The sequence below is a fragment of the Arthrobacter sp. Ha26 genome (assembly GCF_059091705.1).
In genome coordinates this window covers 1-57,016 of sequence record NZ_JBNHGX010000004.1, presented here as the reverse complement: position 1 = coordinate 57,016, position 57,016 = coordinate 1, and the positions used below count along the sequence as shown (strand labels likewise).

The 57,016-nt window shown below is 65.4% G+C and carries 52 protein-coding genes, 1 tRNA gene, 1 pseudogene and 1 riboswitch (1 of these 55 cut by a window edge); of the genes and pseudogenes, 18 read left to right on the top strand and 36 right to left on the bottom strand.

Annotated elements, in window-relative coordinates:
* From AC5RVY_RS11060 to AC5RVY_RS10950, 23 genes are all read right to left on the bottom strand, one after another.
* Nucleotides 1-69: transfer RNA gene (locus tag AC5RVY_RS11060), tRNA-Leu, on the bottom strand (it extends 5 nt beyond the left edge of the window).
* Nucleotides 70-89: 20 nt separating this feature from the next.
* A complete protein-coding gene (locus AC5RVY_RS11055) occupies nucleotides 90-1,100 on the bottom strand; it encodes an N-acetyltransferase (RefSeq protein WP_493954757.1) in 1,011 nt (336 codons plus the stop codon).
* 191 nt (nucleotides 1,101-1,291) lie between these two features.
* Nucleotides 1,292-2,773, bottom strand: a complete 1,482-nt coding sequence (locus AC5RVY_RS11050; protein WP_493954756.1) for an NAD(P)/FAD-dependent oxidoreductase — start codon at nucleotides 2,771-2,773, stop codon at nucleotides 1,292-1,294.
* 60 nt (nucleotides 2,774-2,833) lie between these two features.
* Nucleotides 2,834-4,219 (bottom strand): S8 family serine peptidase, encoded by a 1,386-nt coding sequence (locus AC5RVY_RS11045; RefSeq protein WP_493954755.1) that lies wholly within the window; start codon nucleotides 4,217-4,219, stop codon nucleotides 2,834-2,836.
* 6 nt (nucleotides 4,220-4,225) lie between these two features.
* Complete coding sequence (locus AC5RVY_RS11040) at nucleotides 4,226-5,173, bottom strand: Ppx/GppA phosphatase family protein (protein WP_493954754.1); 948 nt, start codon at nucleotides 5,171-5,173, stop codon at nucleotides 4,226-4,228.
* Nucleotides 5,170-5,841 carry a DUF501 domain-containing protein gene (locus AC5RVY_RS11035; protein WP_493954753.1) on the bottom strand — a complete coding sequence of 224 codons (672 nt, stop codon included), beginning with the start codon at nucleotides 5,839-5,841 and terminating at the stop codon, nucleotides 5,170-5,172. The genes AC5RVY_RS11040 and AC5RVY_RS11035 overlap by 4 nt, the downstream gene beginning before the upstream one ends.
* 28 nt (nucleotides 5,842-5,869) lie before the next feature.
* The gene (locus tag AC5RVY_RS11030; RefSeq protein WP_493954752.1) at nucleotides 5,870-6,595 is read right to left on the bottom strand and encodes an FtsB family cell division protein; all 726 of its coding nucleotides are present in this window, start codon (nucleotides 6,593-6,595) and stop codon (nucleotides 5,870-5,872) included.
* Nucleotides 6,596-6,717: 122 nt separating this feature from the next.
* Nucleotides 6,718-7,998, bottom strand: a complete 1,281-nt coding sequence (eno, locus tag AC5RVY_RS11025; protein ID WP_493954751.1) for a phosphopyruvate hydratase — start codon at nucleotides 7,996-7,998, stop codon at nucleotides 6,718-6,720.
* A 133-nt stretch (nucleotides 7,999-8,131) separates the two neighbouring features.
* Entirely contained in the window at nucleotides 8,132-8,731 is a 600-nt protein-coding gene (locus AC5RVY_RS11020) for a MazG nucleotide pyrophosphohydrolase domain-containing protein (RefSeq protein ID WP_493955049.1), read from the bottom strand.
* Between the two features lie 106 nt (nucleotides 8,732-8,837).
* The gene (locus AC5RVY_RS11015) at nucleotides 8,838-9,974 is read right to left on the bottom strand and encodes an adenosine deaminase (protein ID WP_493954750.1); all 1,137 of its coding nucleotides are present in this window, start codon (nucleotides 9,972-9,974) and stop codon (nucleotides 8,838-8,840) included.
* Nucleotides 9,975-10,001: 27 nt separating this feature from the next.
* Entirely contained in the window at nucleotides 10,002-10,742 is a 741-nt protein-coding gene (locus tag AC5RVY_RS11010) for a DedA family protein (RefSeq protein ID WP_493954749.1), read from the bottom strand.
* Between the two features lie 126 nt (nucleotides 10,743-10,868).
* The gene (locus AC5RVY_RS11005) at nucleotides 10,869-11,498 is read right to left on the bottom strand and encodes a DedA family protein (RefSeq protein WP_493954748.1); all 630 of its coding nucleotides are present in this window, start codon (nucleotides 11,496-11,498) and stop codon (nucleotides 10,869-10,871) included.
* 6 nt (nucleotides 11,499-11,504) lie between these two features.
* Nucleotides 11,505-12,833, bottom strand: coding sequence for a thymidine phosphorylase (locus AC5RVY_RS11000; RefSeq protein ID WP_493954747.1), 1,329 nt, complete (start codon nucleotides 12,831-12,833; stop codon nucleotides 11,505-11,507).
* Nucleotides 12,830-13,255 (bottom strand): cytidine deaminase, encoded by a 426-nt coding sequence (locus AC5RVY_RS10995; RefSeq protein WP_493954746.1) that lies wholly within the window; start codon nucleotides 13,253-13,255, stop codon nucleotides 12,830-12,832. The genes AC5RVY_RS11000 and AC5RVY_RS10995 overlap by 4 nt, the downstream gene beginning before the upstream one ends.
* Nucleotides 13,242-14,567: an ABC transporter permease gene (locus tag AC5RVY_RS10990; RefSeq protein WP_493954745.1), complete on the bottom strand. Its 1,326-nt coding sequence runs from the start codon at nucleotides 14,565-14,567 to the stop codon at nucleotides 13,242-13,244. The genes AC5RVY_RS10995 and AC5RVY_RS10990 overlap by 14 nt, the downstream gene beginning before the upstream one ends.
* Nucleotides 14,564-15,937 (bottom strand): ABC transporter permease, encoded by a 1,374-nt coding sequence (locus AC5RVY_RS10985; protein WP_493954744.1) that lies wholly within the window; start codon nucleotides 15,935-15,937, stop codon nucleotides 14,564-14,566. Before AC5RVY_RS10985 ends, AC5RVY_RS10990 begins: the two co-directional genes overlap by 4 nt.
* The gene (locus AC5RVY_RS10980; protein ID WP_493954743.1) at nucleotides 15,930-17,525 is read right to left on the bottom strand and encodes an ABC transporter ATP-binding protein; all 1,596 of its coding nucleotides are present in this window, start codon (nucleotides 17,523-17,525) and stop codon (nucleotides 15,930-15,932) included. Before AC5RVY_RS10980 ends, AC5RVY_RS10985 begins: the two co-directional genes overlap by 8 nt.
* A 180-nt stretch (nucleotides 17,526-17,705) precedes the next feature.
* Nucleotides 17,706-18,815, bottom strand: a complete 1,110-nt coding sequence (locus tag AC5RVY_RS10975) for a BMP family lipoprotein (RefSeq protein WP_493954742.1) — start codon at nucleotides 18,813-18,815, stop codon at nucleotides 17,706-17,708.
* A 255-nt stretch (nucleotides 18,816-19,070) separates the two neighbouring features.
* Nucleotides 19,071-20,087 (bottom strand): NADP-dependent oxidoreductase, encoded by a 1,017-nt coding sequence (locus tag AC5RVY_RS10970; protein WP_493954741.1) that lies wholly within the window; start codon nucleotides 20,085-20,087, stop codon nucleotides 19,071-19,073.
* Nucleotides 20,084-20,512, bottom strand: a complete 429-nt coding sequence (locus tag AC5RVY_RS10965; protein WP_493954740.1) for an organic hydroperoxide resistance protein — start codon at nucleotides 20,510-20,512, stop codon at nucleotides 20,084-20,086. The genes AC5RVY_RS10970 and AC5RVY_RS10965 overlap by 4 nt, the downstream gene beginning before the upstream one ends.
* A gap of 38 nt (nucleotides 20,513-20,550) precedes the next feature.
* Nucleotides 20,551-20,985, bottom strand: a complete 435-nt coding sequence (locus AC5RVY_RS10960) for a MarR family winged helix-turn-helix transcriptional regulator (RefSeq protein WP_493954739.1) — start codon at nucleotides 20,983-20,985, stop codon at nucleotides 20,551-20,553.
* A 106-nt stretch (nucleotides 20,986-21,091) separates the two neighbouring features.
* Nucleotides 21,092-22,291 carry an amidohydrolase gene (locus AC5RVY_RS10955; protein WP_493954738.1) on the bottom strand — a complete coding sequence of 400 codons (1,200 nt, stop codon included), beginning with the start codon at nucleotides 22,289-22,291 and terminating at the stop codon, nucleotides 21,092-21,094.
* Between the two features lie 92 nt (nucleotides 22,292-22,383).
* Nucleotides 22,384-23,517, bottom strand: a complete 1,134-nt coding sequence (locus AC5RVY_RS10950) for a mannose-1-phosphate guanylyltransferase (RefSeq protein WP_493954737.1) — start codon at nucleotides 23,515-23,517, stop codon at nucleotides 22,384-22,386.
* Between the two features lie 277 nt (nucleotides 23,518-23,794).
* On the opposite strand from AC5RVY_RS10950, the gene sdhC reads away from it, so the two are divergent.
* The 5 genes from sdhC (at nucleotide 23,795) to AC5RVY_RS10925 (ending at nucleotide 28,279) form a co-directional block, all read left to right on the top strand.
* Nucleotides 23,795-24,175, top strand: a complete 381-nt coding sequence (gene sdhC / locus AC5RVY_RS10945) for a succinate dehydrogenase, cytochrome b556 subunit (RefSeq protein ID WP_015936418.1) — start codon at nucleotides 23,795-23,797, stop codon at nucleotides 24,173-24,175.
* Between the two features lie 3 nt (nucleotides 24,176-24,178).
* Nucleotides 24,179-24,640 carry a succinate dehydrogenase hydrophobic membrane anchor subunit gene (locus AC5RVY_RS10940; protein WP_493954736.1) on the top strand — a complete coding sequence of 154 codons (462 nt, stop codon included), beginning with the start codon at nucleotides 24,179-24,181 and terminating at the stop codon, nucleotides 24,638-24,640.
* 108 nt (nucleotides 24,641-24,748) lie between these two features.
* Nucleotides 24,749-26,548, top strand: a complete 1,800-nt coding sequence (gene sdhA / locus AC5RVY_RS10935; RefSeq protein ID WP_307610775.1) for a succinate dehydrogenase flavoprotein subunit — start codon at nucleotides 24,749-24,751, stop codon at nucleotides 26,546-26,548.
* Nucleotide 26,549: 1 nt separating this feature from the next.
* Nucleotides 26,550-27,332, top strand: coding sequence for a succinate dehydrogenase iron-sulfur subunit (locus tag AC5RVY_RS10930; RefSeq protein WP_050055921.1), 783 nt, complete (start codon nucleotides 26,550-26,552; stop codon nucleotides 27,330-27,332).
* 176 nt (nucleotides 27,333-27,508) lie between these two features.
* Nucleotides 27,509-28,279: an alpha/beta hydrolase family protein gene (locus AC5RVY_RS10925; protein WP_493954735.1), complete on the top strand. Its 771-nt coding sequence runs from the start codon at nucleotides 27,509-27,511 to the stop codon at nucleotides 28,277-28,279.
* Nucleotides 28,280-28,335: 56 nt separating this feature from the next.
* Here AC5RVY_RS10925 and AC5RVY_RS10920 read toward each other — a convergent pair whose 3' ends face one another.
* The 10 genes from AC5RVY_RS10920 to glyA form a co-directional block, all read right to left on the bottom strand.
* On the bottom strand, nucleotides 28,336-29,313 hold the full coding sequence (locus AC5RVY_RS10920) for a YihY/virulence factor BrkB family protein (RefSeq protein ID WP_493955048.1): 978 nt from the start codon (nucleotides 29,311-29,313) through the stop codon (nucleotides 28,336-28,338).
* Nucleotides 29,314-29,371: 58 nt separating this feature from the next.
* Nucleotides 29,372-30,073, bottom strand: a complete 702-nt coding sequence (locus tag AC5RVY_RS10915; RefSeq protein ID WP_493954734.1) for a 2'-5' RNA ligase family protein — start codon at nucleotides 30,071-30,073, stop codon at nucleotides 29,372-29,374.
* A 4-nt stretch (nucleotides 30,074-30,077) separates the two neighbouring features.
* The gene (trpS, locus tag AC5RVY_RS10910) at nucleotides 30,078-31,121 is read right to left on the bottom strand and encodes a tryptophan--tRNA ligase (protein WP_493954733.1); all 1,044 of its coding nucleotides are present in this window, start codon (nucleotides 31,119-31,121) and stop codon (nucleotides 30,078-30,080) included.
* Nucleotides 31,122-31,141: 20 nt separating this feature from the next.
* Nucleotides 31,142-31,975: an exodeoxyribonuclease III gene (locus AC5RVY_RS10905; RefSeq protein ID WP_493954732.1), complete on the bottom strand. Its 834-nt coding sequence runs from the start codon at nucleotides 31,973-31,975 to the stop codon at nucleotides 31,142-31,144.
* Nucleotides 31,976-31,985: 10 nt separating this feature from the next.
* Nucleotides 31,986-32,543, bottom strand: a complete 558-nt coding sequence (locus AC5RVY_RS10900; protein ID WP_493954731.1) for a hypothetical protein — start codon at nucleotides 32,541-32,543, stop codon at nucleotides 31,986-31,988.
* 129 nt (nucleotides 32,544-32,672) lie between these two features.
* Complete coding sequence (locus AC5RVY_RS10895; protein WP_493954730.1) at nucleotides 32,673-33,506, bottom strand: ABC transporter permease; 834 nt, start codon at nucleotides 33,504-33,506, stop codon at nucleotides 32,673-32,675.
* Entirely contained in the window at nucleotides 33,503-34,354 is an 852-nt protein-coding gene (locus AC5RVY_RS10890; RefSeq protein WP_493955047.1) for an ABC transporter permease, read from the bottom strand. The genes AC5RVY_RS10895 and AC5RVY_RS10890 overlap by 4 nt, the downstream gene beginning before the upstream one ends.
* A gap of 10 nt (nucleotides 34,355-34,364) precedes the next feature.
* Complete coding sequence (locus tag AC5RVY_RS10885) at nucleotides 34,365-35,294, bottom strand: ABC transporter ATP-binding protein (RefSeq protein WP_493955046.1); 930 nt, start codon at nucleotides 35,292-35,294, stop codon at nucleotides 34,365-34,367.
* Between the two features lie 333 nt (nucleotides 35,295-35,627).
* Complete coding sequence (locus tag AC5RVY_RS10880; protein ID WP_493954729.1) at nucleotides 35,628-36,527, bottom strand: bifunctional methylenetetrahydrofolate dehydrogenase/methenyltetrahydrofolate cyclohydrolase; 900 nt, start codon at nucleotides 36,525-36,527, stop codon at nucleotides 35,628-35,630.
* 3 nt (nucleotides 36,528-36,530) lie between these two features.
* Nucleotides 36,531-37,829 carry a serine hydroxymethyltransferase gene (gene glyA / locus AC5RVY_RS10875; protein ID WP_493954728.1) on the bottom strand — a complete coding sequence of 433 codons (1,299 nt, stop codon included), beginning with the start codon at nucleotides 37,827-37,829 and terminating at the stop codon, nucleotides 36,531-36,533.
* A gap of 146 nt (nucleotides 37,830-37,975) precedes the next feature.
* Nucleotides 37,976-38,061, bottom strand: a riboswitch (ZMP/ZTP riboswitch).
* Between the two features lie 43 nt (nucleotides 38,062-38,104).
* Between glyA and purU the strand changes: the two genes are divergently transcribed.
* From purU to AC5RVY_RS10860, 3 genes are all read left to right on the top strand, one after another.
* A complete protein-coding gene (gene purU / locus AC5RVY_RS10870) occupies nucleotides 38,105-38,965 on the top strand; it encodes a formyltetrahydrofolate deformylase (RefSeq protein ID WP_493954727.1) in 861 nt (286 codons plus the stop codon).
* Nucleotides 38,966-39,019: 54 nt separating this feature from the next.
* Entirely contained in the window at nucleotides 39,020-39,673 is a 654-nt protein-coding gene (locus AC5RVY_RS10865; RefSeq protein WP_493954726.1) for a class I SAM-dependent methyltransferase, read from the top strand.
* A gap of 85 nt (nucleotides 39,674-39,758) precedes the next feature.
* On the top strand, nucleotides 39,759-40,286 hold the full coding sequence (locus tag AC5RVY_RS10860; RefSeq protein WP_493954725.1) for a gamma carbonic anhydrase family protein: 528 nt from the start codon (nucleotides 39,759-39,761) through the stop codon (nucleotides 40,284-40,286).
* On the opposite strand, the gene AC5RVY_RS10855 is transcribed toward AC5RVY_RS10860, so the two are convergent.
* Both AC5RVY_RS10855 and AC5RVY_RS10850 read right to left on the bottom strand, forming a co-directional pair.
* On the bottom strand, nucleotides 40,273-42,006 hold the full coding sequence (locus AC5RVY_RS10855; protein WP_493954724.1) for a flavin monoamine oxidase family protein: 1,734 nt from the start codon (nucleotides 42,004-42,006) through the stop codon (nucleotides 40,273-40,275). The two genes, AC5RVY_RS10860 and AC5RVY_RS10855, sit on opposite strands and share 14 nt — an antisense overlap.
* Nucleotides 42,003-43,541: an amino acid permease gene (locus tag AC5RVY_RS10850; RefSeq protein ID WP_493954723.1), complete on the bottom strand. Its 1,539-nt coding sequence runs from the start codon at nucleotides 43,539-43,541 to the stop codon at nucleotides 42,003-42,005. Before AC5RVY_RS10850 ends, AC5RVY_RS10855 begins: the two co-directional genes overlap by 4 nt.
* Nucleotides 43,542-43,649: 108 nt before the next feature.
* Here AC5RVY_RS10850 and AC5RVY_RS10845 point away from each other — a divergent pair, with 108 nt between their 5' ends.
* Nucleotides 43,650-45,302 carry a PucR family transcriptional regulator gene (locus tag AC5RVY_RS10845; protein ID WP_493954722.1) on the top strand — a complete coding sequence of 551 codons (1,653 nt, stop codon included), beginning with the start codon at nucleotides 43,650-43,652 and terminating at the stop codon, nucleotides 45,300-45,302.
* On the opposite strand, the gene AC5RVY_RS10840 is transcribed toward AC5RVY_RS10845, so the two are convergent.
* Nucleotides 45,281-46,075, bottom strand: a complete 795-nt coding sequence (locus AC5RVY_RS10840) for a nitrilase-related carbon-nitrogen hydrolase (protein WP_493954721.1) — start codon at nucleotides 46,073-46,075, stop codon at nucleotides 45,281-45,283. The genes AC5RVY_RS10845 and AC5RVY_RS10840 overlap by 22 nt on opposite strands.
* Nucleotides 46,076-46,281: 206 nt before the next feature.
* On the opposite strand from AC5RVY_RS10840, the gene AC5RVY_RS10835 reads away from it, so the two are divergent.
* The 9 genes and pseudogenes from AC5RVY_RS10835 to AC5RVY_RS10795 form a co-directional block, all read left to right on the top strand.
* The gene (locus AC5RVY_RS10835; RefSeq protein ID WP_493954720.1) at nucleotides 46,282-47,472 is read left to right on the top strand and encodes an ROK family transcriptional regulator; all 1,191 of its coding nucleotides are present in this window, start codon (nucleotides 46,282-46,284) and stop codon (nucleotides 47,470-47,472) included.
* A 132-nt stretch (nucleotides 47,473-47,604) separates the two neighbouring features.
* Nucleotides 47,605-49,167, top strand: coding sequence for a multiple monosaccharide ABC transporter ATP-binding protein (gene mmsA / locus AC5RVY_RS10830; protein WP_493954719.1), 1,563 nt, complete (start codon nucleotides 47,605-47,607; stop codon nucleotides 49,165-49,167).
* Between the two features lie 45 nt (nucleotides 49,168-49,212).
* Nucleotides 49,213-50,499, top strand: coding sequence for a multiple monosaccharide ABC transporter permease (gene mmsB / locus AC5RVY_RS10825; RefSeq protein WP_493954718.1), 1,287 nt, complete (start codon nucleotides 49,213-49,215; stop codon nucleotides 50,497-50,499).
* 49 nt (nucleotides 50,500-50,548) lie between these two features.
* Complete coding sequence (locus tag AC5RVY_RS10820; RefSeq protein ID WP_493954717.1) at nucleotides 50,549-51,646, top strand: substrate-binding domain-containing protein; 1,098 nt, start codon at nucleotides 50,549-50,551, stop codon at nucleotides 51,644-51,646.
* A gap of 312 nt (nucleotides 51,647-51,958) precedes the next feature.
* Complete coding sequence (locus AC5RVY_RS10815) at nucleotides 51,959-53,422, top strand: ABC transporter permease (protein WP_493954716.1); 1,464 nt, start codon at nucleotides 51,959-51,961, stop codon at nucleotides 53,420-53,422.
* A 2-nt stretch (nucleotides 53,423-53,424) separates the two neighbouring features.
* Nucleotides 53,425-54,129 (top strand): ABC transporter ATP-binding protein, encoded by a 705-nt coding sequence (locus AC5RVY_RS10810; RefSeq protein WP_493954715.1) that lies wholly within the window; start codon nucleotides 53,425-53,427, stop codon nucleotides 54,127-54,129.
* A gap of 159 nt (nucleotides 54,130-54,288) precedes the next feature.
* Nucleotides 54,289-55,368 carry a Gfo/Idh/MocA family protein gene (locus AC5RVY_RS10805; protein ID WP_493954714.1) on the top strand — a complete coding sequence of 360 codons (1,080 nt, stop codon included), beginning with the start codon at nucleotides 54,289-54,291 and terminating at the stop codon, nucleotides 55,366-55,368.
* Between the two features lie 181 nt (nucleotides 55,369-55,549).
* A complete protein-coding gene (locus AC5RVY_RS10800; RefSeq protein ID WP_493954713.1) occupies nucleotides 55,550-56,491 on the top strand; it encodes a hypothetical protein in 942 nt (313 codons plus the stop codon).
* Between the two features lie 88 nt (nucleotides 56,492-56,579).
* Nucleotides 56,580-57,016: pseudogene (locus AC5RVY_RS10795) on the top strand (hypothetical protein); the annotation flags it as partial.

The following is a 57,016-nucleotide window of genomic DNA, read 5'->3' as shown; positions in this document are numbered from 1 at the left end:
CAGGTGGGACTCGAACCCACAACACGCGGATTTTAAGTCCGCTGCCTCTGCCAATTGGGCTACTGGGGCAACGGCTCCATGGTATCCCGTCAGAGGCGGGTGAATGGTTCGGCATACCGGAAGACGCCGTGGATGCCGCCGGGCCAGAGAGCGAGCGGCAGGAGCTGGAAATGATCGCCCCAGGCCTGGTCCGGCGGGAGGACGCCCAGCGTGGTGGCCGGGACAAAGCCGAACCGTGGATAGTAGTCCGTGCTGCCCAGGAGTGCGATGCCGATCTCCCCAGCGGCGTTGGCCCGGTCGATAGTCTCCTTCATCAAAGCAGACCCGATGCCTTTTCGCTGGAGCCGCGGCACCACCCCGATAGGGCCCAGGCCAAGCAGTTCGTGGCCGCCCGCCCATCCGCGCGTGCTGATGACGTGGCCCACCACCTCCCCGTCCAGCACGGCCACCACACTGAAGGCAGGAAGGTACTCCTTGGCCTCAAACAACTCACGGAGAACCTTCACTTCCACCGGCTCACCCTCGGCGCGACGGCCGGTAGGCGGCGAGACGGCGAATGCATCCGCCGTAAGCGCGAGGATCGCATCCCGGTCGGCCGGAGTCTCATCGCGCAGCTGCAGTACGGGCGAGTGCGCCTCATCGAGCGGCCGTCCGCTGCCTTGGAGCGGGGCGTTGTCCTGAAGGTTGCCGGGCCCCGGCCGCAACCCGGCTTGTGCGGAGAGCTCGGCCAGCACCTCAAGGGCCCTTGGCGCGTCAGCGACCGGTACCAGGAGGTGGTCATGATGGAAGCCTGCCAGCACATTGCAGCTGATCCTGGCATCGGTGAGGGCTCTGCTCACCGCTGCTGTCAGTCCCACGGCCTCAAGCGCAGAATGGATCTGCAGGGTGATCCAGGCACCCACAAAGTCGTAGGACAGCCCCTCCTTATCCGCCTCGGCGCGGGGCAGCACCACCGTTAGGCCCTCGGCTTCGCGGACCGCCGCCTCGATGCCGGGCACCAGCGGCCGCCCGTGCGGCCACAGTACGTAGACGTATTCACCAGGACGCTGCACCGGGTGCATCCCCGCAAGCAGGGCCTGGAGGTTTTTCTCGCCAGTCATGCGGCCAGTCTAGGAGGCGCAGGGCACGACGGCGGGACGCGGGAATGGTGGCAGGGCGTCCGAAGGGCCGTGGCAGCACCGCCGGCGGCCTGACCCTACCAACGCAAAAGGCGGCCGTCCCCCGGAAGGGGACAGCCGCCGTCGTGCGTCAAGGCACAGCGTTGACAACCGTGCCTCAGGCAGGACCGGTTCTACTTGGCGTTGGCCGTCACCGATTCCTTCGGATCGACCTTCGTCTTTTCGGCGGAGCCTGCACCCCCGGCCGGCGGGGCGGCGTCCGCAGCGGGTGCGGCGGCAGGCTTGGGAGCCGGGGTGGCTGCTGCCACGAAGGCGCCGCGCGGGTTGTCCAGGTCCAGCAGCTGCGTGGTGTCCCGGCCCGCGAAGAAGCTAAGGATCCAGTTGAAGATGACGCGGAACTTGCGCTCGAAGGTGGGCATGGCCAGCCCGTGGTAGCCGCGGTGGGCAAGCCAGGCCAGTCCGCCCTTGAGGCCGATGCTGCCGACGAGGTTGATGTTGGCAACACCCTTCCACTCGCCGAAGCCCGCCACAGCGCCAAGGTTCTTGTGCTTGTAGTCCTTGAGCGGCTTGTCCCAGCGGGAGGCCCACAGGTTCTTCGCGAGGCGCTTGGCCTGGCGCAGCGCGTGCTGGGCGTTGGGGACGCAGGTGCCGTCCGGCAGGCCCTTGCCCGTGAGGTCGGGGACAGCGGCGATGTCGCCCGCAGCCCAGGCGTTGTCGACGATGCCTTCGTCGCCGCCGATGCGCAGGTCCGGCAGGACGCGGACGCGGCCGCGCGGCTCGAGCGGGAAGTCGGTGGAGCGGACCATCGGGTTGGCCTGCACGCCGGCGGTCCATACGAGGGTGTCCGCTTCGAATTCCTGGGCAGGGGTCTTGTCCGGGAGGTTGATGAGTTTGAGGGTGCCTTCAGCGCTGTCCAGGGAGGTGTTCAGCAGTACCTCGATGCCGCGGCTGCGGAGGTGCTCCACAACCCATTCGGCTTGCTTGGCGGTAACTTCAGGCATGATGCGGCCCATGGCTTCCACGAGGACGAAGCGGACTTCCTCCTGCTTGATGCGCGGGTTGTTGCGGACGGCGGCCCGGGCGAGGTCCTCCATCTCGGTGATGCACTCGATGCCGGCAAAACCGCCACCCACCACCACGAAGGTGAGGGCCTTGGCACGTGCGGCGGGATCGGTCATGGTGGAGGCCAGTTCGATGCGCTCCAGGAGCTGGTTGCGGAGGGCAACAGCTTCCTCGATGGTCTTCAGGCCAATGCCCTTGTCCGCAAGGCCCTTGATGGGGAAGGTGCGGGTGATGGCGCCGGCAGCCAGGACGACGTCGAAGTACGGAACTTCGAAAGGAGCCCCGCCGTCGGAAGGAGCCACCACGGCGGTGCGGTTGGCGTGGTCGATCCCGGTGACGCGGCCCTGGATCAGTTCGGTCTGCTGGAGGTGCTTGCGGTGGGAGACCACTGCATGGCGTGCCTCGATGTTGCCGCCGGCCACCTCGGGCAGGAACGGCTGGTAGGTCATGTAGGGCAGTGGATCCACGAGGGTGACGATGCCACCTGCATTCGCGATCTTCTTCTGCAGTTTGAGTGCTACGTACAGGCCGACGTACCCGCCGCCGACGACGAGTACCCGGGGACGGTCCTGGAGCTCTGGGGTGGTTGCCATAGTTTCAAGGATACAGCAGTTTGTGAAAATCTTCACTAACTGGCGTGAGGGCTGCCAATCCTAGGTTTTACGCCCTGAATCCACCCTGTCCACCACGCCGGTATCCGGCTCCTCGGGCAGTTCGGCCGGGTTCCGGGCTGCCCGCCTCAGCTGGATGGCCGCTGCGGCGATGATGGCGGCAAACAGCAGGCCAAAACCGATCACGACGGCGGCGCCAAGGGCACTGTCCCGCTGGGACGGAGCCTTGGCGGCGGGTACGGTGGCCTCGGGCAGGGTGGGCTCCTGGCTGGGAGCTTCTGCAGTGGGAAGCGGCGCAGGCGTCGCCAGGTTTCCGCGGCGGTGGACCCGGATCCATTCCGCGATAGAGCCCAGTGGGTTGGCGGAAACTTCGGGAATGTCCGCCTTGAGGGCAGCCTCCGCGTTCAATACCCCAAAACCGTACAAGGGGTCCTTGCCGGGCGCACCGGCGTCCTTGGCCGTGGCGACGATCCTGTTGATGACCTGCTTTGCGCTCATGTCCGGCCACTTGGACCGGATCAGTGCGGCGACGCCGGCAACGATGGGGGTGGAGCCGGAGGTTCCCGCCCATTCCGCGTAGCTGCCGCCGGGAATACCGCCCAGCAGGTTCTCGGCGGGTGCCGCGACACCAATGGTGATTCCCTGCGAGGATGCATCAACACTGGCGGTTCCCTTGCGGTCCACGCCGGCGACGGTGAGGACACCCGGAATGGTGGCGGGGGCGCCCACCTGGATGTTGCCGCCCACCCGGTTGCCGGCGGCGGCCACAATCACCACGTCTTTTTGTTCGGCATAGAGGAAGGCAGCGTCCCAGCTTTGCGGCCACTGGGGAGTGGTGCTGCCGAGCGAGATGTTGATGACCTTGGCACCGTTGTCCACTGCCCAGCGGACGGCCTCGGGAATCTGGTCCTGGTCGCTTTTGCCGGAGGGGTTGGTCGAACCCAGCCAGGTGGAGACGGAGAGGATCTGTGCTTCCGGTGCCACACCCACGATCCCGTCAGGAGGAAGGGCTCCGGGCCCGGGCGACGGACTGGCTGTGGCACCGGAAGGCTGGTGGCCGCGCCCGGCGAGCATGGTGGCCACCAGGGTTCCGTGTTCGGTCTTGGAGCCCACTACTTTCTGGCCGTCCCGTTGCCCGGAGCCCGAGGCGTCGTAGCCGCCTGCCACGACACCCTTGAGGTCCGGGTGCTTGGCATCAACGCCGCTGTCGATTACGGCAACTTTAACGCCGGCCCCCTTGGAGACCTCCCAGGCCTTCGTAATGCCGGACTCAGCCAGCCAGTACTGTTTGTCCCGCCACTCGTCCGCGTGGGCCGCGGGCGCGCCGAAGAGGCCTGTTGCGAGGGAGCAGGCGGCCAGGAGCAGTGCCAGCAGGGCTGCGCCGGCCCGCCCGGGGGGTGGTGTTTTCCGGGTTGTCTGTTTCTGCATGGGCGCTCAGCCGATGCTCAGGGCGATGCCGTCGAGAATGTCGTGTTCGCTGGCGGTGGCGGCGGTGATGCGTCCGCCTGTGAGTTCGGCCAGCCGTTCGAGGATCCTGCCCCAGACCAGTCCACCGGCGCCGATCACGTCTACCCGGCCCGGGTGCATGTAGGGCAGAGCGGCGCGGCCGGAACGGTCCATGGCCAGGAGGTCCGCGGCGGCGGCACGGACAGTGTCGAGCGGCAGCTCCGTGCCGTGGATGGCATCCGGCGAATACTCCGGCAGGCGGAGGGCGTGCGCGGTGATGGTGGTGATGGAACCGGCAACGCCGACGACGGCGGTGGCGCGTTCCAGCGGAACGTCCTGGTGTGCGCGGGCGATCGCCTGGTCGACGTCCGCTTGGGCGGCCGCGACCTGGTCCGGGGTGGGCGGGTCCTGGCGGAGGTGGCGTTCGGTGAGCCGGACGCACCCGATGTCCACGGACTTGGCCGCCGTCACCCCGGCCGCGGTGCCGAGGACGAACTCCGTGCTTCCGCCGCCGAGGTCCACCACCAGCACTTCCTGGCCGTCCAGGATGGGCAGGACGCTGCTGGCCCCGGCGAAGGACAGGGCGGCTTCCTCGTCGCCGGAAATAACCTCAGGCTCCACACCGAGCAGGGTCCGGATACCGTCCACGAAGACGTCCCGGTTCCGGGCGTCGCGGCTGGCCGAGGTGGCCACGAAGCGTGTCTTGACCGCTTCGTGTTCCTCGATGAGCCGGGCGTAATCGGCGGTGGCTGCGAAGGTGCGTTCCAGGGCCTCCGGGGCGAGTTCACCGGTGGCGTCCACTCCCTGGCCCAGCCGGACCACCCGCATTTCCCGGACCACGTCCGTGAGGGTGGTGGTCCCGTTGCTGCGCTGGATGTCAGCGATGAGGAGGCGGATGGAGTTGGTGCCGCAGTCGATGGCGGCGACGCGCGTCACTTCGCTCCCCCTGGCGTGCCGGAGGTCCTGCGGATGGGGGCCGGCCGGCCTACGATGTCCGGCAGCCCCTGCGGCCCGTGCCGGCTCAGGTCCTTTGACGGGGCCTGCCCGGCCGTGTCCCACGCGCCCTCGCAGTAGCACCTGTCCGCGGTCCACCACTCACTGATGGCCGCGATGGCCTGGTCCCCCAGCGGGTTGACGCCGGGGCCGGCGGCCAGCGAATGGCCCACCAGGACGTGCAGGCATTTGACGCGGGTGGGCATGCCGCCCGCAGAAATCCCGTCGATTTCGGGGACGGCTCCGATGCCGGAGCGTTCACCGATGGCGGCGCGGGCCACAAGGTAGGCCTCGTGCGCCGAGCGGTAGGCGGCGGCGAGTTCCTCATTCCCGGCGAGCTGCTCATTCATTTCGTTCATCACTCCAGCAGCTTCGAGCCGGGAGACGGCCGAGGTGATGACAGGGTGCGTCAGGTAGAAGGTGGTGGGGAACGGTGTTCCGTTGCCCAGGCGCGGCGCCGTGGCCGCTACCAGGGGGTTGCCGCAGACGCAGCGTGCAGGAATTTCCACCACGTCACGCACCGGCCGTCCCAGTTGGCGGCTCAGTACTTCAAGGTCGTGCGGTGATGGTTGGCGGGATTCGTCCCGGGCGGCTGCCGTGTAGGTTTCCACTGTCGCTGGCCGTCCTTCCTGTTGCGGTTCAGTCTGTGGCCGCGCGCGTGATGGAATCCCACAGGGAATCCACCCACGGCAGATCGGCGGGGTCTTGTGCTGCTGCACCGGCCTGGCTGCTGGTTTCTCCAGCCGGCAGATCGCTGCCGAAGACCCAGTAGCCGGTTTCACCCGGCATAACCATGTTAATGCGGTCCCGGGCCTGCTGTTTCACGTAGTTGGGGTCCTGCCAGCGGGACACTTGCTGGCGCAGGCTGTTGCCTTCTGCCTCACGGGCAGCGATATCGGCGTTCAGGGCCGCTATTTCGGCCCGCTTGTCGAAGAAGATCTTGACCGTTGGCGCCAGCATGATGGTGATGGCAATCATCACCACGGCCAGTGCAAGCATGCGTCCCGAGAAGGCCTTGGCCGGTACCGGCTGCTGCTCATCGTCCCTGCCTGGGCGGGCCGTCGCGGAGGTGCCCTGGGCGCCGCTGCCTTTCCCGCCGTCGTCCGGCCCTTTTGCCTGGTGTGGGCCCTTGGCCCGCTGTTGCCCAGGGGCCTTGCCCGCTCCCGCGGCGTGGTGTCCATCCCTCGCGGTGCCCGCTTTCGGCGCCGCGGTCTGATGGTTGGCAGTGCCTGCGCCCGGTTTTGCCTTGCCCGAACGAAAATCAGCCCGGATAACGTCCGCGCCGTCGTCGGTCTCATGGGCTGCCTGGGTTGTGCCCGTACGGGGCGAGGCGACCTTGGGGACTTTGGGACGGCGGGTAGCCATGACACTCCTGAAACGCGCAGCCTGCCTGGGGCCGCCACTTTTTTGGGCTGGAACAATGCCGAAACAACAACGGTGGCTATGGTCTTTCAACCATAGCCACCGTTTATTGGTTTACGCGGCTACTAGCCCTTGAAACGCGGGAACGCGCTGCGGCCGGCGTAGCGTGCGGCGTCGTCGAGTTCCTCTTCGATGCGCAGCAGCTGGTTGTACTTGGCAACGCGCTCGGAGCGGGCCGGGGCGCCGGTCTTGATCTGGCCGGCGTTGGTGGCCACCGAGATGTCTGCGATGGTGGTGTCCTCGGTTTCGCCGGAGCGGTGCGAGGTGATGGTGGTGTAGCCGGCGCGCTGGGCGAGGCTGACTGCGTCCAGGGTCTCGGTGAGGGAGCCGATCTGGTTCACCTTGACCAGCAGGGAGTTGGCGGTCCCGGTCTCGATGCCGCGCTGCAGGATGGAGGGGTTGGTGACGAAGAGGTCGTCACCCACCAGCTGGACCTTGTCGCCGATGGAATCGGTGAGGGTCTTCCAGCCTTCCCAGTCGTTTTCGTCCAGCGGGTCCTCGATGGACACCAACGGGTAGTCGGCCACGAGCTCGGCGTAGTAGGCGCTCATTTCGCTGGCGGACAGTGACTTGCCTTCGAACTGGTAGGCGCCGTCCTTGAAGAACTCGGAGGAGGCAACGTCCAGGGCCAGTGCGATGTCCTTGCCCGGGACGTAGCCGGCGTTCTTAATGGCTTCCTGGATGAGGTCCAGGGCTGCACGGTTTGACGGCAGGTTCGGGGCGAAGCCGCCCTCGTCACCGAGGCCGGTGGACAGGCCCTTTTCCTTGAGCACGGACTTGAGGTTGTGGTACACCTCAACGCCCCAGCGCAGGCCTTCGGAGAAGGTCTCGGCACCGATCGGGGCGATCATGAATTCCTGGATGTCAACGTCTGAATCGGCGTGTGAACCGCCATTGAGGATGTTCATCAGCGGGACCGGCAGGACGTGGGCGTTCGGGCCGCCCAGGTACTTGTACAGCGGCAGGTCGGCGGAGGCGGCGGCGGCGTTGGCAACGGCCAGGGAAACGCCGAGGATGGCGTTGGCGCCCAGCTTGCCCTTGTTCGGGGTGCCGTCCAGGTCCAGCATGGCCTGGTCGATGCTGCGCTGGTCCGTGGCGTCGAAGCCGGTCAGCGCAGGAGCGATCTGGTCGATGATCGCGTCAACGGCCTTCTGGACGCCCTTGCCGAGGTAACGGCCCTTGTCGCCGTCGCGCAGCTCAACGGCTTCGTGCTCACCGGTGGAAGCACCGGAAGGAACTGCCGCGCGGCCGATCTGGCCGTCAGAGAGCAGAACTTCAACTTCTACGGTCGGGTTGCCGCGGGAATCGAGGATCTCGCGGGCGTGGATGGCATCGATAAGCGCCATGAATTTGCTCCTTATGGGCGATTAACGGGGGAAATACAGCTGAAAACTCGACGTACTCGTCACGGACCAGCGTAGTCGAGAGTGGTCCGGGTTACGGAAACCGATCCAGCCCCCGGACGTCATGATGGTGCGGTTACCTCTGTTGGGGATGCTGCGCTGCGTGCTGCTGATAGTTCCGGACCGCCCCGCGGAGGGCACGTTCGGCGTCGAAGCCGCGGGTGTGGGCGGAACGTACGACGGCGAGCAGCAACGCGCCGAGTTCTTCTTCCGTTTCCGGAATGGGAGCCCGGGCAGGCAGCTCGACGCCGGCCCTCGCCGCGCGGTCGATGGACTTCTGCGCCCGCGCCAGCGCCGGCAGGGCCAGCGGGATCCCAACGAACGGGTCCTGCCGCTCCGGCCGCTCGGCCCGCTTCACCGCGTCCCACTTCTGCACGATTTCATCAACAGTGGCCGGAAAGCTGTCCTGCAGCGAGCCGTCCGGGCGGAACACGTGGGGGTTGCGCCGCACCATTTTGGCACTCAGGCCGCGCGCGACGTCGTCGAACTTAAACGCGCCGCGCTCCTCAGCGAGGCGGGCATGGAGCACGACCTGGAGCAGGACGTCGCCCAACTCCCCCAGCAGTTCGGCGTCGAAGTGCTCCTCCCCCGCCGTTCCTGCCTCGATGGTCTCGGCCACTTCGTAGGCCTCCTCGAGGAGGTACTCCACCAGGGACTCATGCGTGAGCGCACCCATCCAAGGGCAGTGCTCACGCAGCGCGGCGATCGTTTCCAGCAACTCCCCTGATGCTGTGGCCCCACCCGCCAGCTCCCCTGCCGGGGAGCCGGCGGCGTCCTGCTTGTTAGCCAAGGTTCGCGTAGGCGTCGTTGATGTACTCGACGAGCGCTTCCTTCTCCTCCAAGGGGAGGAAGGATGCCTCGGCGGCGTTCAACGTCAGCTCCAGGAGGTCATCGAGGTCGTAGTCGAAGGTTTCCACGAGCAGTTCAAGCTCATCGGTCAGGGTAACGCCGCTCATCAGCCTGTTGTCGGTGTTGATGGTGACGTTGAAGCCCAGCTGGTACAGCATGTCCAGCGGGTGGCTTTCGATCCCCTCACCGAACCCGGCAATCGCACCAGTCTGGAGGTTCGAGGACGGGCAGACTTCCAGGGCGATGCCGCGGTCCCGGACCCAGCTGGAGAGATCACCCAGGGTTACCAGACCGATGGTGTCCTCGCTGTCCTCATCGTCGTCGAACTCCACCATGATGTCTTCGGCGATCCGGACACCGTGTCCGAGTCGCAGGGCGCGGCCGTCCACCAGGGCGGACTGGATGCTGTCCAGCCCGGCGGCCTCGCCGGCATGTACGGTGGCCGGGAAGTTGTGCTGCGCCAGGTAGGTGAAGGCGTCCCGGAAGCGGGAGGGCAGGAAGCCATCTTCGGCTCCGGCGATGTCAAAGCCCACTGCGCCCTTGTTCCGGTGGCGCACGGCGAGTTCCGCGATCTCCTGGCCGCGGTCGGCGTGGCGCATGGCGGTGATGAGCTGGCCCACCTGGATTTCGCGTCCGCTCTCGCCCACGGATTCAACGCCGGCTTCCAGGCCGTCCTGTACAGCTTCCACGGCGTCATCAAGTGTGAGGCCCTTCTGGAGGTGCTGCTCGGGTGCCCACCGCACTTCGCCGTACACCACGCCGTCATCGGCGAGGTCCTCAACAAATTCCTTGGCGACGCGGAACAGGCCCTCGGCGGTCTGCATGACGGCGACGGTGTGGTCGAACGTTTCAAGGTAGCGGACCAGCGAACCCGAATCGGCGGACTCACGGAACCACTGGCCCAGCGCCACGGGGTCGGTTGACGGAAGCGTGTGGCCGACGGCCTCGGCCAGCTCGATGATGGTTGCCGGACGGAGTCCTCCGTCCAGGTGGTCGTGAAGGGATACCTTGGGCAGGCTCTTCAGGTCAAAATCGATGGCAGGGGCAGCGTCAACAATAGGCTCAGTCACGTTCCAACCTTAGGGTGGGCAGGGGATCTATGCCAGCCGCTTCGTGGCCACTTGCTCGCCGTCCCCTGCCGCCGGAGCGCGCATGTCCATGCTGCCCGAATCCGGCTTCGTTGCACCGGACGGGCCCCCGTCAAGCCACTCGTCCACTTTTTGGGCATCGTTGCGGGCAAGATGCTTGTGCCACAACCTGAGCAGGTGGTCGATGAGGACCCCGAGCACGATGGCGAACACCACCGCGATGCCCGCACTGAGCAAGGGGTTGTGGTGCAGCCACGGGAAGGAACTGGCCAGTACTCCGATGCCGATGGAATACCCCACCCAGGTGAGGCAGGCAACGGCGTCCAGCACAAAAAAGCGGCGGTGGGAGAAACCGGTGCTGCCGGCCACGTAGTTGACGGCCACCCGGCCCCAGGGGATGTAGCGGGCGGTGAAGATCAACACGGCGCCGCGCTTGTCCAGTTCGTAGCGGGCCCAGCCAAAAGCCTTCTGGACCTTGGGCCGGCGCATCCACTTCCACCGGTGCAGGCCGATCCGGCGTCCGAGCATAAACGCCATATTGTCGCCGGCGATGGCGCCCACCAGCGCTGTGAGCCCGAGGATCCAGAGATTGGGTTCGCCGCTGTGCCGCGAGAACGCCGCGAGGGCAACGATGAGGGTCTCGCTGGGGACCACCATGGCGAAGCCGTCCACAAAGAAAAACAACAGCAGGACGGGGTAGATCCACCACTGGCCCGCTGCATGGAGCACGGCCTCATTAATAAACTCCACGCGGGTCTTGCTCCTATGCAAAATGGCACGGGCCTAGGCGGCACAGCCAAAGCGGAAATCGTTCCTAAGTGTCCCACGGCCACGGCGCAATTAGCTACGCCCCAACCTGCCCGAACAACGGTTCAACTACGGTTCTGGTTCCTTCATCCGCTCCACCATGGGAGGCTTGCGCCGGACCCGGTTGATGACGAGGTCCACCACCACCCCAAGTGCTACGGCGCACACGATGGCGATGGCGGCACCGAGCAAATGGTTGTCCTCAAACCATTGGCCAAAAAACAGCCCGATTCCCACGGAGTAGCCTGCCCACAGCGTGGCCGAAAGGACGGTCAAGCCCACGAAGCGCAGGTGCGGGTAATGCGTCACGCCGGCGGTGAGGTTCACGGCCACCCGGCCGATGGGAACAAACCGCGCCACCAGGATGAGCGAGGCCGGGCGCTTGCGGAGTTCCCGTCCTGCCCAACGGAAGGCGCTCTGCATCCGGGGCCCCCGCATCCAGCCCCAGCGTTGGGTGCCCACCCGCCGCCCGATGAGGTACGCGATGTTGTCCCCGGAGAAGGCCCCGAACGCGGCCACGAGCATCAGGAGCCAGGGGTTGGGAACATCGGCGGTGGCGGCCACGGCCGAGAGGCCCACCACCACCGACTCGCTGGGGATGGGTGGAAAGAAGCCGTCAATGATGCAGCAGGCAAGGACCAGGAACAGCACCCAGGGCTGACCGGCTGCGGCGAGGATGAAGTCATTGATGGCCTGCATGGGACCCTACGCGATGCGGTCGATAATCAGGCGCTGACCCGGCCGCGATCCCTCCGGAGCAACAACCACCGCATGCTCCAACGCTTCCTTTGCCCGGGCAAACCGCTCCGGGGTGTCGGTCAGCAGGGTCATCAGGGGTTCGCCCGCCCGCACCATGGCGCCGGGCTTGGCGTGCATCCTTACGCCGGCGCCCGCCTGGACCACGTCCTCCTTACGCGCGCGTCCGGCGCCGAGCCGCCAGGCGGCCACGCCTACGGCCAGGGCGTCCAGTTCCACCAGCACTCCGTCTGCCGGCGCGTAGACCACTTCGGATTCGCGGGCCACCGGCAGTTTGGCCCGCGGGTCGCCGCCCTGGGCCTCGATCATGCGGTTCCAGACATCCATGGCGCGGCCGTCCTTGAGTGCGGCGGCAGGGTCCGCGTCGTGCACTCCTGCGGCGGCCAGCATTTCCTGGGCGAGCCGTACGGTCAACTCAACGACGTCGTCCGGTCCGCCGCCGGCCAGAACCTCCACGGACTCCTCCACCTCGATGGCGTTGCCGGCAGTGAGCCCGAGCGGGGTGTCCATGTTGGTCAGGAGGGCCACGGTGTTGACGCCGGCGTCCTTCCCCAGGGCCACCATGGTCTCGGCGAGTTCGCGGGCCTTGGCCTCATCCTTCATGAATGCACCGCTGCCCACCTTGACGTCCAGGACCAGGGAGCCGGTCCCTTCAGCGATCTTTTTGCTCATGATGGAGGAGGCGATCAGCGGAATCGCCTCTACAGTGCCGGTGACGTCACGGAGCGCGTACAGCTTTTTGTCCGCGGGAGCCAGCCCGGCTCCTGCGGCGCAGATGACGGCCCCCACATCCTGGAGTTGGGCGAGCATCTCCTCGTTCGTGAGGGAGGCGCGCCAGCCGGGGATGGCCTCCAGCTTGTCCAGGGTGCCGCCGGTGTGCCCCAGCCCCCGGCCGGAGAGCTGCGGAACAGCAACTCCGAAGACGGCCACCAGCGGCGCGAGCGGCAGGGTGATCTTGTCCCCCACGCCGCCCGTGGAGTGCTTGTCCGTGGTGTACTTCAGGCCGCCGTCGGGACGGCGGAGGCTGGAAAAGTCCATCCGCTCGCCGGAAGCGATCATCGCGGCCGTCCACCGGGCAATCTCGGTACGGTCCATGCCGTTGAGCAGGATGGCCATGTTCAGGGCGGCCATCTGCTCGTCCGCGATGACGCCCCTGGTATAGGCATCGATGGTCCAGTCGATCTGTTCCGGGGTGAGGGTGCCTTTGTCCCGCTTGACGCGGATGATGTCCACGGCGTCGAATGCTTCGGCCTTGTTCCCTGCGCGGGTGTCTGTCACCGGGTTTCCTCCAGGTGTTGGGGACCGAAGGCATCGGGCAGCACCTGGTCCATGGTTTTGATCCCTTTGGTGGTCATGAGTTCCATTCCGGGCGCCCGGAATTCGTACAGCAGTTGCCGGCAACGCCCACATGGCATCAGGACATTGCCGTTGCCGTCCACGCAGTAGAACGCCCGGAGCAGCCCGCCGCCGGTCATGTGCAGGTTGCCCACCAGTGCACATTCGGCGCAGAGCGTCAGCCCGTAACTGGCGTTTTCCACGTTGCAGCCGCTGACGATCCGGCCGTCCTCGGTGAGGGCCGCCGCCCCAACCGGGAACTTCGAGTAGGGCACGTAGGCGTTCTGCATGGCTGCGACGGCGGCTGCCTCGAGCGCTGGCCAGTCGGGGTCCTTCGGGCCGCGCACCGCGTCAACCCTTGACATAGGGGATGCCGCTGGCTGCCGGGCCCCGGGATTTGCCCACCAGCCCGGCCACCGCAAGGACTGTGACCAGGTAGGGCAGCATGGCCATGAACTGGCTGGGCACCGGTGTTCCGATGATGGTTACGATGCTCTGCAGGTTGTCTGCGAAGCCGAACAGCAGCGCGGCGAAGAACGCGCCAATGGGGTTCCACCGGCCGAAGATCAGGGCGGCCAGGGCAATAAAGCCGCGTCCGCCGGAGATCTCCTTGGTGAAGCTGTCGATCGCCACAAGGGTGAAGAAGGACCCGCCGATCCCGGCCACTGCCCCACCCAGGGTGACGTTCCAGAACCGGGTGGCGTTGACGTTGATGCCGAGGGTATCGGCAGCCTGCGGGTGTTCGCCCACGGCCCGCACCCGAAGGCCCCAGCGGGTTTTGAAGAGGCCTACCCAGACCACCAGGACCGCGATGTACATCAGGTATCCCACCAGCGACTGGCGGAACAGGATGGGCCCGATGATCGGGATGCTGGACAGCACCGGAATCTCGATGACGTCCAGGCCGGGAGGTGAATTGAACTGTGCCTTGTTGGCCTGCATTACGGTGCTGAAGAGGAAGCCTGTGACGCCTGAGACCAGGACGTTCAGCACCACACCCACGATGATCTGGTTGACGAGGTACTTGATGCTGAACAGGGCCAGCACCATGGACACCACGGCTCCCGCCACCGCAGCGGCCACCAGGCCGATGAACGGGTTATGCGTCATGCTGGCCACGATGGCGGCGGTGAAGGCGCCGCCCAGGAGCTGGCCCTCAATGGCGATGTTAACCACGCCCACCCGCTCACAGAGGACGCCGGACAGTGAGCCGAACACCAGCGGGACGGCCAGCGTAACGGAACCGGCGATGAGCCCGGCCAGTGAAATGTTCGGGGTCCGGGCGCCGCCCACCACCCAGATGAGGAACGCGGCCACGAACAGGACGATGAACGTCACCGTCAGCCAGCCGGGAGCCGGCCTTCCCTTGGTTTTGAGGTAGCCGGCATAGGCCGCGAGTCCCAGCAGGAGGATGGAGAGAAACAGGCCGCCGGCAAAGGCGTTCACCTGAAGGGCCGGCAGCTGGAAAAAGTCCTCCCCTGTGGAGATCCCGAAGCTGGCCGTCTGGTGGGGCGCCAGCAGTCCGAAAAAGACCAGGGCGATCAGTCCGAAGGCGGTCAGCAGGACCGGAGTCCTCCAGGTGACTGGCCTGGTGGTAACGGCGGCTTGACGGGCGTCTGCGGGTGCGTTGTCCGGCTGCGGTTTTCCCGGCCGGGGCGACGAAACTGTTGTGCTCATGCTGCACCTCCGGTGGTTGCTGCGGTGCGGGATTTGGCGGTGCGGGCCTGCTTCTTGCGCCGCGGGTTCAGGCCGAAGAGGGCCCTGACCAGTGGCGGCGCCGCGATGAAGAGCACGATCAGGGACTGGACTACCAGGACGATATCGATGGGGGTGCCGGTCTGGATCTGCATCTGGACCGCTCCGGCGCGGAAGGCGCCGAACAGGAGGCCCGCTGCGAAGGTGCCCCACGGCGTCGAACGTCCCAGGAGGGCAACGGTGATGGCGTCGAAGCCGTAAGTGGCCGCCACACCGTCGGTCAGGACTTTCTCGGTTCCCGCCACCTGCGCTACGCCGGACATGCCGGCCAGCCCGCCGGCGATGGCCATCACCAGGATGGTGGAGCGGGAGACGTTGATGCCCGCGGTTTGGGCAGCCTTGGGGTTGGCGCCGACGGCCCGGAACTCGAAGCCCACGGTGGAGCGGTTCAGCAGCCACCACACCAGGACGGTGGCGGCGATGGCCAGGAGGAAACCAAGGTGCAGGCGGTACTGGCTGCCGAAGATCTGCGGATACACGGCGCTGGGATCCAGGATGGGCGAGATGGGGTTGGTCTCCCCCGGCCGCTGGAAGGCCGGCGTATTCAGCAGGAACCGCAGGAAGTACAGCGCGATGTAGTTGAACATGATGGTGAGGATGACCTCGTGGGCGCCTGTCCGCGCCTTGAGGACGCCGACGAGTCCGCCCCAGAAGGCGCCCCCGATGATGCCGGCCACCAGGACCAGCAGCAGGTGCAGCCCCAGGGGCAGGTGGAGCGCGAAGCCCACCCAGGCGGCCAGGATGCCGGCCACGATGATCTGGCCCTGGGCGCCGATGTTGAAGAGTCCGGCGCGGAAAGCCAGCGCGACGCCGAGGCCTGCCGTGATGAGCGGCGTGGCGATGGTGAGCGTTTCCATGAAGGGCGCCACCTGGGCGGCCAGGCTGTTCCCGCGGGGGTTGAAGACCGAGCCCTGGAACAGTGCCACGTAGGAGCGGGTGGCGGCGTTCCAGACCGCGGTGAGGAAGTCTGTGGGACGGGCGAAGAGGTAGGTGGAGGTGGTGGCCACCTGCTTGTCCGTGCTGGCAATCAGGAGCCCGCCGATGATGAGCGCAAGCAGTACGGCGAGGACCGAGACCATGCCGCTGCCGGTGAAGATCCTGCGGAGCATCGTCTCTGGCCCGCCCGGGAGTTGCCCGCTCTGGGCGGTGGCGGGAACGGCTGAGGGCTCCATGGCGCCGCCGGCGGTGTCAACGGAGACGACGGCGGCCGTCAGGTCTTCCGCGGGGGGTGCTTCCCGGGTTTCGGAGCCGGGTTCGCCTGCCGCGTGCTTGGGGGGATGTTTCTCAGACATGGTCGCCTCCTTCGGCGTCGGAAGTGGAGGCCGTGGCGGAAGCGGCGGAGGCCTGTCCCCTGCCCTGCGCGGGCGTGGGGACATGTTCCTCCGGCGGGATTCCCGCCATCATGAGGCCCAGGACGTCGCGCCCGGTGCCGGCCGGAACTATGCCCACGAGCTTGCCCTTGTACAGCACTGCTATGCGGTCGGCCAGTTCCATGACCTCGTCAAGCTCCGTGGAGATGATCATGACCGGGGTGCCCTGGTCCCGTTCGGCCACGATCCGGCGGTGCAGGAACTCGATGGATCCCACGTCCACGCCGCGGGTGGGCTGGGAGGCGATGAACAGCCGCAGCGGGCGGGAGAGCTCGCGCGCCATCACCACTTTCTGCTGGTTGCCGCCGGAAAGCGTGCCGGCGGCGGCGACGGCGGACGGGGTCCGCACGTCGAACTCCCCGATCCGCGCCTTGGCGTTCTCCAGGACCTTCGCCGGGTTCATGCTGATGCCTCTGGCAAAGGGCGGCTTGTCGTAGAGGTCCAGGATAAGGTTTTCGGCCACCGAGAAGGTTCCTACCAGACCGTCCACTTTCCGGTCCTCGGGAACGAATCCGACGCCGGCCTGGAGGACTTCCTTGACGGACCGGCCCAGCAGCTCCTTGCCGTCCAGTGTGACAGACCCGGATGCCCGCTCCTGGAGCCCCAGGATGGCTTCGGTCAGTTCCGTCTGGCCGTTGCCCTGCACTCCGGCCACTGCCAGGATTTCGCCGCGGGCAATGTCGAAGCTGAGGCCGTCCACCACGTGGTGGCCGTTGGGGGCAATGACGGTAAGGTCGCGGACCTCGAAGGTCTTCTCCTTCGGCTGTGCGGGCGCCTTGTCCAGGTTCAGGCTGACGGCGCGGCCCACCATCATGGAGGCGAGCTCTGTTGTGGGGGCGGCGGGATCGGCCGTGCCCACCACCTTTCCCCGCCTGATCACCGTGATGGTGTCCGAAACTTCCTTCACTTCACGCAGCTTGTGGGAGATAAAGACGATGGAGGTTCCGCCGGACTTGAGCTGGCGCATGATGTCCAGCAGTTCGTCCGTTTCCTGTGGTGTCAGCACCGCGGTGGGTTCATCGAGGATCAGGACCTTGGCGTTCCGGACCAGCGCCTTGATGATTTCCACGCGTTGCTGGACCCCCACGGGCAGGTCCTCCACCAGGGCGTCAGGATCGACGTCGAAGCCGTACTGGTCCGAGATCTCCTTGATCCGGCGGCGTGTCTCATCGAGGTTGAGGAAGCCTGCGGCCTTGGTGGGTTCGGCCCCGAGGGCCACATTCTCGGCAACGGTGAAGACGGGAACCAGCATAAAGTGCTGGTGCACCATGCCGATCCCGGCTGTCATGGCGTCGCCCGGGCCACGGAAGGAAACGGCCTTGCCATCGATGAGGATTTCACCCTCAGAGGGCTCATACAGGCCGTACAGCACATTCATCAGGGTGGATTTTCCGGCCCCGTTCTCACCCAGCAGGCAGTGGATTTGTCCGGGTTCAACCACCACATCGATGTGATCGTTGGCGAGCAGGGTTCCGAAGCGTTTAGTGATCCCTCTGAGTTCAAGTTTCAAAACTCTGACCAATCTCGAAGCGTCCGGTGATCGACCGGACGGGATATGTGGCTGCAGCACCAGCCTAGTGGTTGCAGTCCTGGGATGAGCGGGCGGTGGCCCGGAAAGCGGCAGGCAACAGCAAAAAGCGCCACCGCCGGCGGTCATCGACCAGCCGGAGGTGGCGCTCCCTGCAAGGGGTCAGGACTTGGGGCTGGCTGCCGACTCGACCTTCAGCTTGCCGTCCACGATGTCCTTCTTGATCTTCTCCAGGTCAGACTTCAGTTCCGCGGGGACCTGGGACTCGAGGTCATGGAACGGGGCCAGCTGCACGCCGTCGTTGGCCAGGGTGCCGACGTACGGGGTATTGCTGAACTTGCCGTCCTTGTCCTCCTTGACCACGGTCTCCACGGCATCGCCCATCTGCTTCATGACAGAGGAGAGCATGATGTCTTTGTAGTCCGGGGCGGTGAGGTAGCCGTCGGAGTCAACCCAGATCAGCTTGACGTCCTTGCCTGCTGCCTTGGCTTCCTTCAGCGCTGCACCTGCGCCCTTGCCCACCGGGCCGGCCACGGGCATCACGATATCGGCGCCCTGGTCCAGGAAGTTCTGGGTGAGCTGCTTGCCCACATCCTGCTTCTCGAAGTCGCCGGTGAAGCTGCCGTCCTGGGCTTCCTTGTTCCAGCCAAGGAGCTTGACGTCCTTGCCCTTTTGCTCGTTGTAGTACTTGACGCCGTCGGCATAACCGTCCATAAAGATGGTCACGGTGGGGATCTTGATACCGCCGAAGGTAGCCACTGTTCCGGTCTTGGTGGTGCCGGCGGCGAGGTAGCCGGCCAGGAAGGCTGCCTGGGCAGTGTCATAGATGATCGGCTTGACGTTGGCGATCGGGGTGGCGTAGCCGAAGTCGATGATGGCGAAGTGGCTGTCCGGGTTGGCCGTTGCCTGCGCTTTGGTGGCGTCACCAAGCAGGAAGCCCACGGTGACAGTGAGGTCGCAGCCGGCGGTGACCATGGCGCGCAGGTTCGGCTCGAAGTCGTTGTTCGTCTTGGATTCCACCTGGTTGACCTTGATACCGAGGTCGGACTCGGCCTTCTTCAGGCCCTCGTAGGAGGACTGGTTGAAGGACTGGTCGTCGAACCCGCCGGAGTCGGAGACGATGCAGCCGGTGTAGTCGCTGGCCCCGGCGGAGGAGGTGCTTCCGGCTTCGGGGGCCGCGCCGCAGGCGGTCAACAGAAGGGCCGAAGCGCTGACAGTCGCCAGCCCGGCCATGGAACCGCGCTTGAATTGGGCACGCAGTGATGTCTTCAATTTTCCTCCAGGATGAAGAGAGTGGCGCTACGGCTCGAATTCAATGAGTGTCCGTTTCTGCACTGAAATTCTGTTTTCACTGACAGCCAGCAGCACTGCGCCGGAGCGCACTGATGGCACCTACTTTAGTGGCCTGCGCCACGTGGCCGTAGCATACCGGGACTCCATTGCGGAGATTGTTTACAAGTTGTTACCAATGAGTAGGGGCGGCGCCATAGCGCCGCCCCTGCCCTTCTCCATCCGACGAAAGAAAAGTCAGAGGCGGACCAGCATTTTGCCTGTGTTGGCACCGTCGAGCAGGTCCATAAAAGCCTGGGGAGCATTCTCGAGCCCGTCCATGATGGTCTCGTCGTAGCGCACGGTGCCGTTGGCGAGCCAGCCTGCCATCTTTTCGGCGAACTCTGCTGCATGCTGGGTCTGGCCGCCCACCAGGAAGCCCTTGAGGGTGAGCTGTTTGCCGATGGCCAGCATCAGGTTATGGGGCGCGGGCGTCGGCTCGGTGGAGTTGTACTGCGCAATGGCGCCGCACATCGCCACGCGGCCGCCCACCTTGAGCGTGGCAAGCGCCGCCTCGAGGTGCTCACCGCCCACATTGTCGAAGTAGACGTCGATTCCCCCAGGGCCGGCTGCCTTCTGCAGCTGCTCGCGCACGGGCCCGTCGTGGTAGTCGAAGGCCGCGTCGAAGCCCAGTTCAAGCAGCCGCGCCACTTTGGCAGGCGTGCCGGCGGATCCGATCACGCGGGACGCACCCATGGCCTTGGCAATCTGGCCCGCCAGTGAGCCCACGGCACCCGCTGCCCCGGAGACGAACACGGCGTCGCCGGCCTTGAACTCCGCAACCTTGAGCAGGCCGGCATAGGCAGTCAGCCCTGTCATGCCCAGCGCGCCCAGGAAAGCCGACGCTGGGGCGAGGTCGGTGCGCGCAGGCGTCGCCGCGGCAGCATCCACCACCGCATGTTCGCGCCAGCCCAGGGCGTGCACCACCACGTCGCCTTGCTGATGCCGCTCCGAACGGGACGCGATCACCTCGCCCACAGCGCCGCCGTCGAGCGCTTTATCAATGGCAAACGGCGCGGAATACGATTTGACGTCATTCATGCGCCCCCGCATATAGGGATCCACGGACATAAAGAGGTTGCGTACCAGGATCTGGCCATCCTGGAGTTCCGGCAGGCGGGACTCGGCAAGCCGGAAGTTCTCCGGGACGGGGCGGCCCTTGGGCCGGGCCGCCAGCTGGATTTCGCGGGTGGTATCGGGAAGGGCGGCGCTCATGCGGCGTACTCCAGGATCTTGATGTCCACGGCGATGTTGCCGCGGGTGGCGTTGGAGTAGGGGCAGATCTCGTGGGCTTTGGCCACCAGTGCCTCCGCGGTGGCAAGGTCCAGCGCCGGCAGTGCGATCTCCAGTTCCGCGGCCAGCCCGAAGCCCGCGGTATCCAGCTGCCCGAGATGGACCTTGGCGGCCACTGCGGAATCCGTCAGGTCGGCCCGTTCTTTGCGGCCCACCAGGCGCAGGGCGGAGTGGAAACAGGCGGCATAGCCGGCCGCGAAGAGCTGCTCCGGGTTGGTGCCCTGGCCGGTTCCGCCCAGCTCCACGGGGCTGGAGAGGGTTACGTCCAGCTTGCCGTCGTTGGTGCGTGCGGTGCCGTCGCGGCCTTCGCCGGAGGCAAGCGCCTGGGCAGTGTAAAGAGGTTTCACGGTGTTTCCGTCCTGTTGTGGGGTTGAAATCTGTGCTGTCAGACTGCGTTGTGCAGGGCAGCTGTCAGCCGGCCCAGGGTGTTGCGCAGTTGATCAAGTTCTTCGGCTGTAAGGCCCGCCGCTTCAGCGAGCCGCGCCGGAATGGCGCCTGCCTTCCCGCCCAGCTCCCGTCCGGCAGGGGTCAGGTGGATGGCAACCCGGCGCTCGTCCTCGCCGGACCGGCGGCGTTCCACCAGGCCCAGGGACTCCAGGCGCTTCAGCAGGGGCGAGAGGGTGCCGGAGTCAAGGCCGAGCTCTTCACCCAGCTCCTTCACGCCGCGCGGTTCGTTTTCCCACAGCACCAGCATCACCAGGTATTGCGGGTACGTGAGGCCCAGGTCTTCGAGGACCGGCCGGTACACGGCAGTGGCGGCACGCGATGCGGAGTAGAGCGCAAAGCACACCTGGCGGTTCAAGCGGGGAGCATCGGTCATGGAGTAAATATAGCGCACAACTAGATTGTGCACAACTTATATGGGACGGTTAATTAAGGACAGGGCGCTTGTTCCGAGAAGTACGACGACGGGCGGCCGGCCGGTCTTAAAGGTCGCGGATGGTGCGCAGCGCCGCAGCGGTGAGCACGCGGATGCCAAGGCCCAGGGCCCGTTCGTCCAGGATGTAATCGCCGCGGTGGAGATCGTATTCCTCGCCGCCCGGAGTCTTGGTACCGAGCCGCATCATGGCGCCGGGCAGCTCCGCGAGGAACCAGGCGAAGTCCTCCCCGCCCATGGACTGCGGGGTCAACACCACGGCGCTTTCGCCGATTTCGGCCCGTGCCGACGCCTCGATAATTGCCGTCTCGTGCTCGGAGTTCACTACCGGGGGCACTCCCCTGGTGTGCTCCAGGCGAACGTCAACGCCGTACGGGGCGGCCACCTGGTGCACCACTTCGTCCAGCAGTTCGCCCGCCGCGTGCCACGCCTCACGGTCCAGGCACCGCATGGTTCCGGCCATGTAGCCGGTGCCGGGAATGGCGTTGGGAGCCGAGCCTGCAGAGATCTGGCCCCACACCACGGAGACCCCGCTCCGGACATCCACCCTGCGGGACAGGACAGCGGGCACATTCACGGCGATTTGCGCCAGGGCGAACACCAGGTCCTCGGTCAGGTGCGGCCGGGAGGTGTGGCCGCCGCGGCCGGAAAGCTCGATCCGGATAGTGTCCGAGGCGGAGGTGATGGCGCCGATGCGCGTCCCGATCCTGCCCACGTCAATGCGCGGATCGCAATGCAGGGCCAGGATGCGGGGAACCCCGTCCAGCACGCCCTGCTCAATGCAGGAGTGCGCGCCGCCTGGCATGGTTTCCTCGGCCGGCTGGAAGATGATCCGGACCGTGGCGCCGAGCGGTACTTCCTGGTGCATGCGGTGCAGTACCAGGGCGATGCCCAACATGGTGGTGGTGTGGACGTCGTGGCCGCAGGCGTGCGTCACACCGTGGTTTTTCGAGGCGAAGGGCAGGCCCGTCTCCTCGATAATGGGCAACGCATCGATGTCTCCGCGCAGGGCAGTGGCAATGGGCCCCTCCCCCACATCCACGGTGAGCCCGGTGCCGTCCAGCCGGCGGGGGCTAAGTCCGGCAGCTTCCAGCCGCTCGGCGAGCTTGTCCGTGGTGCGGAATTCCTTGAAGGACAGTTCCGGATGCGCATGCAGGTCCCGGCGGAAATCGATCAGTTCCGGCAGGAGCGGCTCAAGCCAGGGTGCCACCAGCGCGGTGGGCTCGGCTTCCGTAGTGTAGTTGCGCACGAATTCACTCTAGCGAGGGTCACCGGATTACGGGCCATCGCGGTCCCCGCGTTACATCCGCGGGGCCGCGGCGGCCTGAAAGCAGGGAAGGCCTAGAGAACGTCGGTGTCCCCGCTGGCCTTCAATGCATCGACGGCGGCCTTGACCCTTTGCGAATTGGCCATGGTGGTTACCAGCAGGGCATCGGGGGTATCCACGATGACAACGTCCTGGATCCCGATCAGGGCGATCACGCGCTTGGTGTCGGTAACCACCACGCCGCTGGAGTTCTCGGTGAACACGCGCGCGCCCTCGCCGAGCACGGTGACATCATCCACTTCCTTGGCACTGTTGAGCCGGCCCACGGAGGCGAAGTCACCGACGTCGTCCCAGCGGAAGGAACCGGGCACGACGGCGACGTCCCCGGCTTCGGCGGCAGGTTCGGCCACGGCATAGTCGATGGCGATCTTGGGCAGGGTGGGCCAGACGCGGGCCGTGACCTCGTCGCGGTGGGGGGTGTCCCAGGCGCGGGCGATTTCCTGCAGGCCCTGGAACAGCGCCGGCTGGTTGGCCTCAAGGTGCTTAAGCAGGAGTGCTACGGGGGCCACGAACATGCCGGCGTTCCACACGTAGTTGCCGCTGTCCACGTACTGCTGGGCCACTTCCTCGTCCGGCTTTTCGACAAACTCCACCACGTCCAGGGCACTGGGGGCGCCGTCGATGTGCAGGTCCTGGCCGGAACGGATGTACCCGAACCCGGTGGAGGGGTGGGTGGGCTTGATGCCGATGGTGACGATCTTGCCGGCGGCGGCGGTGTAAATAGCTTCCTTGACGGCCTGCTGGAAGAGGTTGTCCGGGCTGATCACCTGGTCCGCGGCGAAGGAACCCATGATGGTGTCCGGATCGCGTTCGTGCAGGATGGCGGCAGCGAGTCCGATGGCCGCGCCGGAATCCTTGGGCTCGGACTCGAGGACCAGGTCCCCGTCCTGGACTTCCGGAAGCTGACGGCATACTGCCTCGCGGTGGGCCCGTCCCGTGACCACCAGCATCCGGGTGCCGGCCAGCGGGTGCAGCCGGTCATAGGTGGCGCGCAGCAAAGTACTGCCCGAGCCGGTGAGGTCGTGAAGGAACTTGGGAGCTGCGGCTCGCGACAGGGGCCAAAGGCGGGTCCCCACACCGCCGGCCGGGATCACCGCAATGAAGCGGTCAAGGGGTGAAACCGGGCTTGTCACTTTGTCTGTACTCATCAACGCCTACTTTAGCCGACCGCCTGCCGTGGCCCCTTCCGGACCCCGGTATCCGGCCCCTGGCAGAGCAGCCGGGACTTCATAAGGGCGCGCGATTGTGGCGTTTATCTCATTAATCTCCCAAATCCTTGCTACTGCTGGGCACCAAGGAGTTCCTAAATTGAATAAGCTGTGAGCGGAGCCTAGATTTAGGCCTGAGCTACGAGTGCTCTCGCAGCAGGCGTTCCCCCCGCGTGGATCTCATGCCAGCGCCGCTGTGTTGCAGGGAGGTTTATCAGTGCCGACAAAACCAGCTGGCACCTTGTACCGCGGCCGTGAAGGCATGTGGTCCTGGGTAGGACACCGGATTACCGGTGTAGTGATCTTTTTCTTCTTGTTGGTCCACGTCCTGGACACCTCCTTGGTGCGTGTCTCTCCCGAGGCCTACACCGCGGTGATCGGTGCTTACAAGAACCCCCTTATGGCCCTGGGCGAGACGGGCCTTGTTGCCGCCATCGTCTTCCACGCCTTCAACGGCCTGCGCATCATTGCGGTGGACTTCTGGAAGAAGGGTGCCAAGTACCAGCGCCAGATGCTCTGGGCCGTCCTGGGTCTCTGGGTTGTCACCATGGTCGCCTTCTCCATCCGCCACCTGTCCCTTGCGCTCGGAGGTCACTAAGCCATGTCTGCAACCATTGAGAGCCCGCGCAGCGGGCGGATCGCACCGCAGTACCGCCGCAACGGCGGAAGCCGGGGCAACTTCGAAATGATCGCCTGGCTGTTCATGCGGCTCTCCGGCGTAGTTCTGGTGGTCCTGATCTTCGGCCACCTCTTTGTGAACCTCATGGTAGGCGAAGGCATCCACGCCATCGACTTCGGTTTTGTGGCCGGCAAGTGGGCAGATCCGTTCTGGCAGTTCTGGGACCTCGCCATGCTGTGGCTGGCCATGCTGCACGGCACCAACGGCGTGCGCACCATCATCAACGACTACGCCGAGAAGGACTCGAGCCGCCGCTGGCTCAAGACCGTCCTGTACTCAGCCACCGTGGTCATCATTGTCCTGGGCACCCTGGTGATCTTCACCTTCAACCCTTGCCCCGTCGTCGACGGCGTGCCCCTGCCTGGCGGATTCTGCCCTGCCTAGCACCGGCACCATCCCGGGCCCGCGGGTACAACCGCGGGCCTTGTTTTGCGGAGCAGGCTACGCCCGCCCGTTGTTTTATTGCGAATTTTGAGAGAAAGAGCGTCTGGTATGCAGGTCCATAAGTACGACGTCGTCATCGTCGGTGCCGGTGGCGCTGGCATGCGCGCGGCGATCGAATCCGGTCAACGCGCCCGCACAGCAGTACTGACCAAGCTCTACCCCACCCGCTCGCACACCGGTGCGGCGCAGGGTGGCATGTGTGCAGCCCTTGCCAACGTCGAGGAAGACAACTGGGAGTGGCACACCTTCGACACCGTCAAGGGCGGCGACTACCTGGTGGACCAGGATGCCGCCGAGGTCATGGCGAAGGAAGCCATCGACGCCGTGCTCGATCTTGAAAAGATGGGCCTGCCGTTCAACCGCACGCCCGAGGGGCGGATTGACCAGCGCCGATTCGGCGGCCACACCCGCGACCACGGCAAGGCCCCCGTGCGCCGCGCCTGCTACGCCGCAGACCGCACCGGCCACATGATCCTGCAGACGCTGTACCAAAACTGCGTCAAGCACAACGTTGAGTTCTACAACGAGTACTACGTCCTGGACCTGCTGACGGTCGAAGAGGACGCCGTGCGCGAGGACGGCACGCCGTACAAGCAAAAGCGCGTCGCCGGCGTGGTCTCCTACGACCTCGCATCCGGCGAGCTGCACGTATTCCAGGCCAAGTCCGTGGTGTTCGCCTCCGGCGGCGCCGGCAAGGTCTTCAAGACCACCTCCAACGCACACACCCTCACCGGTGACGGCATGGGCATCGCGTTCCGCCGCGGTATTCCGCTGGAGGACATGGAGTTCTTCCAGTTCCACCCCACCGGCCTCGCCGGCCTGGGCATTCTCCTCTCGGAGGCCGCCCGTGGCGAAGGCGCCATCCTGCGCAACTCGGAGGGTGAGCGCTTCATGGAGCGCTACGCCCCCACCATCAAGGACCTGGCGCCGCGTGACATCGTGGCCCGTTCCATGGCCAACGAGGTCCGTGAAGGCCGTGGCTGCGGCCCGAACAAGGACTACGTCCTCCTGGACCTCACGCACCTGGAGCCGGCTCACATCGATGCCAAGCTGCCGGACATCACCGAGTTCGCCCGCACGTACCTGGGCGTGGAGCCATACACGGAACCAGTTCCCGTGTTCCCCACCGCTCACTACGCCATGGGCGGCATCCCCACCAACATCACCACCGAGGTCCTGCAGGACAACGACACCGTGGTCCCCGGCCTGTATGCAGCCGGGGAAGTAGCCTGCGTTTCGGTGCACGGCTCCAACCGCCTGGGCACCAACTCGCTGCTGGACATCAACGTGTTCGGCAAGCGCGCCGGCATTGCCGCAGCCGAGTACGCCAAGACGGCCGACTACGTGGAACTGCCGGAGAACCCGCTGGCATACACCACCGAGCTGCTGGACATTGCGCGCAACGGCACCGGCGACGAAAAGGTGGCGCAGATCCGCAAGGAACTGCAGGACACCATGGACGCCAACATGCAGGTGTTCCGCACTGCGGATACCCTGAACCAGGTCCTGCGGGACATCGCCTCCTTCGAGGAGCGGTACAAGCGCATCAACGTCCAGGACAAGGGGAAGCGCTTCAACCTTGACCTGCTCGAAGCCGTTGAGCTCGGCTTCCTGCTGGAGCTGGCCAAGGTCATGACCGTGGCGGCCCTGCACCGTGAAGAATCCCGCGGCGGACACTTCCGCGAGGACTTCCCGGAACGCGACGACGAGAAATTCATGAAGCACTCCATGGCGTACAAGGATGACCACGCGCCGGCAGACGGATCCGCAGAAGCAATTGCCGGAATCCGCCTGGCCACGAAGCCGGTTGTCTTTACCCGCTACGAGCCGATGGTGAGGAAGTACTAAGATGACCGCTGAAATCGCTGAGCCAGCCTCAAAGATTGAACTGCCTGCCGGCGTCGGCGGTGGCGGCGAAATCCCCACGTTCGATGTGCACATGCGCGTCCGCCGGTACAACCCCGAGGTGTCCGGCGAGGCCACCTGGGATGACTACCACCTGACCATGTACGGCACGGACCGTGTCCTGGATGCCCTGCACAAGGTCAAGTGGGAAATCGACGGCAGCCTGTCCTTCCGCCGCTCCTGCGCCCACGGCGTCTGCGGCTCCGATGCCATGCGCATCAACGGCCGCAACCGCCTCGCCTGCAAGACCCTCCTGAAGGACCTGGACACGTCCAAGCCCATCACGGTGGAACCCATCAAGGGCCTGCCGGTGGAGAAGGACCTGATCGTGGACATGGAACCGTTTTTCCAGTCCTACCGCGAAGTCATGCCGTTCCTGATCAACAAGGGCCACGAACCCACCCGGGAGCGACTGCAGTCCGCCGAGGACCGTGAGCGTTTTGACGACACCACCAAGTGCATCCTCTGCGCGGCCTGCACGTCGTCCTGCCCCGTGTTCTGGACCGACGGCCAGTACTTCGGCCCGGCAGCGATCGTCAACGCGCACCGCTTCATCTTCGATTCACGCGATGATGCCGGCGACATGCGCCTGGAGATCCTGAACGACAAGGAAGGCGTGTGGCGCTGCCGCACCACCTTCAACTGCTCCGAAGCATGCCCCCGCGGCATCCAGGTGACCCAGGCCATCCAAGAGGTCAAGCAGGCCATTCTCTCCCGCAAGATCTGACCAAAGGATCAAGCGGACGACGGCGTCGCTCACCACGTACGGGGAACGTACAGTGAGCGGCGCCGTCGCCGTTTCCCCGGTTGGCACCTCGAGTTGTGCTATCAGATCCGGTCTCCAAAGCGCTGGTTTGGCGACCAAAACCGATAGGGCATCCGCAACAAATGAAAGGGGACACCATGTCCCGCTCTGAAAAAGTCTCCTTCGCCGGTTCCACCGGCGAGGTACTCTCCGGCCTCATCGATGTACCTGAGGGGCCGGTGAAGGGCTGGGGAGTGTTCTCGCACGGCTTCACTCTCGGCAAGGACAGCCCGTCGGCTTCACGGATGTGCAAGGCCCTGGCGGACAGCGGCATCGGGATGCTGCGGTTCGACAACCTTGGCCTGGGCGGTTCCGCCGGGGAATGGTCGGCCGGCTCGTTCAGCCATAAGGTGGCGGACACGGTGAAGGCTGCCGAGTTCATGCGCGGCGAAGGGAAGGAAATTTCCCTGCTGGTGGGCCACTCATTCGGCGGTGCGGCAGTGCTGGCAGCCGCCCGGGAGATCCCCGAGCTCGACGCCGTCGCTACCGTTGGGGCGCCCTTCTCACCGAAGCACGTGGCACACGTCTTCGACGCCGCCCTGGACAAGATCCTGAGCGAAGGCAGCGCGGAAGTTGACCTCGGCGGGAAGCGGGTGGAGATCCGCAAGCATTTCGTGGAGGACCTCGAAAACGCCGACCTGACCGACTGCATCAAGCAGCTGCACAAGCCCCTGATGGTGCTGCACTCCCCCACGGACAACACGGTGGGCATCGAGAACGCGAGCACCATTTTCCAGACCGCGCGGCATCCGCGGAACTTCGTGTCCCTTGAAGGCAGCGACCATCTCCTGACCGGGAAGGGCCAGGCGGCACGGGCCGCCAAGATCATCGCTGCCTGGGCTGACCAGTACCTGGACGCCGCCCAGTAGCCGCCTGACCGGCTCCCGCTCCTGCGGGCGGGCAGCCACGAGCCGTGGAATTCCGCTCACGTCTGGGGCGTAGGCCGGCGTGCTCCGAGGATCTTCTTGCCCGGAGTTTCTCCTGAATGCAGGTCGGCCTCGCGGACGGCGGCCCAGCCGGCCGAGATGAGGTAGACCTGGCTGACCAGGTTGAACCAGATCAGCAGGCCGATGATGATCGCGAACGGCGCCAGGATGGGATTGCGGCCGGCGCCGGCCAGCAGCTCGGTACTGAAGACCTGCAGGACGGTGGTGCCGAGAGCCGCAAAAATGGTGCCTTCCAGCAGCGCGCGGCGGGACAGCTTCAGCCCGGCCGCCAGCCGATACATAATCAGGGCCGTGACCCAGCTCAGCACCAGCGGGACCGCGATCTTGACTGAGGTGGTCAGCGGGCCCGCCACAATGTCGTCGAGCCGCAGGAAGTCGGTGACCCAGCCGGCGGCAGTGCCAAAAACCAGCGAGGCGCCGGCGCTGATGACCAGGGCGGTGCCCAGCAGGAGCAGGGTGCCGGCATCGCGCAGCTTCAGCAGGACGGGATTGACTACTAAGGGAGGCAACTGCATCACGCCCCGCAGCCCGTCCCGCAGACTCGCAATCCAGCGCAAGGACGTAAAGACTGTTACTGCGGCCGCGATGGCTGCAGTCCAACCCAGCCCGTCCGGGTTCAACATGTCCTGCGGGTCGACCAGGCCCTCGCCGCCGTTCACCTTCAGGAGGCCGGGCGCGCTTGCCGCTACGCTGCTGATGATCGTGTCCAGCAGCGCAGGTTGTCCCCGCAGCACCAGCCCGGCAACGGAGAATCCCGTGGTGAGCAGGCCCGTGATGGAGAAGAACATATTAAAACCCATGCCGGCGCTCATGAGCGGGCCGTGCTGGAGGTTGTAGTGCCGGAAAGCCCGCAGGGGGCGTAACGAGTTAAGGCGCGCCAGCAGCCACTGGAACGTGGCCAGCACTGTGGCGAAGAAGCTTCCGCCGGCCGAACGGCGCGCTTTCCCCAACTCCATCCGCTTCTGGATGACGGCAAGCTTCAACTGCGCCCGTTCCGTTGGAAGCGGCTGTTGTTCAGCCTGCTTCTGCTGCCGTGTCCGCGGCGGTGTCCGTGAATCGGGTGCCGGCGTCGCTGTCAGTTTCGGTCCCAAAGTCCAGCTCTTCCCGTAGCTGCCAGATGCCGTCCGCATCGTGCTCGTAAAGTCCCATGCTAACCACGGGGAAGGTGGCTCTATAGCTCTTCAGTACCGTTTCGGCTTCATCGAGGCTTTCGGGGGCGACGTCGTGGGCGATAGTGACGTGCGGGTGGTATGCGAAGGGCAGATCCCGCTGGAGCGGACCCTGCTGGAGCTTTTCGTGCAGGTCCACGCATGCCTCGAAGCCTTCCTCCACGTTGATGAAGACCACCGGGGAAACAGGGCGGAACGTCCCCGTACCGGCGATGGTGACCATAAAGGGGCTCTGGCGGCGCGCCACCTCCCGCACATGCTCCCGGGTGGCTTCCCAGTCGCGGGTAGGCGTAGTGGTCACCAGGGTGATGTGTGCAGGCACCACCTCCGCGAGCGGGTCCCCGAAAGAAGCCCGCCAGCGCTGGAGTTCCTCAGCCACCTCCGGCGGGAAGCCCAGGATGACCCCCACGCTGATGTCTTCCGTCCGGGATGGCCTCCGCCTGGCCGCGCCGGTGTCCTCCGCTGGGTCGCCTTGGGGGTTACCGGGGCTTCCCGGTGCCTGTTTGGAGCGGGAGCCTCCCCTTGCGGTGACTTTGCTGGATGGCATGGCGCTAGCGGACTCCTGCGAGGGAGAAGGACGGGAGGAAGCCCATGCGCTCGTACACCTGGCCAAGGGTAACCGACGCGATTTCGCGGGCACGCTCAGCGCCGTGGGCCAGCAGCCGGTCAAGTTCCGCCGGGTCCGACATCAACTCGTTGGTGCGGTCGCGCAGCGGCGTGACGAACTCCACCACTACCTCCGCCAGGTCAACTTTGAGGTGGCCGTACATCTTGCCCTGGTACTCGGCTTCGAGCTCGGCAATGGACCTGCCGGTGAGGGAGGAATAGATGGTCAGCAGGTTGGAGATCCCGGGCTTTTCCTCGGGGTCGAACCGGATGTCCGTGCCGGCATCGGTCACCGCGGACTTGATGCGCTTGGCCGCGACCTTGGGGTCCTCGAGCAGCTGGATGGCACCATTGGGTGACTCCCCGGTCTTGGACATCTTGGCGCTGGGATTCTGGAGGTCGTAGATCTTGGCGCGTTCCTTCACGATGGTGGCTTCGGGAACGGTGAAGGTGGCTCCGAACTTCGTATTGAACCGTTGCGCCAGGTTCCGGGTGAGTTCCAGGTGCTGGCGCTGGTCCTCTCCCACGGGAACCAGGTCGGACTGGTACAGCAGGATGTCCGCCGCCATCAAGGTGGGATATGCGAACAATCCCAGGGTGGCGGCGTCGGCGCCGGACTTTTGGGTCTTGTCCTTGAATTGGGTCATTCGGGATGCTTCCCCAAAACCCGTGATGCAGTTCAGCGCCCAGGCAAGCTGGGCGTGTTCGGGCACGTGGGACTGGACGAAGAAGATGCTCTTGTCCGGGTCGATGCCGGCAGCGATGTACTGGGCCGCAACGACGCGCGTGCGCTTGGCCAGTTCGGCTGGATCAAAGTCCACGGTGATGGCGTGAAGATCCGGAATGAAGAACACGGCGTCGTACTCGGCCTGCATGTCTACCCAGTTGCGGACGGCGCCGATGTAGTTGCCCAGGTGCAGGGAGTCCGCAGTGGGCTTCGCACCGGAGAGGATGCGCTTCTTGGAGGCAAGGGGAGTCTGGCTAGTCATGGCGAGGAAACCTTCGGGGCTTAGAGCTGGTAGTCCACTACGAGCGGGGCATGGTCGGAGAATCGGGTGTCCCACGAGGCTGCCCGGTCAACAACGGCCGAGATGGCGGAGGACGCCAGTTCCGGGGTGGCCAGGTGGTAGTCGATCCGCCAGCCCGTGTCATTGTCGAACGCCTTGCCGCGCTGCGACCACCAGGTGTACGGGCCGTCAACGTCACCGGCAAGGTTGCGGTGGACGTCCTGCCAGCCGATCTCCTCGCCGAAGAACCGGTCGAAGTACGCCCGTTCCTCCGGAAGGTGGCCCGCCTTCTTGATGTTGGCCTTGGAGTTCCGGATGTCCCGGGGTGTGTGGGCCACATTGAGGTCACCGACTACCAAGGCATGGTCGCTGTGCTTGGTCAGTTCCGGCAGGCGGTTGCCCATCGCATCCAGAAACCGGAACTTGTCAACCTGCTTGGCGGTGCCCACCTCGCCGGAGTGGACGTAGGCGCTGGCCACTGTGAGCTGGACGGGATGTCCGGCAGCGTCGGCGAAGCGGAAATCGGCCTCCACCCAGCGGCCTGCGGTGGCGAAGTAATCGTCCCCGATGCCGTTCCGCGTTGCGAGGGGTTCTTCGCGTGAAGCAATGGCCACGCCGGCCCGCCCCTTGGCTTCGGCCTCGGCGTGCAGGATGTGCCAGCCGTCGCCCAGCAGCTGCCGGACGATGGCGTCAGGAGCGCGGACCTCCTGCAGGCAGAGGATGTCCACCGCACGCGGTTCCAGCCACGCCGCCATACCGTTCTTGAAGGCAGCCCGGAGGCCGTTGACATTAACGGATGCGATGCGAAGGTGGTCCTTCTTCAATGCCGAGCTCACCCGCTCCACTCTAGTCGATGATGGTTCCGGTGACCGGCTCTCCGCTCCCGGAGGACTTGATCATGTCCCGGGCGTTCGTGGCGGTGATTTCGATGGTTTCCAAGGCCCTGTTAATGGTGTCCTGGTTGGCGGCAGCGCCCTTGGCGCGTTCTTCTTCCACCACCCGCACCTGCACCTGCACGATCTTGAAGGAGTGGTCCAGCTTGAGGTCGCGGACCTCCTCCGCCTGGCCGCGTTCGGCAACAACCCGGGTGCCGCCCTGGTCCGCCCCGGCGTACGGCCCACGCCCCGCCGCGGTGCTGAAGGCATTCTGGGCTTCGGTCAGCTTCGCTCCGGCTTTCTTGGCGGCCTTCTGGATGCTGAAGACCACAAAGGACGCAAGGGCCAGCCAGAAGAAGGCGATAATGGCAACTACCCAGCCCACGACGTCGTTCTGGTTGGCTGCGAAGATGACAGCCACCACGAATGCGGTGACGAGGACCATCAGACCCGGCCCGCTGATGCGGAACATCGAGAATCCGCCCATGGCGGGTTTGGAGGATGACTTGGAGCTGCCCAGAGATTGCATGCACCTATTCTCTCAAATGCCCGGGGATGCTCCGGCCGCCTTCCACCCCCGGCGAACACCCGACCAGCTCGCACTTAACGCTCCCAAATCGCGTTTTGAATGCGATACCTGCCAGCCAGTTGGGCGCGGTTACTTGAGGAACAGCTGGCGCAGCCGAAGGGTGGTGAGCAGCATGCCGGCGGCGGTCATCGCCAGGTAGTAGCCGATGTGGATGGGTGTGGCCGCCGTGAAGGTGCCAACGCTGATCTGGCGCAGCAGTTCCACCCCGTGCCACAGCGGCATCGCCTGGATGAGCCACTGGATGGCCTCCGGGTACACGCTCAGCGGATAGAACGTGGCGCTGAACAGGAACATGGGAAGCAGGAGGAAATTAATCCAGTCCATCTGCTGGAACGTCTTCAGGAAACTGGTGATGCCCATCCCGATGCTGGCGAACCCAAACGCGATCAGCACCGAAGCGGGAACCATCAGCAGGGCCCAGGGTGTGGTGATCAGGCCCAGAACACCCATTACTGCGGTGAAACCCAGTGCATAGAGAAGGCCGCGGAGCAGGGCGAGGAAGATCTCGCCCAATGCCACGTCCAGGGGGCCAAGCGACGTGTACAGCATGCCCTGGTACAGCTTGGCGAAGTTCATCTTGAAGAACACGTTCCACGTGGAGTCGTAGATTGCACCGTTCATGGCGGAGACGGCCAGCAGTGCAGGGGCGATGTAGGCGGCGTAGCTGATCTCCCCTCCGCCCGGGCCCTGGACAGACCCCACGATGGCACCGAGCCCCACTCCCATGGAGACCAGGAACAGGACAGGTTCAAAGAATCCGGAGAGCATCACCAGCCAGTTGGTGCTCCTGGTGGCAAGGAGCCCGCGCGAAACCACGGCCCTGGCGTTGCGCGAATAAAGCGTCCCGAAGGTCCTGTTGCGGGCCTCGTCCGCGGCGTTCCTGACCGGCACTCCAGTGCTCATCGGCCCATCCTCAGGGCAAACTGCCGCCGCGTGAGGAACCAGCCAGCCACCGCAAGGCCTATGAGGACCACGGCATGCAGGAGGGTCAGCAACGGCGGTTCCCGGTATCCGTAAGTAAAAACGCGGCCCAGCTCCGTTCCGTGCCAGATCGGCGAAATCCAGCCAATCCACCGCACCGCCAGCGGCAGGGAGTCCAACGGAAAGAACGTCCCGGAGAACAGGAACAGCGGCATCACGATGAAGCGCATCACCAGGGCGAACTGGCCTTTGTCCTCAGTGATCGACGCTGAATAGGCCATCAGCGGCAAGCCAAAGGAAAGAGCCGCCAGCGTGGCCACCAGGATGCTCACCCATCCCCATCCGCCGGGTGCGGCACCAAACAAGGCAACAGCTGCGAAATACACAACCGACTGCAGCAGGAACCGAAGGGTCACGGCCATGATGTGGCCGGCGGCGATTTGTTGGGGCGTCAGCGGCGAGGCATGCGGCCCGTAGTAGGTCCGGCGCCACTTGAAGCCGCCCATCACCGGGAAAGTGAATTCATTGGCAGCCGTCATCACCGCGGCGGAAACCAGCAACGCCGGCGCCACAAACGTCACGTACCCCACTCCCCCGAAGGCCCCCGCGCCCCGGGCATCAACCAAGGTGGCCAGCCCAACGCCCATGGCGAACAGGTAGGCCACCGGATGGCCCACGCTGTACATCACGAGGGACCAGCTGTACCCCTTCATCACCCGGAGCACATGCTCCATGTAGTAGAAAGCACCCCAGCGCCGGGCCTTTGCCGCTGCTGCGGCAGGACCATGCGGGACGGGAAGGCCGCGCGTTGGGGAAGGCGCACCGGTCACGCCTGCCTTCTCAATCAACAAGGCTCCTGCCTGTCAGCCGAAGGAACACGTCTTCCAGCGAGGACCTGCGGACCAGCGACGTCAGCGGCCTCAGGCCGCGGGACGCCACCTGCTCAAGGGCGGACTCGCCGTCGTGCGCGTAAATCAGCACCCGGTCCGGCAGGACCTCCAGCCGCTCCCCGATGCCGTCCAGTTCCGAGGAGATGGTTGTGTTCCGCTCGGAACCGAAGCGCAGCTCCACCACCTCCCGGGTGGAGTGCTCGCGGATCAACTCCGCGGGTGAGCCTTCGGCCATGATGCGCCCCTTGTCCACCACGATGAGCCGGTCGCAGAGCTGCTCGGCCTCGTCCATGTAGTGGGTGGTGAGGATCAGCGTGACGCCCTGCTCCTTGAGCCGGAACAGGCGGTCCCAGAGGATGTGACGGGCCTGCGGGTCCAGGCCGGTGGTGGGTTCGTCCAGCAGCAGAATGCGTGGTTCGTTGATCAGCGAGCGCGCGATGGTCAGCCGCCGCTTCATGCCGCCGGACAGCGCATCCACCTTGGACTTCGCCTTGTCCGTCAGCTGCGCAAACTCCAGCAGCTCGTCCGCCTTTGGCTTCAGGTAACTCAGGGGCAGGCCGAAGTACCTGCCATACACCAGGAGGTTGTCGCGGACCCTGAGTTCCTCGTCCAGGTTGTCCTGCTGCGGCACCACTCCGAGGTGGGCGCGCACCTCCGGCCCGTGCACGTCCGGGTCCAGGCCCATGATCTGGAGGCTGCCGGCGGTGCGGCTGGTGACACCGCCGATCATCTTCATGGTGGTGGACTTGCCTGCACCGTTAGGCCCCAGCAGGCCAAAGGACTCCCCCGCCGGGACACTGAACGAAATTCCGTCCACTGCTGCGACGTCGCCGTACATTTTGGTCAGGCCCTCCGCCGCTATCACTGTCTGCTGCTTCATCGGGCTGCCGGCTGACGCGCTGGAGGACAGGATGGCTTCATTGTGCACTTCAGCAGACTAGTGGAGCACCCAGGTTCCTGCCAGCTCCTTAGCGGCCATGATCTGCCTGGTCGCCTCCACGCCGTCGCAGTCCGCATCCGGATGTCCGGCCAACCTGGAAGACGGCCACGGCGACCACAATGAAGGCGGTGGGCGGTCCCCGGAAACGGCGCTGCATGGTTTGAGCCTAGCCGCGGGCGGCCATACGGTCGTCGGCTTAAAGGCTGCTTAAAACGGCAGGGCGCGTACTCCGGCTGGAGTACGCGCCCTGCCGTTGCCTCGAGGGCCGGGTCTTTACGGCTGTGCCGCCTGGCGCTCCGCGGCTTCCACCACGTTGGTCATCAGCAGCGCCACCGTCATGGGACCGACTCCGCCCGGGTTCGGCGAGATCCAGCCCGCTACCTCTGCGGCGGCAGGATCGATGTCGCCGTGGACCTTGCTCTTGCCCGTCTCGGGGTCGGTTTCGCGGGTTACCCCGACGTCCAGCACGGCGGCGCCGGGCTTCACGTCGGCGGCCTTGACGATGTGCTTGGCACCCGCTGCGCCCACAATGACGTCCGCCTGCCGCAGCAGCTCCGAAAGGTTCGCGGTTCCGGTGTGGGTCAGGGTTACGGTGGCGTTCACGGCCCGCCGCGTCAGCAGCAGCCCGATTGACCGGCCGATGGTGACGCCGCGCCCCACCACGACAACATGCTTGCCGGCGAGGCTGTAGCCGTTGCGCTCCAGGAGCTCGATGACGCCCCGGGGAGTGCACGGCAGCGGCGAGGTGATCTCGCCGTTGACGTTGAGCACCAGGCGCCCAAGGTTGGTCGGGTGCAGCCCGTCAGCGTCCTTGGCGGGGTCGATGCGCTCGAGGATGGCGTCGGTGTCCAGGTGCTTGGGCAGCGGCAGCTGCACGATGTACCCATGGCAGGCAGGGTCCGCATTGAGTTCGTCAATGAGGTCCTCAACCTGGGCCTGGGTGGCATCCGCCGGAAGCTCACGCTGGATCGAGTTCATCCCGATCTCCTCGGACTGCCTGTGCTTCATGGACACATACAGCTGTGAAGCCGGGTCCGCACCCACCAGCACAGTGGCAATGCCGGGAATGATGCCACGTGCCTTCAGGGCCGCGACCCGCTCTGCCAGTTCGGACTTGATGGCGGCGGCTGCTGCCTTGCCGTCAAGGATCCGCGCAGTCTTGGTTTCACTCATGGATTACCACTGCTCATGCTGCGGGTACAGCGGGAAGTCGGCAGCGAGCTTGTCCACGCGGGCCTGCAGGGCCTCCACGTCGGCGCTGGTGCCGGCCTTCAAGGCGGTGGCGATGATCTCTGCCACTTCGGTGAATTCGGCAGCGCCGAAGCCGCGGGTGGCCAGGGCCGGGGTGCCGATCCGCAGGCCCGAGGTGACCATCGGCGGGCGGGGGTCGAACGGGACCGCGTTGCGGTTGACCGTAATGCCCACGGAGTGCAGGAGGTCCTCGGCCTGCTGGCCGTCCAGCTGCGAGTTACGGAGGTCAACCAGGACCAGGTGCACATCGGTTCCGCCGGTGAGGACGGAGACGCCGGCTTCTGCAACGTCGGCCTGGTTGAGGCGGTCAGCGATGATCTTCGCGCCTTCGAGGACGCGCTCCTGGCGCTCCTTGAATTCCTGGGTCCCGGCGATCTTGAAGGCCACGGCCTTCGCTGCGATGACGTGCATGAGCGGGCCGCCCTGCTGGCCCGGGAACACGTTGGAGTTCAGCTTCTTGGCCCACTCCTGCTTGGCCAGGATCACACCCGAGCGCGGACCGGCGAGGGTCTTGTGCACCGTGGAGGTGACCACGTCGGAATGCGGCACCGGGCTCGGGTGCAGTCCGGCGGCAACCAGGCCGGCGAAGTGTGCCATGTCGGTCCACAGCAGTGCGCCGACCTCATCGGCGATGGAGCGGAAGGCGGCGAAGTCCAGGTGGCGCGGGTAGGCGGACCAGCCGGCGATGATGACCTGCGGCTTCTCGGCGATGGCCTGCTCGCGGAGCTTGTCCATGTCGACGCGGAAGTTGTCTTCCTCCACCTGGTAGGCAGCCACGTTGTACAGCTTGCCGGAGAAGTTCAGCTTCATGCCGTGGGTCAGGTGGCCGCCGTGGGCCAGGGACAGGCCGAGGATCTTGTCGCCCGGGGTGATCATGGCGGACAGCGCTGCGGCATTGGCCTGTGCACCGGAGTGCGGCTGGACGTTGGCGTATTCTGCACCGAAAAGGGCCTTGACCCTGTCGATGGCCAGCTGCTCGGCAACGTCAACGTATTCGCAGCCGCCGTAGTAGCGGCGTCCCGGGTAACCCTCGGCGTACTTGTTGGTGAGGACGGACCCCTGGGCCTCCATCACGGCGCGGGGGGCGAAGTTTTCGGAAGCAATCATTTCCAGGGTGCCGCGCTGGCGGCCGAGCTCCTGGTCCAGGACTGCGGCGATTTCCGGGTCAAGCTCAGCCAGCGGCTGGTTGCTGACGGCGGTGGTTGAGGTGGCTGTAGTAGTCACGAAGAACTCCTGGCTGGGATACGGGCACTGCTTAGGTCAGGCTACCGGCTGGCGTACACCCGCACTGCCTTGTGACAGGGCGGAATAGACGCAGGCATGGCGCTGCAGTACTGACGCGAGTGCAGCCCCAAATCCGGCAAGACATGACCCTCGGCCCAGGCGTACGATCCGTGGTCTTCGTGATTGCCGCTCCCTGGTGGTTAGCCACCCAACGCCAGTTGCGACCTCCCCAGCCTACCAAACCCGCGCGGCCCTGCGCGGGTAGGCTTGTACGCGTGAATGAAGAGCAGCTGAACCAAGCGTACGTAGTAACCCTGTCCTGCCCGGACCGCCCGGGAATCGTCCATGCGGTGGCCGGCGCCCTGCTGGCGGCGGGGTGCAATATTACGGATTCGCAGCAGTACGGCAGCCCGGCCACGGGCAACTTCTTTATGCGTGTGGAGGTGACCACCCCGGTCCCGGCCTCCGAGTTGCGGGCAGCCCTGGAGCCGGTGGCCGGCGCGTTCGGCATGCAGTGGAGCCTGAACGCCGTGGGACAGAAGGTCCGCACCCTGGTGATGGCCAGCACCTCCGCCCACTGCCTCAACGACCTGTTGTTCCAGCAGCGTTCCGGGACCCTCCCCATTGAGATCCCTGCCATCGTGTCCAACCACCAGGACCTTGCGGGGCTGGCCGAGTTCTATGGCATCCCGTTCCACCACATCCCGGTCACCAGGGACACCAAAGTCCAGGCGGAGGACAAGCTCCGCGGCATCATCGCCGAGCACGATGTTGAGCTGACGGTCCTGGCCCGGTACATGCAGATCCTGTCGGACGAGCTCTGCACCGAACTCACCGGAAAAGCCATCAACATCCACCACTCCTTCCTGCCCTCCTTCAAAGGCGCCAAGCCGTACCACCAGGCGCATGCGCGCGGCGTGAAGCTGATCGGCGCCACGGCCCACTACGTGACGGCGGCCCTGGACGAGGGCCCCATCATCGAGCAGGAGGTCATCCGCGTGGACCACGCCCGCACCCCGGAACAATTCGTCCAGATGGGCCGGGACGTGGAGGGCCGCACCCTGGTCCAGGCAGTGCAGTGGCACGCCGAGCACCGGGTGCTGCTGGACGGCAACCGGACAGTCGTCTTCAACTAAGGGCTTTTACCAGGGCGTTTCAACAACGGGTGTCACCGGCCTCGGGGAGGTGTGATGGAACCGGACGACGGCGAGCGGCGCCTTGCCGACTTCTACAACCTTCGTGCCGCCTCCGGAGCCGACCACCCGCCGTCGCGCCCCCGCAGGGAGCAACGCGAACGATTCATCACGCTCCTCAAATCCGAGGGGCGCCGTTCCGTCCTGGAGATTGGCTCGGGAACCGGCCTGGACGGGCTGGGATTTGTGCAGGCCGGCATCCGTTACACGGGCGTGGACATCGCGGAAGGCCAGGTCCGGCGGGCGCGGAGCCGCGGCCTGGATGTCTCAGTGGCCAGCACCCGGCGGCTGCCCTTCCCGGACGGCTCGTTCCCGGCGCTGTGGTCGATGAGCACACTGCTGCACGTTCCCGCCAGTGATATCGATGCGGTGCTGGCCGAGCTGGTCCGCGTGGCCGCTCCCGGCGCGCCGGTCGCCGTCGGCCTGTGGTCCGGAGACGACGAAGAGGTACTGAACCCGGAGGACGACGTCGAACCCCGCTTCTTCAGCAGGCGCAGCGACGCAACGGTCCGGGAAGTCTTTGGCCGGCATGGAGCCATTGAAGACTTTGTGACGTGGCCCGAGGGAACCGGCGCCGAGTCCGGACCAGGAGCCGGGCACTGGACCCAGCACTACCAGTTCCTGCTCCTTCGCACCCCCAAGCCCCACTAGGTGGCGCTAACTGCCACTTTGAAGCTCCACACTGACACTTGGCATTACCCAGTTGGGCCGGGGAAGGATGGCCTAGGCTTGGCCCATGGCCCCTCTTTACACTTTCGCCGGGGGCACCCCGGCCGTCCATGATTCCGCTTTTGTTGCCCCCACCGCGTCCATCATCGGCAACGCCACCCTCGCCGCGGACTCCAGCGCCTTCTACGGCGTCTCCGTCCGCGCTGATACCGCTGCCATCTCGGTGGGCGCCGGCAGCAACCTGCAGGACAACGTGGTGCTGCACGCGGACCCCGGCTTCCCCTGCACAGTGGGCGAACGGGTCAGCGTGGGGCACGCCGCCGTCGTCCATGGCTGCACAGTGGAGGACGACTGCCTGATCGGTATGGGGGCGACAGTACTTAACGGCGCGGTGATCGGCGCCGGCTCGCTCGTGGCGGCCGGCGCCGTGGTGCTTGAGGGCACCGTCGTCCCGCCCCGCTCGCTGGTGGCAGGCGTCCCGGGCAAGGTCCGCCGCGAACTCACCGAAGAGGAGTACGACGGCGTCCGGGCCAACGCGGCGCGCTACGTCGAGTTGGCCGCAGCACACCGGGAGTTGCACGCTAGTCGAGGCTGATCGGTCCCATTTCGTCCAGCAGTTCGCCCGGTCCGGGGTTGGAAGGAGCCGAGGCGCCGCCGAGGTGGTTCAGCACTCCCCACACGGCGTTCAGGCCTGTGGTGACGGCACCTTCGGCCCAACCGGCGGTGAACGAAACGTCGTCGCCGGCCAGGAAGATGCCGCGCTGGGATTCGGGCAGTTTGTCCTGCTTGAAGTGGGTGAACAGCCGCTGCTGATAGCGGTAGTGCCCGGGCAGGTTGGCCTTGAAGGCGCCCATGAAATTGGGGTCGGCCTCCCAGGAGACGGTGATGGGCTGGCCCACGATATGCCCGGCGATGTCCACTCCGGGGTAGATCTGCTCGAGCGAATGCAGCATCAGTTCCACGCGTTCGTCCGCGTCCAGCGCGAGCCACTTCAGTGCGTCGTCGTTCCAGGTGTAGGAGAGCAGGATGACGGCGGGCTGGTCCGGGCCGTTGTCCAGCAGGTAGGTGGCGCGGTTGAGGCGGTCGGTCAGCGTCATCGAGAGCACCTCGTTGCCGGTGTCCGGGTCGATGTCCTTCCAGAACGGCCGGTCCACCATCACAAACGTCTTGGAGGACTGCATGTAGTGCGAGCGCTCGATGGCGGTCCACAGCTCCGCCGGGAACAGGGCCTCCTCGGTGTGGATCCGGGTGGACAGGAGCCAGGACTGGCAGGTGGTCACCACTGCCGGGTAGCTGGCCTCGCGGCCCCAGCGTTCGCGGATCCGCAGGTTGCCGTCGGGGTCGCGGCTGATCCGGCCCACGGCGCCGCGCGGCGAGCCGGAGTGCAGTGACGCCAGCGAAGTCCCTTCCGGCCAGTGGGCCATACCCGACGGCGCGTGCTGCCAGAGTGCCTCGGGCAGGCGCTGCGCTCCCCCGCGGATGAGCCGGTGCTGGTCATCAGCGTCCGTGTACACCACGCGAAGGATTTCGAGGATGGAGTTGGGGAAGTCGGTGTCCCAGCCGCCGGTGCCGAAACCCACCTGGCCGAAGGCTTCGCGGTGGGCAAAGCCCGCCTTCTTGAAGGAGTCGCTGGCGGCGATGAAGCCGTAGAACGTCTGCTCATCCATGAGAGGCAGCAGCTCGTTCCACAGTTCCTTGATCCTGGCGGTGTCCCGGGCTCGGATGGCCTGCTGCATTTCCGCAAATTTGGCCCCGTCATTTACCGCAGCCTTCCAGGCGTCCGCCACTTCCCGGAAGAACGGTGGCAGGTCGCTGGGTTTCTCCGCGTAGTGCTTCTGCCCTGCCAGCTCGATCACCGTGCTGGAGGTCGCCGGGGAGAGCGGGTTGGGAAACTCCTCGGTTTCCAGGCCCACCAGGTCCACATAGTGGTAGAACGCCTTGCCGGATTCCGGGAAGCGCATGCCGCCGAGGTCAGCCACCACGCCGGGCGCGGCCGGGAAGGAGGCGGTGCGGAGCCGGCCGCCAATCCGGTCGGCCTCGTACACTACGGGCCGCAGCCCCAGTTTCATCAGCTCGTAGGCAGTAACCAGGCCCGAAAGGCCCGCCCCGATGACGGCCACCTCGGTACCCAGCAGTTCGGGCGGCACCGACCCCAGGCCATCGGGATGGGCCAGGTAGTGGTCGTAGCTGAACGGGAAGTCCGGGTTCAGCATGGTGATGGGACCGGGGGCGGCTCCCCCGGCAGCCGGTGCGGCGGAGGGGGCTGCTGAGGTGCTGGACGGATCGGAGGCCGGCAGTTCGGTGGCGATGGTCATGGAAGTTCTGCCTTCGTCGGTTCGGGGTTTTGCGTGGTGGGAAGTGTCGGTCCGGACAGCTCACGGTATTCGTCGTTGCTCAGGGCGGCCACCCGGGAGTTGCGGCGTCCATAGCCAAAGTACGCGCCCACGCCCACCAACATCCAGAGCGCGAAGACCACCCAGGTCTCAGCCCCGAGGTTGGCCATCAGGTAGGCGCACATCGCGGCGCCGAGGATGGGGGTGAGCGGGAACAGGGGCACCCGGAACGTCCGTTCCAGCTCCGGGCGGGTGCGGCGGAGGTAGATCACAGCGAGGTTCACCAGGGCGAACGCAAAGAGCGTGCCGATGCTGGTGGCGTCCGCGAGGGCGCCCAGCGGCACCAGTCCGGCGGTGAGGGCCACGGCGGATCCCACCAGGAGCGTGCCTGCCACGGGGGTGCCGGTGCGGCGGGAGACGCGGCCGAACACCTGGGGAATGAGCCCGTCACGGGCCATGGACAGCAGGATGCGGGTCTGCCCGTAGAGCACCGTGAGGACGATGCTGGCGATGGCCAGCACGGCACCCACGGCGAAGACCAGGGCAATCCACGGCTGGCCGGTGATTTCCTCGAGTATTTTCACGAGGGCGGCCTCGGTTCCATCGAACCATCCCCACGGCCGGGCACCGATGGCGGCTACCGCAACCAGCACGTAGATGGTGGTGACGATCAGCATGGACAACATGATGGCTTTGGGCAGGTCGCGCTTGGGGTTGCGTGCTTCTTCACCTGCGGTGGAGGCGGCATCGAAGCCGATGTAGGAGAAAAACACCCGGGAGGCGGCGGCCGAGACACCGGCGGCACCCATCGGCAGCAGCGGTTCGAAGTTGCCGGCGTTGAATGCGGTGAGGGCCACGGCGCAGAAGAACAACAGGATGCCCACCTTCACCACCACGATCGCCGTGTTGATCCAGGCGCTTTCCTTGGCGCCGCGGACCAGGAGGACGGTGGCGAGCACCACGATGACCACTGCAGGAATGTTCACTAGCCCGCCGTCGCCGGGCGGTTGCGACATGGCGTCGGGAAGGACTGCGCCGAACACTGCGAGGGCTTCGTTGACGTACTGCCCCGCCCCTACCGCGACTGCGGCCACGGACACCGCATACTCCAGCACCAGGCACCAGCCGCAGATCCACGCCATGCCTTCGCCCATGGTGGCGTACGTGTAGGAGTAGCTGGAGCCGGCCACGGGCACCAGCCCTGCCATTTCCGCGTAGGACACAGCGGACAGGAGTGCGGCCAGGCCGGCGATGGCGAAGGAGATCCAGATGGCTGGTCCGGCCAGCGGTACGGATTCGCCCAGGATCACCAGGATGCCGGTGCCCAGGGTGGCGCCCACGGAGATCATGGTCAGTTGGAGGACACCGAAGCTTCGGACCAGGCGGGGGCCGCCGTTGGCGGTTTCCGCCTCGCTGACCATCTGCGCGATGGGCTTGCGGCGCAGGAGTTGGGCGCCCAGGCCGGGCCGGGCGGCCGGCCCGGCCTGGGTCCGGCCGGAGAGTGTAGGCACAGTCATCGTTGACGTCCGTTCTTATCGTTGGCTGCTTGAACTGGTTTCCCCTCATTCACAGTAGGGCTGTGAGCCGCATCTCACACGGTGCAAAGTGACCTATAGTGATCATTCATGAGACGTAATGCACCAGCGCCGGATGCGGTCCCGGATCAATTCGACGCCGTCACACTTGGACAGTTCCTGGATGCGCTGCCGGCTGGGGTCTCGGTGGTGTACGACGCCGGCAACCGCCATGTGCCCCTGCGTTGGGTGGAGCCGAGCGAGTTGGAGGACCCCACTCCATACCTGCTCGACGGCGAATTTGTCCTCACATCGGGCCTGCCGTTCCGGGTCGACGGGAAGGGCGCGGGACCTGGAGGCACGGACGTCAGCGGCAGTGCGTCACGGGCTGAGGAGTATGTCCGCCGGCTGGTGGATGCGGGTGTGGCTGCGCTGGGTTTCGGCCTGCAGCCCTATTACGACGCCGTGCCCGGGCACGTGCAGGCAGCGTGCCGGCAGCACGGGCTCACCCTGGTGGAGGTCCCGGCCAGTGTGCCGTTCGCCGCCCTGGGCCTGGAGTTCTCCAAACTGCTGGAATCCGGCAACGCCCAGGTTTTCAGGCAGCTTGCGGAGACCAACCGGCACCTGATGCGTGCGGTCCTCTCGGCACGGCCGGAGCACGAACTGCTGGCGGCACTGACACAGCGCGTGCCGGTGTGGGCGGTCCTTTTTGGCGCGGACGGACGCGTGCGCGCCCGGGCGGGTGCCGCCGTCGAACCTGCCCAACTTCAGCCCCTCCTCAAGAAGCTCCTCACCGGGAGCGGACCGCGGGTGGAAACTGAAACCTTCGATGCCCCTGGCTCAGCGATGGTGTTCGGCCATCCCCTGCGCAGCAGCAGGGACGCAACCTTGGGGAGCCTGGTTCTCGGCGCGGATAGATCATTGACCCCTGCGCAGAACAGCGTGGTCTCCTCCGTCGTGGGACTCCTGGAACTGCTGGTCCGCCAGCGCACCAGCGGATCCCTGGCCCCAAGCCAGCTCGCCACCGCCCTGCTGCTCCATCCCGAGACGCTGGCCGGGGGCAACACCCGCCAGCTGAACGGGCTGAAGGACCTGTTGGCGCAGAGCGTGGCAGGAACACGATCCAGCCAGGTCCGCGTGGTGCAGGGAGTGCGGGCGCCGGATGCGCCTGCCGCCGATGATGGGCCGGTCCGGGAACTGCTGCAGTGGCGGCGGCTGTTCGACAGCAAAATGGTGGAACTGACCGACTACGGCTTCACGGCAGTCACGCGGCTGAAGGTCGATGACCAACTGGTGGCCGAGGTGGAACAGCTGGGGTGGCGCCTGGTAGTAGGTGGGCCGGCGGAACTGTCCGGCCTTCCGGAGGCCTACCGACGCGTTTCATCGCTGCGGACCCGGGTTGTGGCCACGGGCAGAAGTCTTCGCGTCGAGGAAGTGACGTGGTCCGTGACCGGCCTGCTTGGCAGGGAAGCCGGCACCATGCTGGCAGCCAGGCTCCTGGCGCCGTTGCTTGAGCTGGAGCCCGAGCGCCGCCACGGACAGCTCCGCGTCCTGCGGTCCTGGCTGGCCGCGAATGGGAGTTGGGACGCCACAGCTAAAGAGCTGGGCCTGCACCGGAACAGCGTTCGCCGGCAGATCACTGCCATCGCCGAACTGCTGGATATGGACCTTGGCCAGGCCCAGACCCGCGCCGAGCTGTGGATTGCGCTGCAGTACGAGGAGCTCCTGCCCGCCGGGGACGCTCAGGAGTTCCAGGAGCGGTAAAGTTCCGGCCGCCGTTCGGCAAGGTAGGGCACCTTATTGCGGGCACGGGCGGCAGCATCGGGGTCAACCTCAGCGTAGATCAGCTCCGGTTCCTCGCCGGCTGCCCCCAGCAATGCGCCGTCAGGCCCGGCGATGACGCTGCCGCCGAGGAACCTGCATCCCTCTTCCACGCCGGAGTGGTTGGCGTAGGCGATGGTCAGCTGGCTTTCCAGCGCCCGTGCCCGCAGCAACACCTGGGGGACGTCGTCGAATCCGTGTGCCAGCGCCGTGGGAACCAGGAGCAGTTCTGCACCGGCCACGGCAGCGGCGCGCACCGCCTCAGGAAATTCGACGTCGTAGCAAATCACCATGGAGGTGGGAATCCCTTTGAAACGTACGACGGCGGGAGGCTGGGCTGCGGGGCTGAACGCCGCCCGTTCATCGGGGCCAAAGAGGTGCACTTTGTCGTAGGTGAGCACGCTGGTTCCGTCAGCCTCGAGAAGGGTTGCACTGATGTGCCACTCGCCCTGACCGGTAACCCGCGGAAGGCTGTACACCAGGCCGATCCGGTGGTGCCGGGCGATGCCGGCCAGCCTGGCGTGGAGCCCGGGCAGGACGGCGGGGTCCAGTTCGGCGCGGACGCGTCCGGGAGCGTAGCCGGTGGGAAAGAGTTCGGGAGTCAGCAGGACGTCCGCCCCTGCCGCGGCAGCCGCCTCTGCGGCTGCTTCAATGGCGGCACAGTTGGCATCCGTGTCCATCACAACAGCTCTTGCCTGCAGGAGTGCCAGCAACACTGCAGCCACCTTCCCTCGAAGTAACGGCCTACATGCGAGAAGGCCTGACATCAGACTAGCTACACCTGCGCGCCGGTCCCGAGGGCCATTTGCACCGCTGCTTCTCTCACAGCGGGCACATCGTCCTGTCCTCCATTTGGGGATTGCAAAGGCCCATTGCGTTAACTTCTTGACTACAAGAGTCCGAATGGGGCAATCTTGCAAGCATGCCCGCAACTTCGCGCTCAACGAGGAGCAAGCCTAAAAATCCCGGCTCCCAGTCCGCCCTTAGGCAACTGAACCAGCAACGCATCATCGAATCGTTGATGGGCGGCCCGTCCACTCAGGCTGAACTCGCACGGCAGACCGGATTGTCCACAGCCACGGTCTCCAACATCGTCAAAATCATGCTCGATTCGGGGCTCGCATCAACCGAGCCCATCACCAGTTCGGGCCGGCGGGCACTCAATGTCAGGCTCAACAGCAATGGGGCGGTGGCGGTAGGAATCGACTTCGGCCGCCGGCACCTCCGGGTGGTCCTGGCCTCACTGAGCTATCACGTCATCGCAGAGGAATCAGTCGCCCTGCCCCTTGGCCACCAGGCCGAGGAAGGCATCCAGGCCGCCGTGATCCTGCTCGAGAAACTCCTGCAGGAAAGCGGTGTTGCCCGCAGTGCAGTGGTCGGTGCCGGCGTGGGAATTCCCGGCCCCATCGACAGGCGTACAGGCACCGTTGCTCAAGGCGCCATCCTGCCGGAGTGGGTGGGCATCAACATCCTCCAGCACCTGGAAGAACGGCTGCAAATCCCCGTCTTTGTTGACAACGACGCCAATCTGGGGGCGTGGTCCGAAGTGACGTGGGGCCAGCACACCGGGGTGAGCAACCTGCTGTTTTTGAAGATCGGCTCCGGCATCGGGGCGGGCCTCATTCTGAACGGCGCGCCCTATTACGGCAACGTGGGAATCACGGGCGAGATCGGCCATGCCACCATTCATGAACAAGGGCTGGTGTGCCGCTGCGGCAACCGGGGCTGCCTGGAAACCATCGCATCCACCACTACCATGATCGAGCTCCTGAGCCGTGGCGAAGACCGGCCGCTCAGCCCTGCGGATATTGTCCGGAAGGCCCTGGCCCGTGACTCTGCGACACTCCGGGTGCTCGATGATGCAGGGCTGGCCGTGGGGCGCGCCCTGGGCAACGTTGCCAACCTGATCAACCCCGAGGTCATCGTGGTGGGCGGGCCACTGGCGGGCCTGGGCGACCTCTTCCTGGACCCCATCAAGCGAGGGCTGGTGCGCCATGCCGTCCCCGTCATCGGAGAGACCACCACCATCACGATGTCCTCCCTGGGGGACCGTGCCGAGGCGCTGGGAGCGGCCGCATTGGTGTTCCAGCACGCCGGAATCCGTAAGACCTAGACCGTTTTGTTATCCGGCATTTGCGTTAAAGACTTGACGACAACCGGAGTGATCCAGTTTACTTTTTCATCAGACGGCCCTGCGCTTTGCCGGCCGGACAAAGAAGTCATTGCATTGGAGGGTTAGGGCAATATGACGTCCCAGACCACGCAGACGGACCCGATCATCCTTGAGATGCGGTCCATCACCAAGGAATTCCCCGGCGTTAAAGCGTTGGATAACGTGAGCCTCCGGGTCAAGGCAGGCGAGATCCACGCCATCTGCGGCGAGAACGGCGCCGGCAAGTCCACCCTGATGAAGGTTCTCTCGGGCGTCTACCCGTATGGAAGCTACGACGGCGACATCGTCTACCAGGGCCAGGTCCAGCAGTTCAGGGATATCCGGGCCAGCGAGCACGCGGGCATTGTGATCATCCACCAGGAACTGGCGTTGATTCCGGAGCTCTCCATCATGGAGAACATCTTCCTGGGCAACGAGCCCACCAAGCGCGGCGTCATTGACTGGGCTGAAGCCCGGCTGCGGTCCCTGGACCTGCTGGCCCGGGTGGGCCTGCGCGATGACCCGGATACGCCCATCAAGGAAATCGGCGTCGGCAAGCAGCAGCTGGTGGAAATCGCCAAGGCACTGAACAAGTCCGTGAAGATCCTCATCCTGGACGAACCCACTGCGGCCCTGAACGAATCCGATTCCCAGCACCTGCTGGACCTGATGCTCGGCCTGAAGGCCAAGGGCATCACGTGCATCATCATTTCGCACAAGCTCAACGAAATCGAACAGATCGCCGACTCCATCACCATCATCCGCGACGGCAAGTCCATTGAGACCCTGGACGTCAAGGCTGACGGCGTGGACGAGGACCGCATCATCAAGGGCATGGTGGGCCGGACCCTGGAATCCCGGTTCCCGGACCACACACCGAAGATCGGCGAGGTCCTTTTCGAGGTCAAGGACTGGACTGTGGGCCATCCGCAGGTCCAGGACCGGCTGGTCTGCAAGAACTCCAGCTTCTTCGTCCGCCGCGGCGAGATCGTTGGTTTCGCGGGGCTGATGGGCGCCGGCCGTACCGAACTGGCCAGGTCCGTTTTCGGCCGCTCCTATGGTCGGTTCATCAGTGGCCACATTTACAAGGACGGCAAGGAAGTGGTCCTGAAAAACGTTCGCCAGGCCATCGATGCCGGCCTGGGCTACGTCACCGAGGACCGCAAGTCGTTGGGCCTCAACCTGCTTGATGACATCAAGACCACCACTGTCGCGGCAAACCTGCGGAAGATCAGCCGCAACTCAGTGGTGGACCCGAACCAGGAATTCACCGTGGCAGAGCAATACCGCAAGTCGCTGCGCACCAAGACCCCGTCGGTGGAGGAAGGCGTTGCCAAGCTCTCCGGCGGCAACCAGCAGAAGGTGGTCCTCGCCAAGTGGATGTTCACCGACCCGGACCTGCTGATCCTGGACGAACCGACCCGAGGCATTGACGTCGGCGCCAAATACGAGATCTACGGCATCATCCAGCAGCTGGCCAACCAGGGCAAGGGAGTGATCGTCATTTCCTCGGAGCTCCCCGAACTCCTGGGCCTGTCCGACCGTATCTACACCATCTTCGAAGGCGCCATCACCGGTGTCCTGACAAAAGAAGAGGCCAGCCAGGAAAGCCTGATGAAACTGATGACCTCCGCCCGCAAAGCAGAAGCCGCCTGACCCTCTGGATCATCCCAGAACCTTCCGGACACAAGGACTGACACAATGAACGCCCTCAAGAAGCTATTTGGCGGAAATACCCGCCAATTCGGCATGATCTTTGCCCTGGTGGCCCTGATCGTCTTCTTCCAGATCGCCACCAGCGGCCGGACCCTCACTCCCGGCAACGTCATCAACCTCTTCAACGGCAACTCCTACATCCTGATCCTGGCCATCGGCATGGTGCTGGTGATCATCGCCGGGCACATCGACCTCTCCGTCGGATCAGTGGCCGCGTTCGTTGGGGTTACCGTGGCCCTGGCCATCCGCGACTGGGGAATCCCGTGGTACGCCGGTGTGCTCCTTGGCCTGCTGCTCGGCGCACTAATCGGCGCATGGCAGGGCTGGTGGACAGCGTACGTCGGGATACCCGCCTTCATTGTCACCCTGGCGGGCATGCTGCTGTTCCGCGGCTTCAACCAGTTCGTGGGCAAGTCCAACACCATCCCGGTCCCCAACGACTTCCAGTACCTCGGTGCTGGTTACCTCCCCGAAGTAGGTCCCAACACCGGCTTCAACAACCTCACCCTGCTGCTGGGCATTGCCGCCGCTGCGTTCGTTGTGTGGGGCGAGCTGCGCTCCCGGGCACGCGCCAAAGCCCTTGGTGCTGAAGTGCCGGAAATGTGGGTCACGGCGCTGAAGCTGGTCCTGATCTGCGGCGCCATCCTCTACGCGACCTACCTGTTCGCCACGGGCCGCCCCGGCACGTCCTTCCCGATGCCGGGCCTGATCCTTGCCGTGCTCGTTCTGATCTACGGCTTCATCTCCTCCCGTACCATCCTCGGCCGGCACGTATACGCCGTGGGTGGCAACCGGCACGCAGCCGAACTTTCCGGTGTGCAGTCCAAGAAGGTCAACTTCCTGGTCATGATGAACATGTCCATCCTGGCCGGCCTGGCGGGCATGATCTTCGTGGGCCGTTCCACCGCCTCAGGCCCGTTCGACGGCGTGGGCTGGGAGCTTGACGCCATCGCGGCTGTCTTCATCGGCGGCGCCGCGGTTACCGGCGGTGTGGGCACGGTTGTCGGCTCCATTATCGGTGGCCTGGTGATGGCAGTGCTGAACAACGGCCTGCAGCTCCTCGGCGTCGGTGCCGACCTGACCCAGATCATCAAGGGCCTGGTGCTCCTGATCGCCGTCGCCTTCGACGTCTACAACAAGAGCCAGGGCAAGAGGTCGATCATCGGCCTGCTGACCCAGAACTTCAACCGTCCCTCCCCGGGCGGCCCCAGCAATCCGCTCCAGCCCGACGAGACCACCTCCACCAAGGAAGCTATCGCCAGGGAAGCCTGAGCTTGCAGCCTGAATAGCGTTACACCACTAAATAGAAAGAGAACCAACAATGCGAATGATTGGTAAAGCAGGAAAGGCCGCAGCGGTAGCTGCCATCGCAGCACTGGCGCTGACGGGCTGCGGCCGCTCGGAAACCCCCTCGGGCGGCGCCAGCGGAGAAGCAGGAGGATTCGAACAGAACTCCTCCATCGGCGTCGCACTCCCACAGAAGACCAGTGAAAACTGGGTTCTGGCTGAGAAGCTGTTCAATGACGGCCTCAACGGTGCCGGCTTCAAGGCTGACGTACAGTTCGCCAACGGTGGCGTGTCCGAGCAGCAGAACCAGATCAGCGCCATGGTCACCAAGGGCGCCAAGGTCATCATCGTCGGCGCCATCGACGGCTCGCAGCTGGGCACCCAGCTCAAGCAGGCCAAGGACTCCGGCGCCACCATCATCGCCTACGACCGCCTGCTGCTGAACACCGAGAACGTGGACTACTACGTGGCCTACGACAACTTCAAGGTGGGCGAACTCCAGGGCCAGGCGCTGCTGGAAGGCCTCAAAGCCAAGAAGCCCAGCGGCCCGTACAACATCGAGCTGTTCGCCGGTTCCCCCGACGATGCCAACGCCAAGGTCTTCTTCGACGGCGCCATGAGCGTCCTGAAGCCCAAGATCGACGACGGCACGCTGAAGGTCCTCTCCGGCCAGACCGGTTTCGAACAGGCAGTAACCCAGGGCTGGAAGGCTGAAAACGCCCAGCGCCGCGCAGATACCCTGCTGACCGGCAGCTACACCAGTGCTTCCCTGGACGGCGTCCTCTCCCCGAACGACACCCTGGCCCGTGCAGTCCTGACCTCCGTCAAGGCCGCCGGCAAGCCGCTTCCCGTCGTCACCGGGCAGGACTCCGAGGTTGAGTCCGTCAAATCCATCATGGCCGGCGAGCAGTACTCCACCATCAACAAGGACACCCGCAAGCTCGTTGAGCACGCCATCACCATGGTGAAGGACCTCCAGGCCGGCAAGACGCCTGAAATCAACGACAAGGACTCCTACAAGAACGGCGTCAAGACCGTTCCGGCCTACCTGCTGGAGCCGGTCATCGTTACCGCCGCCAATGTAAAGACCGCCTACACCGACGATCCGGTACTCGGCCCGATCACGAAGTAACTGATCATCGAGTAGTTTGATCGCCATTTAAGCGATCTGAGCAACAGCCCGGTCCCCCACCACGGGGACCGGGCTGTTCCATGCCTGCTGATTGCGCTCCTACCGCTTGACAGTCAGTACACCGGGACCGGTGAACTGAAGTGCATTCCGCCCGCCCGTAGCCGGCACGGCACTTCCTACTGCGCCCGTGACAAAGCTGTCAAGGGTTATTCACAGCTCAAGCACAGCTTTGGCCGCTCGCGCGCACAGGATGCCGGACGACAGTGGACCCGAAGCCAGCCTTTCGGCCGGAACCGGAACCATAGGAGTAACGTGAGCGTCCTTGCCCGCAGTGTAGGCAATGCCTTCAGAAACAAAATCCGCACGGCGGCAGTTGTTGCCGTGCTGGCGGTTGCGATTGGCCTGGCTTTGGCCATGCTGGTGGCCAACCAGGCCGTCGCAGCCAAAGTCCAGGAGCTCAACGCCTCTGTCGGAACCGTCCTGACCGTCAACCCCGCGGGCGGGCAGGGCTTTGAGGGCGGCGGCGAACCCCTTACAGCCGAGCAGGCTGCCGCCGCCGCCGCCGTTCCCAACGTCAGCGCCGTCGTCGGAACCCAGTCCCTCCGCCTCCGGAACGCCACCGAAGCTGCTGCACAGGCTGCCTCCGGAACCGGGGCCGGCCCGGGCGGCGGGCAGGGCGGTCCCGGCGGCCAGGCCTCGGCCACTCTCACCACCAGCCTCACCGCCGCCGTCGACGCCGGAACGCTCGGCGGACGCAACCAGGCGGCCAACGGCACCACGGGAAGCACAGGCACCACCACCCAGCCCGTCCGGTCACTGCCCATCACCGCCACGGGCATCGGCGCGGAGGTGGACACTACCGGCAAGGCACTGGCCATCACCGACGGCACGGGACTCGGTGACTACACCGCCGAGTCCACAAGTGCCCTGCTCGGCACCACGCTGGCCGAGAAGAACAGCCTCACCGTCGGGTCCGCCTTCACCATCAACGACCAGACCTACACGGTGGCCGGCCTGTTCGACGCCGGAACCACGTTCGGCAACAACGCTGTTTACGTCACGCTCCCCACGGCCCAGACCCTCGCCGGACTTCCGGGCGAGCTGGCCAGCATGATCGTGACGGTGGACTCGCTGGAAAACGTTGCATCCGCCAAGGCTGCCCTCGAAACGGCGCTCGGCACGGACAAGGCCGACGTGACCCAGGGGCAAAACCTTGAGACCGCATTGAGCTCGCTGGTTAGCGTCAAGAACATTTCGTTAATCGCCTTCATTGCAGCCCTCGGCACGGCCGGGCTGATCATCCTGCTGATCATGGTGATGCTGGTCCGCGAACGCCGCCGCGAAATCGGTGTCCTGAAAGCCATCGGCGCCCCCAACCGCACCATCGGCCTGCAGTTCGTCCTCGAAGCCCTGGTCCTCGCCGCCCTGGGCAGTGCCTTGGGCGCGGCCATCGCCTCCTTTGCCAGCGGCGGGATCGCTTCGGCCCTGATCAGCAGCAGCAGCACCAGCACGACCGCGACTCCCACCACGGGCCGCGGGGCCGCCATGGCCGGGGCTGCCGGAGGCGCCGGCTTACCAGGCGGCGGTTTACCAGGCGGCCAGGGAGGACCCTTCGGCGGGGCAGCCCAGCTCGTCACCTCCGTCACGGCCAGCGCATCCCCCGGCGTGATCGCGGCGGGCGTTGGCGCTGTCTTCGGCGTCGCCATCATCGGCGCGCTGGTCCCGGCGCTGCTCACTGCGCGCATCCGTCCCATCGAAGTCCTGCGAGGAGAATAGCCATGATTGAAGTCAAGAACCTGGTCCGCACTTTCAACTCCGGCGACCGCACCATCAAACCGGTCAACGACGTCAGCTTCGAACTGGAGCAGGGCACCCTCGCCTCCATCGTCGGAAAGAGCGGCAGCGGCAAAAGCACCCTGTTGTCCCTCCTCGGTGCCTTGGACAAACCCACCAGCGGGGACGTCGTGGTCAATGGAGTCAGCCTCGCCCGCATGCCCGATGCGAGGCTCACCGAGTACCGGCGGCGCGACATCGGATTTGTGTTTCAGCAATTCAACCTGATCCCCAACCTCTCGGCAGTGGATAACGTGATGCTGCCGATGGAGTTCGCGGGCATGCGTAAAGCCGCCCGGCTGCAGCGCGCCAAGGACCTGCTGGTGCAGGTCCAGCTGGATCCGGAGAAGCATGACCGGCGGATCAACCGGCTCTCCGGCGGCGAGCAGCAGCGCGTGGCCATCGCCCGGGCACTGGCGAACGAGCCCAAGCTCATCCTCGCCGACGAACCCACGGGAAACCTCGACGAGCAGACCGGCGATCACATCATCGAACTCCTCAGCTCGCTCAGCCGGGACCACAACACCACTATCCTCGTGGTCACGCACGATCGCGCCCTGGCCAACAAAACGGACCGACGGTTCCGCCTCCAGCAGGGCAAGCTGACCGAGGAACCGGTGCGCAGGCCGGTGGCAGCCGCCTCCGCCTAACGGCGTGCACTGAACCGCCGGCCGGAGGCCTCCTTCCGCCCCCGGCCGGCGCCTCCCCCACACACCCGCTCACCAGCGGCCGCCCATCCCCCCCAACCCGGGCTCACTAGTGGCCGTCAATCCGCCAACCGAGGCTCACGCCTGTGACAGGATTGCTCCATGAGCGCGCCTATCGCCAAGCCGTGGCTGTCCAACCAATCCGACCCAGACCCCCGGTCCGCGACAGGAAAGCCCCTCCGCTGGGGGATCATCGCAACCGGCGGGATAGCGCGTTCGGTCTCGCAAGACCTTGCGCTGCTGGGTGACGCGGAGCTTTACGCCGTCAGTTCCCGGGCACAGGACACCGCTGACGCCTTTGCCGTGGCCTACGATTTTGCCAAGGCCTACGGGGACGACGGCGGTGTGCCCGGCTACGAGCGGCTGCTCGCCGATGAGGCGGTGGACGTCGTCTATGTGGCAACGCCCCACGCGCAGCATTACGAAATCGTCCTGGCGGCGCTTAACGCGGGCAAACACGTCCTTTGCGAAAAGGCCTTCACCATCAACGCACGGGAGGCCGCTGAGCTCGTCGACCTCGCCAGGAACCGCAAGCTCTTCCTCATGGAGGCTGTCTGGGCACGGTTCCTGCCGGGCATGCAGAGGGCGTTCGAGATCGCTGCTTCCGGAGAAATCGGTGAGGTCCACTGGGTCACCGCCGACCTCGGGTTTCCGGCTCCGTACTCACCCACTGCGCGGCTTTGGGCGAGGCAGGACGGCGGCGGCGCACTGCTGGATCTTTCGGTCTATCCTCTGCTCTGGGCACTCGGAACCCTTGGATTCCCGCAAAAGGTCAGCGCCACGGGATTTGTCAATGACGACGGCGTGGACGCCCAAAATGCCATGACGCTCGGATACAACCACGGTGCACAGGCTCAGCTGACATCTTCTTTGCTCGCACATGGTCCGCGGACGGCCACCGTTGCCGGCAGCAAGGGCTTCCTGCAAAGCATCGGTTCGATCAATAATCCGCGTGAACTGGTAGTTGGATCCGGATGGGACGAACGACGTATAGAGTCCTTCGACGTTGTGGGACGTGGATATACGTACGAGCTGCGCGAAGTGACCCGTTGCATTCAGCAGGGTCTCACCGAGAGCCCTGTAATGCCGTTGGAAGACACCTTGAACACCATGCGGCTTTTCGATGGGGTGCGGGCCCAGCTCGGGGTCAGCTACCTCAACGACGAACGGCCAGTCCGCTGACACGGCTGTAAATAACAGCAGCAGTACGTCAAAGCCATGACAGTCTTCCCGGACCACGTGATGGTGCAAAGGAAAATCCCCCTCCATTAGTCAATTTCTTTGCTGAATCGCCTAGACTCCTGAAAAAATCCGTCTTACGCTATAGGCATCGTCGATTGCAACGGCACTGGGGGTGGTACGCATGGCTAACGCTCGTTCTCCATGGCGTGCCCTGCGGCCGGTATTCCTCGCCGGCGCGGCAACCCTCACTTGGCTGACGTTCTCGTCGCCGGCCGCTTCCGCTGACCCCCTGCCGGACACATCGTCCCTGCTTGGCGGCGTGACCAGCTCTTTGTCTTCCGTGACGGACGCCCTTGCCAGCCCTGCATCAGCTGTTCCTGCTCCACATCCCGCTGCCGCGCCGCCCGTCGGCCTGCTTCAGCCCGTAGTGGGCCATGTTTCTAGCTCGGCCGACAACATCGTTTCGGCCGTCCCGGTAGTGAACCAGGTGGTTCCTGTCGGTAGCGTGACGGCTGTCGTTGCTCCGGTCGCCGAGATTGCGGATGGAGCAACTGCAGCAGTTGTAGACGTTGTGGTGCCACCGATTGCCGAGTCCCTCCCGGTGCTTGAACCAGTCCTGGAACCCGTTTCAGATCTGGTGACAGGCACCGCACCGCTGCCGGATGGGCTTCCCGAACTGCCCCTCGCGGCGGCCGATGAAGACGTTCCGGCACCTGTCGCCGATGTCCTCGCGGAGGCTTCCGCCAACGTCGAAACTGCTCCGGCGGAGACTTTGGAACCCTCCGGACCATCCCTTGGCGATACGCCGAATCCGGCCACTTCCCCGGATAGTTCCGGTGTCCTCGCGGTAACTTCTGGGCCTCTTTGGGCGGCACCCCACGTCTCTGACTTCAGCGATGAGCGGCCAAGCGAGGCAGATCCTTCGCCCGCCCCTGCCCAGGCTCCTGCTGTCCCTGGCTCCGGCACGGGAAGCGGAACCGCCCCCGCAGGCTCCCCAGGTTCGGCTGCATGGCTGAGCCCCTTCACCTTTGACCTTCCCCTTTCCGGTGCTGTCCGCGCCGTTGAATCCCCTGAACATGCCCCTGCGCCGGTGTCATTCGACCCCGGTTCTTCTCCCGACTAGTTGAGACCCGTCTGCCCTCTTGCGGCAGAACGAGGCCATCCGGGTTGCTGACAAGCGCCCCTACTCAACTTTCTCAGGAGATATCACCATGAGTTCCAACCTTCGCAGGGGGATGCTCGGCACCCTCTTTGCCGGCGGGCTTTTAGCCCTCAGCTGCACCGCGGCAAATGCCGCGGACACTACCAGCGGATCGGACCTATCCGCATCCGCCCTCGTCTCGGCGGCGGCGTCCGTTGACTCGGCATCGTTGGACCTGCTGGGTGGCCCAACGCCGTCGGACACAACGGCCGTCGCCGCCGTAGTGGATGCCGCGGTTAATCTCGGCACCACGACAGGTACCGGTGGGACCATCAGCCCCGACCTCGCTGCAGCAGCAGCTGTGGACCTCGGCCTCGGCACCACCATCGCCAACGGAACCGACACCGCAACCGCCGACCTCGCCGCCGCAGCAGACGTAGCAGTGGACCTCGGCACCACAACAGGGACCGGCGAAACCACCAGCCCCGACCTCGCTGCAGCAGCCGC

Coding starts and splice junctions, on each gene's coding strand:
- AC5RVY_RS11055 (WP_493954757.1), bottom strand. CDS start 1,100: ATGACTGGCGAGAAAAACCTCCAGGCCCTGCTTGCGGGGATGCACCCG.
- AC5RVY_RS11050 (WP_493954756.1), bottom strand. CDS start 2,773: ATGGCAACCACCCCAGAGCTCCAGGACCGTCCCCGGGTACTCGTCGTC.
- AC5RVY_RS11045 (WP_493954755.1), bottom strand. CDS start 4,219: ATGCAGAAACAGACAACCCGGAAAACACCACCCCCCGGGCGGGCCGGC.
- AC5RVY_RS11030 (WP_493954752.1), bottom strand. CDS start 6,595: ATGGCTACCCGCCGTCCCAAAGTCCCCAAGGTCGCCTCGCCCCGTACG.
- eno (WP_493954751.1), bottom strand. CDS start 7,998: ATGGCGCTTATCGATGCCATCCACGCCCGCGAGATCCTCGATTCCCGC.
- AC5RVY_RS11020 (WP_493955049.1), bottom strand. CDS start 8,731: ATGGGTGCGCTCACGCATGAGTCCCTGGTGGAGTACCTCCTCGAGGAG.
- AC5RVY_RS11005 (WP_493954748.1), bottom strand. CDS start 11,498: ATGCAGGCCATCAATGACTTCATCCTCGCCGCAGCCGGTCAGCCCTGG.
- AC5RVY_RS10995 (WP_493954746.1), bottom strand. CDS start 13,255: ATGTCAAGGGTTGACGCGGTGCGCGGCCCGAAGGACCCCGACTGGCCA.
- AC5RVY_RS10990 (WP_493954745.1), bottom strand. CDS start 14,567: ATGAGCACAACAGTTTCGTCGCCCCGGCCGGGAAAACCGCAGCCGGAC.
- AC5RVY_RS10985 (WP_493954744.1), bottom strand. CDS start 15,937: ATGTCTGAGAAACATCCCCCCAAGCACGCGGCAGGCGAACCCGGCTCC.
- AC5RVY_RS10970 (WP_493954741.1), bottom strand. CDS start 20,087: ATGAGCGCCGCCCTTCCCGATACCACCCGCGAAATCCAGCTGGCGGCC.
- AC5RVY_RS10960 (WP_493954739.1), bottom strand. CDS start 20,985: ATGACCGATGCTCCCCGCTTGAACCGCCAGGTGTGCTTTGCGCTCTAC.
- AC5RVY_RS10950 (WP_493954737.1), bottom strand. CDS start 23,517: ATGAGTACAGACAAAGTGACAAGCCCGGTTTCACCCCTTGACCGCTTC.
- AC5RVY_RS10940 (WP_493954736.1), top strand. CDS start 24,179: ATGTCTGCAACCATTGAGAGCCCGCGCAGCGGGCGGATCGCACCGCAG.
- sdhA (WP_307610775.1), top strand. CDS start 24,749: ATGCAGGTCCATAAGTACGACGTCGTCATCGTCGGTGCCGGTGGCGCT.
- AC5RVY_RS10930 (WP_050055921.1), top strand. CDS start 26,550: ATGACCGCTGAAATCGCTGAGCCAGCCTCAAAGATTGAACTGCCTGCC.
- AC5RVY_RS10925 (WP_493954735.1), top strand. CDS start 27,509: ATGTCCCGCTCTGAAAAAGTCTCCTTCGCCGGTTCCACCGGCGAGGTA.
- AC5RVY_RS10920 (WP_493955048.1), bottom strand. CDS start 29,313: ATGGAGTTGGGGAAAGCGCGCCGTTCGGCCGGCGGAAGCTTCTTCGCC.
- AC5RVY_RS10915 (WP_493954734.1), bottom strand. CDS start 30,073: ATGCCATCCAGCAAAGTCACCGCAAGGGGAGGCTCCCGCTCCAAACAG.
- trpS (WP_493954733.1), bottom strand. CDS start 31,121: ATGACTAGCCAGACTCCCCTTGCCTCCAAGAAGCGCATCCTCTCCGGT.
- AC5RVY_RS10900 (WP_493954731.1), bottom strand. CDS start 32,543: ATGCAATCTCTGGGCAGCTCCAAGTCATCCTCCAAACCCGCCATGGGC.
- AC5RVY_RS10895 (WP_493954730.1), bottom strand. CDS start 33,506: ATGAGCACTGGAGTGCCGGTCAGGAACGCCGCGGACGAGGCCCGCAAC.
- AC5RVY_RS10885 (WP_493955046.1), bottom strand. CDS start 35,294: ATGAAGCAGCAGACAGTGATAGCGGCGGAGGGCCTGACCAAAATGTAC.
- AC5RVY_RS10880 (WP_493954729.1), bottom strand. CDS start 36,527: ATGAGTGAAACCAAGACTGCGCGGATCCTTGACGGCAAGGCAGCAGCC.
- AC5RVY_RS10865 (WP_493954726.1), top strand. CDS start 39,020: ATGGAACCGGACGACGGCGAGCGGCGCCTTGCCGACTTCTACAACCTT.
- AC5RVY_RS10860 (WP_493954725.1), top strand. CDS start 39,759: ATGGCCCCTCTTTACACTTTCGCCGGGGGCACCCCGGCCGTCCATGAT.
- AC5RVY_RS10855 (WP_493954724.1), bottom strand. CDS start 42,006: ATGACCATCGCCACCGAACTGCCGGCCTCCGATCCGTCCAGCACCTCA.
- AC5RVY_RS10850 (WP_493954723.1), bottom strand. CDS start 43,541: ATGACTGTGCCTACACTCTCCGGCCGGACCCAGGCCGGGCCGGCCGCC.
- AC5RVY_RS10845 (WP_493954722.1), top strand. CDS start 43,650: ATGAGACGTAATGCACCAGCGCCGGATGCGGTCCCGGATCAATTCGAC.
- AC5RVY_RS10835 (WP_493954720.1), top strand. CDS start 46,282: ATGCCCGCAACTTCGCGCTCAACGAGGAGCAAGCCTAAAAATCCCGGC.
- mmsA (WP_493954719.1), top strand. CDS start 47,605: ATGACGTCCCAGACCACGCAGACGGACCCGATCATCCTTGAGATGCGG.
- mmsB (WP_493954718.1), top strand. CDS start 49,213: ATGAACGCCCTCAAGAAGCTATTTGGCGGAAATACCCGCCAATTCGGC.
- AC5RVY_RS10820 (WP_493954717.1), top strand. CDS start 50,549: ATGCGAATGATTGGTAAAGCAGGAAAGGCCGCAGCGGTAGCTGCCATC.
- AC5RVY_RS10810 (WP_493954715.1), top strand. CDS start 53,425: ATGATTGAAGTCAAGAACCTGGTCCGCACTTTCAACTCCGGCGACCGC.
- AC5RVY_RS10805 (WP_493954714.1), top strand. CDS start 54,289: ATGAGCGCGCCTATCGCCAAGCCGTGGCTGTCCAACCAATCCGACCCA.
- AC5RVY_RS10800 (WP_493954713.1), top strand. CDS start 55,550: ATGGCTAACGCTCGTTCTCCATGGCGTGCCCTGCGGCCGGTATTCCTC.